Origin of the sequence: Cronobacter malonaticus LMG 23826 (assembly GCF_001277215.2) — a bacterium.
Classification (GTDB): domain Bacteria; phylum Pseudomonadota; class Gammaproteobacteria; order Enterobacterales; family Enterobacteriaceae; genus Cronobacter; species Cronobacter malonaticus.
On the sequence record NZ_CP013940.1, the window covers coordinates 2,447,992 to 2,503,197 of the forward strand.

Genomic DNA, 55,206 nt, shown 5'->3' on the forward strand with positions numbered 1-55,206 from the left:
AGAAGACGCAGGGCGTCACGAACGGTCATTTTTGGCGTGAATCGATAGGTGCCCGCTTTAAAGTGAGAAAGCTCCGGCTCCAGGCGCAACAACCACTGAAACACGCGCGGGCGCGTGATGAGCTTTTCGTCATAAAGCTGCTGACCAAGCGCCAGACGCCCGGTGCCGGGCTTCAGGGTGAAAATCGTTTCTTTGGCAATCGGCAGAGGGCTGTGCGCCAGCTGGCGCACTTTCCAGTAACCGACGCCTGCCGCGATGGCAAGCACAAGAACCAGCAGTAGCGCGACGCGCAACATTTTCTTCATGGGAACCCGGTTATTCACAGTGGGAAATGAGGTAGTTATACAGTTCGCGTGAGGCGTAAGCGTGACCGTCAATACTGCGCACCGGCACCAGCGGCATCAGTGCGTTGCAAATAAAGACTTCATCCGCCTCTTCAAGCGCGCTGGCGGGCGCGTTAATTTCAGACAATCGCCAGGCTGACTGATTCAGCAAACCAATAATATGGCGCCGCATAAGGCCATCAACGCCAGCCTGATCGAGTCGGGGGGTAAACACCGATTTTCCTTTCCGCCAGAACAAATTAGCCGCACAGCATTCCGTAACCCACCCTTCGCTGTCAAGCACCAGCGCCTCATCGGCGGGCGTCTGCTCAAGATGCGTGCGGATCAACACCTGTTCAAGCCGGTTCAGATGTTTAATACCCGCGAGATACGGATTGCGCCCAAGCCGCACGGGGCTTGTTGCGAGGCTAACGCCGCGCTCGCGCCATTCGCTATAAAAGTCAGGGTAAGCGCCGCGCGACACAATGCGCGTAGGCGCGTCGCATCCGGCAATACTGTAGCCGCGCTTGCCTGCGCCGCGGGAAATAATAACTTTCACAACTGCGCTCGCCTGCCCCTGCGCCGCCTGGCGCATTTCGTCACGCAGCGTGTTGATATCCGGCATCGGGATCATTAGCCGTTCACAACCTTCCCGCAGGCGCGCCAGATGCGCTTCCAGTAAATGAACGACGCCATCACGTACGCGGGCGGTCGTAAAGCAGCCATCACCGAACTGCACGGCGCGATCGGTCGCTGGCAGGCAATCCTGTTCGATACCATTAATTAACAGCATAGAGGCTCCTTAACGGGTAGCGCATTAGTCTCGCAGGATGACCGACAGGGAGCAAGAGGAAGGGGGAAATGTACAAAGGCCCGCGCGGGGCGGGCCTTTGTGACGGCTGTCAGACCTTTTTGAAGATCAGAGAGCCGTTGGTGCCACCGAAGCCGAAGGAGTTACACAGGGTGTACTCCATACCGCTTACCTGGCGCGCTTCATGCGGAACGAAGTCCAGATCACAGCCTTCGTCCGGATTGTCCAGGTTGATGGTCGGCGGAACAGCCTGATCGCGCAGCGCGAGAATGGAGTAGATAGACTCTACCGCGCCCGCCGCGCCAAGCAGATGGCCGGTCATCGATTTGGTGGAGCTCACCAGTACGCGTTTTGCCGCGTCGCCGAAGACCGATTTTACCGCCTGCGCTTCGGCAACGTCGCCTGCAGGCGTAGAAGTGCCGTGCGCGTTGACGTAACCGATCTGGCCTGCGTCGATACCGGCGTCACGCAGCGCGTTGACCATCGCCAGCGCCGCGCCTGCGCCGTTTTCCGGCGGAGAGGTCATGTGGTAGGCATCGCTGCTCATACCAAAACCGACCAGCTCGGCGTAAATCTTCGCACCGCGTTTTTTCGCGTGCTCATACTCTTCGAGTACGATGATGCCCGCGCCGTCGCCCAGCACAAAACCATCGCGGTCTTTATCCCACGGACGGCTTGCCGCCTGCGGATTATCGTTACGGGTCGAGAGCGCACGCGCCGCGCCGAAACCGCCAACGCCAAGCGGCGTACTGGCTTTCTCAGCACCGCCTGCGAGCATAACGTCAGCATCGCCATAGGCGATGATACGCGCCGCATGGCCGATGTTATGCACGCCTGAGGTGCAAGCGGTGGCGATGGAAATGCTGGGACCGCGCAGACCGTACATGATGGTCAGGTGACCGGCCACCATGTTGACAATCGTTGATGGCACGAAGAAAGGACTGATTTTCCGCGGGCCGCCGTTGACCAGCGAGCTGTGGTTTTCTTCGATAAGGCCAAGGCCGCCGATGCCGGAACCGATAGCCGCGCCGATACGGGGCGCGTTCTCTTCCGTCACTTCAAGGCCGGAATCCTGCATGGCCTGTACGCCGGCGACAATTCCATATTGAATGAAGGCGTCCATCTTGCGCTGTTCTTTGCGCGAGATGATCTCTTCACAGTTAAAATCCTTTACTAAGCCAGCAAATTTCGTTGCATAGGCGCTAGTATCGAAATGGTCGATCAGGCTGATGCCACTCTGACCGGCAAGGAGAGCTTTCCAGGTGGACTCTACGGTATTGCCGACAGGAGACAACATGCCAAGTCCGGTCACAACTACACGACGCTTAGACACGTTTGTCCTCCAGGGAGGGATAAAAAAAGAGATTCGTGGGATTAAAAAAGATAAAACTCAGGCGGTCGAGCGACCGCCTGGAGATGTTCACTTACGCCTGGTGACCGTTGATGTAATCAATGGCAGCCTGAACGGTGGTGATTTTCTCAGCTTCTTCGTCCGGAATCTCAGTATCAAACTCTTCTTCCAGAGCCATTACCAGCTCAACGGTGTCAAGAGAATCAGCGCCCAGGTCTTCAACGAAGGAAGCATTGTTGGTAACTTCTTCCTGCTTAACGCCCAGCTGTTCGCCGATAATTTTCTTAACGCGTTCTTCGATAGTGCTCATACTCTTAAATTTCCTATCAAAACTCGCTTTCGCGATGGTTTTCGTAGTGTATAAAATGTTGAAAAAGTTGCAACTAAATCCCGGCAGGTCTTACCACGATTTTACGCTATTTTGCGGGCAATTGCCCTGATAACGCAAATAATTTTATTCGTGGTTAAACCATGTACATTCCGCCGTTGACGTGCAGGGTCTCACCAGTGATGTACCCGGCCTCGTCAGAGGCTAAAAATGCAACCGCACTGGCGATTTCTTTTGCGTCGCCTAAACGACCCGCAGGAACTTCCGCCAGAATACCCGCACGCTGATCGTCAGACAGCGCACGCGTCATGTCCGTTTCAATAAAGCCCGGAGCAACAACGTTTACCGTAATACCGCGGGACGCCACTTCGCGCGCCAGCGATTTACTGAAACCGATAAGACCCGCTTTCGCCGCAGCGTAGTTGGCCTGACCGGCATTTCCCATGGTACCGACCACAGAACCGATAGTGATAATGCGACCGTGACGTTTCTTCATCATAGCTCGCATTACCGCTTTTGACAGACGGAAAACCGATGACAGGTTGGTTTCGATGATATCGTTCCACTCGTCATCTTTCATTCGCATCAGCAGGTTGTCGCGAGTGATTCCGGCATTATTGACCAGAATGTCCACTTCGCCAAATTCTGCGCGAATATTTTCCAGAACCGATTCGATGGATGCCGCATCGGTCACATTCAGCATCAGGCCTTTGCCATACGCGCCCAGATAGTCGCTAATCGCTTGCGCGCCGCTTTCGCTGGTCGCGGTGCCGATAACCTTAGCGCCACGTGCAGCCAGGGTTTCGGCGATAGCGCGGCCGATACCGCGGCTCGCACCGGTGACCAGCGCGATTTTTCCTTCAAAGCTCATGGTTTTCCTCGTTTTATTGCGCAAGTGCCGCTGACAGGCTTGCGGGCTCATTAATCGCCGCCGCCGTCAGGGTGTCAACAATACGTTTTGTCAGGCCGGTCAGCACTTTGCCCGGACCGACTTCATACAGCTGCGTGACGCCCTGCGCCGCGATAAATTCAACGCTCTTCGTCCACTGCACCGGGCTGTAAAGCTGGCGCACCAGCGCGTCGCGGATAGCTTCCGGCGACGTTTCGCATTTCACGTCAACGTTGTTTACTACCGGAATCTGGGGGGCGTTAAACGTAATTTTTTCAAGCTCAGCAGCCAGTTTCTCAGCGGCAGGCTTCATCAGCGCGCAGTGCGACGGCACGCTCACCGGCAGCGGCAGCGCACGTTTGGCGCCCGCAGCTTTACAGGCAGCGCCCGCACGCTCAACGGCTTCTTTGTGACCGGCGATAACCACCTGGCCTGGCGAGTTGAAGTTAACCGGTGAAACCACCTGCCCTTCAGCCGCTTCTTCACAGGCTTTAGCAATCGCGTCGTCGTCCAGACCGATAATCGCGGCCATCGCGCCCGTGCCTTCCGGCACCGCTTCCTGCATAAATTTACCGCGCAGTTCAACCAGACGAACCGCATCAGCGAAATCAATCACGCCCGCGCACACCAGCGCGGAATATTCACCAAGGCTATGACCGGCCATCAGCGCAGGCGCTTTACCGCCCTGCTCCTGCCATACACGCCACAGCGCGACGGAGGCGGTCAGCAGCGCAGGCTGCGTCTGCCAGGTTTTGTTCAGCTCTTCCGCCGGGCCTTGCTGCACCAGCGCCCAGAGATCATAGCCCAGCGCCGCGGAGGCCTCGCGGAACGTCGCTTCAATAACGGGAAAATTTGCCGCCATTTCAGACAGCATTCCCACGGCCTGAGAGCCCTGGCCCGGGAATACAAAAGCAAATTGCGTCATTTTTTTATCCTTCTCGATTAAAAACGAACCAGCGCGGAACCCCAGGTGAAGCCGCCGCCGAAGGCTTCCAGCAGTACCAGCTGGCCACGCTGAATGCGTCCATCGCGTACCGCTTCATCCAGCGCGCATGGCACGGAAGCCGCAGAAGTATTGCCATGTCTGTCGAGGGTAACGACGACATTGTCCATCGACATACCGAGTTTTTTCGCGGTGGCGCTGATAATGCGCAGGTTCGCCTGATGCGGCACCAGCCAGTCGAGATCGGCGCGATCCAGCTTATTCGCTTCCAGCGTCTCGTCGACAATATGCGCAAGTTCCGTTACCGCGACTTTAAAGACTTCGTTCCCGGCCATGGTCAGGAAGGTCGGGCTGTCCGGGTTCACGCGATCCTGGTTTGGCAGGGTCAGCAGTTCGCCGTAGCTGCCGTCGGCATGCAGATGCGTGGAGAGAATGCCCGGCTCTTCGCTGGCACCCAGCACAACGGCACCAGCGCCATCGCCGAACAGAATGATCGTACCGCGATCTTCAGGATCGAGCGTACGCGCCAGCACGTCGGAGCCGATCACCAGCGCACTCTTCACCGCGCCGGATTTCACGTATTGATCGGCGATGCTTAACGCATAGGTAAAACCGGCACAGGCAGCAGCGACGTCAAATGCCGGGCAGCCTTTGATGCCGAGCATGCCCTGCACCTGGCAGGCGGCGCTCGGGAAAGCGTGCGTGGCGGAGGTGGTGGCGACGATAATCAGGCCAATCTGTTCTTTGTCGATACCGGCCATATCAATGGCGCGCAGTGCCGCTTCGTAGCCCATAGTGGCGACGGTTTCGCCGGGCGCCGCAATGCGACGCTCGCGGATACCGGTGCGAGTGACAATCCACTCGTCAGAGGTTTCCACCATTTTTTCCAGATCGGCGTTCGTCCGCACGTGTTCAGGCAGATAGCTGCCCGTACCAATAATCTTCGTATACATGTACGCTCAGTCACTCTTGGGTAATACAGATTCCAGGCGAGCGGCAATCCGCTGAGGGACTTGTCGCTGCACCGCCTGCACTGCCTGTTCAATCGCGACCGCAAAAGCTCGCTGATTGGCTGCACCGTGGCTCTTAATCACTGTGCCGCGCAATCCTAACAGACAGGCGCCATTATACTGGTCGGGGTTGAGGTGACTGAATCGCCTTGAGAGGCTTTTTTGTAACCAACGCTTGAGTAAAAGCCACCACCACGACCGTTTTTTTCCTTCGCCCTGCGATTTGAGCAGCGAAAGGAACATCCTGACAACACCTTCCATCGTTTTTAGCGTGACGTTACCGACAAAACCGTCGCATACCAGCACATCGGTTTTGCCGGTCAGTAATTCGTTGGCTTCGAGATAGCCGATATAGTTCAACGATGGCACCGTTTTTAACAACGCGGCCGCGTCACGGATGCTATCCAGCCCTTTCGTTTCTTCTTCGCCGATATTGAGCAGCGCGACGCGCGGATTCTTGATGCCGAGCACCTCTTCCGCCATGACCGAGCCCATAATCGCAAACTGCGCGAGCATGGTACTGTCGCAATCCACGTTGGCGCCCAAATCCAGCACCACCGTTTTCCCTTTCTGCTGATGCGGCAGAACCGTCACCAGCGCGGGGCGCTCAATCCCGTCGACGGGTTTAAGCAGCAGTTTAGCAAGCCCCATCAGCGCACCGGTGTTACCGGCGCTGATACAGGCCTGCGCGCGCCCCTCTTTCACCAGCTCGAGCGCGATACGCATAGAGCTGCCGCGACTGTTGCGCACAGCCTGTGAAGGACGGACATCACTGGCAATAACCGACTCTGCCGCAATGATCTGCAGCCGCGAACGTTGTTCAAAATCAGCTCTGGCAAGTAATGGCGTGATGGCGTCGGGGTCGCCGACTAAAAGAAGATGCAAATGTGGATCAGAATTCAGTGCCTGCAATGCTGCAGGCACTGTCACGGCAGGACCAAAGTCCCCGCCCATGACATCTAACGCCAGGGTTAGAGGTGTCAAGATATCGCCAGGTTACGGTTATCCCCGCTTAAGCGGGGAAAGCGCACTAAGCTCAACCACGCTTGCGCGTGATTACTTAGTGATAACCTTGCGACCGCGGTAGTAACCGTCGGCGGTGATGTGGTGACGCAGATGGGTTTCACCAGAAGTTTTGTCTACAGACAGGCTGGTGACAGCGGTCAGCGCGTCATGAGAACGACGCATACCGCGCTTGGAACGAGTGGGTTTATTCTGTTGTACGGCCATGGACCTTACTCCTCAATTACGGCTGATTCCTGCTCGCGCGGGAAACGCCAATTACTTACGCTTTAAACTGGCTAACACGGCAAATGGATTTGGTTTCTGTGCCTCTTCAGGCAGTTCGCCAAAGACCATGTCCGCCTCGGACACTTCACAGTGTTCAGAATCATGCACCGGAACTACAGGCAGGGCGAGGATGAGTTCATCTTCAACCGTTGCCAGCAGGTCGATTTCACCGAATTCGTTAACTTCAATCGGCTCATACGCTTCCGGGAGTGCTTCCGCCTGATCGTCGTTAGAGATCGGGCTGAAACAATACGTTGTGTGGACTTGATGACTAAACGGCTGGCCGCAACGCTGACACGCGAGCGTTACCGTAACCGTCGCATCGCCTTTCATTACGGCGAGACGCTGGTTATCGATAGCGAACGACATGGAGCATTCGACATCGCTGTCCACACTGACCACAGATTCGGCGATACGCTCTACCTGTTCAGGAGTATAGATACCCTGGTAATCGAGGCGTTTTTGAGCCGTACGAACCGGATCAAGAGTCAGGGGTAATTTTACCTTTTGCATAGGGCGCGCATATTAACTTTGTAACGTCATAGAGTCAAAGAAAAAGGCGGGTTTGAAACACCTTTTACCATTTAGTCGCACACATTGCGGCCGACAGTTTAAAATAGCGCACATCGATTCGCTATCTTTCCCTGAAAAATATGACCTCAATTATACTTGCTTCCACGTCGCCGTTTCGCCGTAGCCTGTTAGAAAAGCTCGGTTTACCCTTTGAAACCGCAGCTCCCGAGACCGACGAAACCCCATACGCGGATGAAACCGCACAACAATTAGTATTAAGGCTGGCTTTGCAAAAAGCGCAAGCGCTGCGGGAGAAATATCCCCGGCATTTGATTATTGGCAGCGATCAGGTTTGCGTGCTGAATAATACCATTACGGGTAAACCACACACCTTTGAAAATGGCGTTAAGCAGTTGCAACAGGCCAGCGGTAACGTTGTGACGTTTTATACCGGCCTTGCGCTTTATAATAGCGAGACGGGCGCGTATCAGTGCGATTGCGAGGCGTTTAACGTCCATTTCCGCACGCTAAGCGACAGCGAAATTGAAAACTATCTGCATCGTGAAACGCCGTGGCAATGCGCGGGCAGCTTTAAAAGCGAAGGGCTTGGCATCACCCTGTTTGACCGTCTTGACGGGCGCGATCCGAACACACTGGTGGGCCTGCCGCTGATTCGGCTTTGCGAAATGCTAAGAAATGAAGGTGTCGATCCCCTCGCCCACCGCTGAACGTTCAACAGCAAAAGCCCTGCATTGCAGGGCTTTTTTTTACGAAGCGGCGAGGCTTACTGCATGCCAGCGAGCTGGCGCGCAACGGTCATCAGTTCCTGCTGCTTCTCACGCATCGCGTTCAGTTTTTCGTTAAACAGATCCAGCTGTTTCTGGTCGGTAAACTGCGCCATCGAGCCGGTGTACTGGACTTTATTGCCAAGGCTGTTCAGGTAGTTACCGATGTCCAGCGCCTGACCAAGAATAGCGTCGGTCAGTGACAGCGTCTGGGTCAGCAGCGCATTCGGGCGCACCACAGTTTTCTGATAGGCCTGGTCAAACACCGCTTTCAGGTCGTCCGGCTGTTTCAGTTTGGAATAACGCTCTTCCACGCTTTTCATCGTGTCGGCACGTTTCGACTCGATATTGCCCACTTCTTTGCGGGATTTCTCGATAGTGTCGCGCTTTTCCACCATATCTTTTGCACTGGTCACGCCGCGCATCTGGCGCATCGCCTGATCGTTGCCGGAAAACGCCGTGGTCATTTCGCTGGAGTAATCGCTAAGAATGGCATAATCGTCAGCGTACTTGCCAAAGCTCTCTTTTTCCTGCGCAGTCAGCGTCGGGACGGACAGTTTTTCAGACGGCAGAATGCGAGTCTGGAGGAACTGAATAAACGCTTTGCGCTGCTCCGGCTCTTTATCGTTATCGCATCCAGCGAGCTGCCACACCATGCCTGTCAGAAACAGGGTAAAGAAAACACGTTTCCATGTCCGGGATTGTAACCAGGCCATTTTCATCTCCATGCGGTTGTAATTGTATAAAAAAACACCCGGCCGAAGCCGGGTGTTCAGTATAGTGCATTTAAAACCGCAACGCGGGGAGGCAGACCTGAGAACTACTACATTCGGGAGGCTGTCAGCCGCCCGCGCGTAACACTTTCAGACAATGCTTAAGTTCGTCGTCCAGCGGTGCCTCGATACGCATCGTCTCGCCGGTGCCTGGATGCTCAAAGCGCAGCGCCGCCGCATGCAGGAAAAGCCGGTTAAGGCCGGTTGACGCCAGCTGCGCGTCAAACGCGCGGTCGCCATAACGATCGTCAAACGCAATCGGGTGTCCTGCATACTGCGTATGGACGCGGATCTGATGCGTACGCCCTGTCACCGGGCTACAGCGTACCAGCGTCGCAATCGCGAAGCGCTCTTCCACTTTAAAACGCGTCTCAGAAGGTTTGCCCTCCTGATTTACCCGCACGATACGCTCGCCACTTTGCAGAATATTTTTCAGAAGCGGCGCCTGCACGTTTTTCACATGCGACTGCCACTGCCCGCGCACCAGCGCCAGATAATCTTTCTGCATTCCCTTATCGCGCAGTTGTTCATGCAGCGAACGCAGCGCCGAGCGCTTTTTCGCCACCAGCAGCACGCCGGAAGTATCGCGATCGAGACGATGCACCAGCTCAAGGAAGCGCGCTTCAGGGCGCAACGCGCGCAGCCCTTCGATAACACCGAAGCTCAGCCCGCTGCCGCCATGCACGGCGGTACCGGACGGTTTATTCAGCACCAGAATATGGTCATCTTCATAAAGGATAACGTCGCTTAACGCCGCCACCTTCTGTAAATGCGGGGAAACCGCTTCTTCTTCGCGTTCGGCTACGCGAACCGGCGGAATGCGCACCTCATCGCCCGCCTCAAGCTTATATTCCGGCTTGATGCGTTTTTTGTTCACGCGCACTTCACCTTTGCGCAGGATGCGATAAATCATGCTTTTCGGCACGCCTTTTAGCTGCGTGCGCAAAAAATTATCGATACGTTGCCCGGCCTGATCGGCGGAAATGGCAACGATTTTTACGGATGGAGTCTCTGTTTTCATGGTGCGCGATTCTAAATACCGGATGCCCGTAGCGCCACACATTTTTATATGCTTATATTTAGTAACTCATCGATTCACACAGCTAATGAGTTCGTTTTGTCGCCGCTTCGGCGGAACAGAGGAACAAGAAGTTAAAAAACTGTGAGTAAGTCGGTGATAAAGGGCAAAAGTCAGCTTGCTATATCAAGCTTAGCAATGGAATAATGCGACTGTTTTCCGTGTTGAGACTTGTTTAGACAAGGAATTTTGCGGAATTACCAGTTTTGCCTGACAGTCCTTCCACGCGGCAATGGCGTAAGACGTGTTGAACTTTCAGGCAGTTAGCGGGCTGCGGGTTGCAGCCTGGCCGGTAAAGGGAAGCTTCCGGAGAAACAATCCCGGTCATTCCTCTGATAATTGCGCTGTATTTCCACCTGAAATACAGGCTACCGACACTCTGCGCCTCTTAAGCGTTCGACAACCGGGAGGTTGACGGCGCGAACAGTCACGAGGCCATCGGTTCACTCCCGGTCAGCGTCACCATGCCCGCAGCTTTGTCGTCAATGTAAGAATAACGAGTAAGTTACGATGAAAAGAATGCTAATTAACGCAACTCAGCAGGAAGAGTTGCGCGTCGCCCTCGTGGATGGGCAACGTCTGTACGACCTGGATATCGAAAGTCCTGGACACGAGCAGAAAAAAGCGAACATCTACAAAGGCAAAATCACCCGCATTGAACCCAGTCTCGAAGCCGCATTTGTAGATTATGGCGCCGAAAGACACGGTTTCCTCCCCTTAAAAGAAATCGCCCGCGAATATTTCCCCGCAAACTACGCCTCTCATGGTCGTCCGAATATTAAAGATGTCCTGCGCGAAGGCCAGGAAGTCATCGTTCAGATAGACAAAGAAGAGCGTGGCAACAAAGGCGCAGCGCTGACGACGTTTATCAGCCTCGCGGGCAGCTACCTCGTGCTGATGCCGAACAACCCGCGTGCGGGCGGTATCTCTCGCCGTATCGAAGGCGACGATCGCACCGAGCTTAAAGAAGCGCTTTCAAGCCTCGAACTGCCGGATGGCATGGGGCTTATCGTGCGCACCGCAGGCGTCGGTAAATCCGCCGAAGCGCTGCAGTGGGATTTAAGCTTCCGCCTCAAGCACTGGGAAGCCATTAAAAAAGCCGCTGAAAACCGCCCGGCACCGTTCCTTATCCATCAGGAAAGTAACGTCATCGTGCGCGCATTCCGCGACTATCTGCGCCAGGACATCGGCGAAATCCTGATCGATAACCCGAAAGTCCTTGAGCTGGCCCGCCAGCACATCGCGGCACTGGGTCGTCCGGATTTCAGCAGCAAAATTAAGCTCTACACCGGTGAAATTCCGCTGTTCAGCCACTATCAGATAGAATCCCAGATTGAGTCCGCCTTCCAGCGCGAAGTGCGTCTGCCGTCCGGCGGCTCGATTGTTATCGACACCACCGAAGCGCTGACCGCCATTGACATCAACTCCGCCCGCGCGACCCGCGGCGGCGATATCGAAGAGACGGCGTTTAACACCAACCTGGAAGCGGCGGATGAAATCGCCCGCCAGCTGCGCCTGCGTGACTTAGGCGGTCTTATCGTTATCGACTTCATCGATATGACGCCGGTACGCCACCAGCGCGCGGTGGAAAACCGTCTGCGCGAAGCGGTGCGTCAGGATCGCGCGCGCATCCAGATTAGCCATATTTCCCGCTTCGGCCTGCTGGAGATGTCCCGCCAGCGCCTCAGCCCGTCGCTTGGCGAATCCAGCCATCACGTCTGCCCACGCTGTAGCGGCACCGGCACTATCCGCGATAACGAATCTCTGTCGCTCTCCATTCTGCGTCTGATTGAAGAAGAAGCGCTGAAAGAGAACACCCAGGAAGTTCACGCTATCGTTCCGGTGCCTATCGCCTCCTATCTGCTTAACGAGAAGCGTGAAGCCATCACCGCTATCGAAACCCGTCAGGGCGGCGTGCGCTGCGTGATCGTGCCGAACGATCAGATGGAAACCCCGCACTACTCCGTACTGCGCGTGCGTAAAGGCGAAGAGACGCACACCCTGAGCTACATGCTGCCGAAGCTGCATGAAGAAGCGATGGCGCTGCCGTCTGAAGACGAATACGCCGAGCGTAAACGTCCGGAGCAGCCTGCTCTTGCCACATTCGTGATGCCGGACGTGCCGCCTGTGCCGCAGGAAACCGCGACGCCGAAAGCCGAAACCGTGGCACCGAAAGCAGTCGCCAAAACCGCAGAGCCTGCGAAAGAAGGCTTCCTGAGCCGCGCCATCAGCGCGCTGAAGAGCCTGTTCGCCAGCGAGCCGCAGGCACAGCCTGTCGCGAGCGAGCCGGAACAGCAGCCTGCGAAAAACCGTGACGAGAAGCAGCAGGAGCGCCGTAACGGCCGTCGTCAGAACAACCGTCGCGACCGTAACGAACGTGGCGACCGCAGCGAACGCGGTGAGCGTCCGTCCCGTGATAATCGCGACAATCGCGAGAATCGTGACAACAGCGAAGCGCGCGAAGAGAACCGCCGTAACCGCCGCGAGAAGCAGCAGCAGAACGCCGAAGCGCGTGAAGCCCGCACACCAGTCGCTGAAGAAGCCACTGAAAAACAGAAATCCCGTGACGATCAGCCGCAGTCTCCGCGCCGCGAACGTAACCGCCGTCGCTCTGATGAGAAACGTCAGGCGCAGCAGGAAGTCAGCGCGCTGAACCGTGATGAGGCTGTGGAAGAGACGGAACAGGAAGATCGCGTTGTTCAGGTGATGCCGCGTCGCAAACCGCGCCAGCTGAGCCAGAAAGTGCGTATCGAATCCGCAGCGGAAGCAGAAGCTGTCGGCACCACCGACGCGCCGGTTGCTGAACCGCGTGAAGAAGCCGCACCGCTGGCGCTGCCAGCCAACGTGGAAACACCTGCCGTCGCTGAAGAGACCAACCAGACGGGCAGCGAAAATGCCGGTATGCCGCGTCGCTCCCGCCGTTCTCCGCGTCACCTGCGCGTCAGCGGCCAGCGCCGCCGTCGTTACCGTGACGAGCGTTACCCGACCCAGTCGCCGATGCCGCTGACCGTCGCGTGCGCGTCTCCGGAAATGGCGTCCGGTAAAGTCTGGATCCGCTACCCGCTGCCGCGTGTGCAGGAGCAGGAAGAGCAGCAGCTGGAGCAGAACACCGCGCCGGTGGCTGAAACCCAGGCGACCGAAGCACCGGTTGCGCCGGTCGCTGAAGCCGTAGTGGTCGAACCGTCTGTGGTGGAAGCTGCGCCGCAGGAGCCGGTGGTTGAAACCACGCATCCTGAAGCGATTTCCGCGCCGGTTGACGCTGAGCCGCAGCTTATCGAGCCGCAGGATCAGGCCGTCGCTGAGCAGGTCGCACAGGAAGCCGTTCCGGCTGACGCCCCGGTCGCTGAAGAAGCGCCTCGTGAAGAGACCGCTGCTGTCATCGCAGAAAGCGCGCCTGAGCAGGCACCTCAGCCGGAAGCGATCGCGGATGAGCCGGTGAAAGCTGCGGAAGCCGCGCCGGTGGTAGCACCGCAAGCGCAGGAAGACGACGTGAAAGCGCCGGTCGTGGCTGTTGCGTCCGCAAGCGTCGCCTCAGCACCAATGACCCGCGCACCGGCACCGGAATATGTCCCGGAGCCGCCGCGTCACAGCGACTGGGTTCGCCCGGCGTTCGAGTTCAGCGGTAAAGGTTCGGCGGGCGGCCACAGCGCCACCCACCAGGCCTCGGCACCAGCCACACGTCCTCAGCCGGTGGAGTAACCCTCCCCGCACAAAAAAGCCGGTCATTGACCGGCTTTTTTATTGCCCGACTTCCACTACCTTTTGGTGGCAGTCACCTGCCGCATTCCTGCGAGATCGGGCATGACCGCTTTCATCAGTTCGAGAAAACGGCGCAGCCGCGCCGGGTAATAACGCGCCCACGGATAGAGCAGATATACCGGCAGCGCGGGTGCCTGCCACTGCGGTAACAGTTGCACCAGCCGTCCCTCGCGCAAGTCTTCCTCCACCGCCCACGCCGAAACCATGCCTGCGCCAAGCCCGTTAAGAATGGCGCGGCGGATAGCATACAGGCTGTCGGAACTAAGCCGCGGCATCACCGTAAACGCCTGCCGCTCGTCGCTCCCGGTATGATGCAGCGTGACTTCACGCCGGTAAAATGTACTGAGCGCCACCCACGGTAGCGCGGCGAGACTGTTAATCTCCTCCACGGGCGGGTGACGGGCCAGCAGATCGGGCGACGCCACCACGATGCGCGGCACCTCGGCGAGCTCGACGGCAATTACCGACGGGTCGATATCCGGGCCAACATGCAGCGCGCAGTCGATATTATCGCTGATGAAATCCGGCGACTTGTCATTCAGCATCCAATCGACGCACAGGCCCGGATAACGATTTAAAAACTCGGTCAGCGGCGCGATAAGCTGATCCTGACCAAACGCGTGCGGCGCTCGCACGCGCAGTACGCCGACCGGCTCCCCTTCGGCGTTTTTAATTTCATCTTCCAGCGCCTGCCAGCTTGCCAGTACGCTACGGGCATGCTGATAGCAGCGTTCGCCGTCATCGGTGAGTTTCATGGCGTGCGTGGTTCGCAGCAGCAGTCTCGCTCCCAGCAAGTCCTCCAGCGATTTCAGGCGACGGCTGACGGTCGCCTGGGTGGTATTCATCTGCTGCGCGGCGGCGGAGAGCGAGCCGCTCTCAATGATCCGCACAAAGGTATGCATCAGCTCCACGCGATCTATACGCTCAATACCCATAAGATTTCACCCTGTCATACGCCACACGTATAACCGTTTTATCATGTCGGCCTCTACCGCGCCAGCCGCCGCGGGCGGACAATCCTCCGCACTGACTACTCACGAGGGTTTTAACATGAATAACCATAACAACGCTGCACAACCCGCCCCTGGGCTATCACGGTGGTTGATACTAATTCTGGCCATGGCGACGGGCCTGAGCGTCGCCTCGATTTACTACGCGCAGCCTATCCTGCCGCTTATCGGCAGCGATCTGCATCTGAGCGTTGACGGCATGGGGCTTATCCCGACGCTGACCCAGGCGGGCTACGCGCTTGGCATCCTGTTTCTGCTGCCGCTGGGCGATCGCCACGACCGCCGCATGCTGATTCTGGTGAAGTGCCTGGCGCTCGCCGTCATGCTGGCGCTCTACAGCCTGAGCGGCGGATTGCACAGCCTGCTGGTATTAAGCCTGCTGGTGGGCATGATGGCGACCATGGCGCAGGATATCGTGCCCGCTGCCGCCATCCTCTCGCCTGCCGGTCAGCAGGGTAAAATCGTCGGCACCGTAATGACCGGGCTGTTGCTTGGCATCCTGCTCTCCCGCTCGGTGAGCGGCGTTATCAGCGCGGCCTTCGGCTGGCGGGTAATGTATCAGCTCGCCGCCGCCAGCATCGCGCTCATTGGGCTGGTGCTGTGGCGCGTACTACCGCGTTTTGAAACGCATGCGACGCTGAGTTACCCGGCTCTCCTGCACTCGATGGGCGGCCTGTGGAAACGCTACCCGACGCTGCGCGGCGCGGCGATGGCGCAAGGGTTTCTGTCGATTGGCTTTAGCGCGTTCTGGTCGATGCTCGCGGTAATGCTGGCCGATAAATTCCACATGGGAAGCGCCGTCGCGGGGGCTTTCGGCCTGGCGGGGGCTGCGGGCGCGCTGGCCGCTCCGCTCTCCGGCGCGCTGTCGGATCGCTTCGGCCCGGCGCGTGTCACGCAGCTTGGCAGCCTGCTGGTGATGATCTCATTTGCTGCGATGTTTGCGCTGCCGCTGCTTTCGCCTTCCATGCAGTTAGTGCTGATTGCCGTTGCGGCGGTTGGGTTTGATTTAGGGTTGCAGTCGTCGCTGGTGGCGCATCAGACGCTGGTTTACAGCCTGGAGCCAAAAGCGCGCGGTCGTCTTAACGCCCTGCTCTTTACCGGCGTGTTTGTCGGCATGGCGCTCGGTTCGCTGCTCGGCAGTAAAGCCTGGGCGCTGGGCGGCTGGCCTGCGGTCGTGGCGCTGGCAACGTTTGCAGGCGGCGTGGCGCTGGTGATTCGCCTCACGCAGAAAGCGCGTCCGGCAGAGATTGCAGCGCAACAGGCTGCACGATAAGCAAAAAAAAGCCCGCCTCAGAATAACGAGGCGGGCATATCAGGCATGCCCGGTTTCATGACATGCTTCAAATCGACAAACTTACTTATTCAACTGGAACAGCGACATGCCCTGCATATCGCTAAACGCTTTGTAGGAAGCCTGAAGCGCCGCCTGCTGCATCACGTAGGAAGAGATGGCCGAGTTCCAGTCCACATCCACCAGGTTACTCATCTGCGCCGTCTGGCCCAGCGTACGTTCAGCGCCCAGCTGATCGAGGTTTTCCAGCTCTTTCTGCTGGGTACCGACTTCCGCCAGCACGGTGCCGACGTTATCCAGGGCGTTGCTAAGCCCACGAGAAGTTTTGGAGACAGCGTCCAGCAGGCCCTGCTGGGTCGTCTCATCCGCGCCTTCCATCGGCGTTTTCAGCGCGGCGATAGCGGAGTCGAGCATTTTGAACAGGTTGGTTTCGCTCGGCGAGCCATCCGGCTCCGGCTTGGCGTTGCTGGTGATGCGGTCGAACACCAGATCGCCGGTATGGCCGATAACCATCGTGCGCGCGGAATCCACCTGCTGCGTGATGTTTTCGGTGCCACCGTTATAGGTGATATTGCCAGCCGTACCGGAAAACGGCGCGGCATCGGTTTTGTAGCCGGCGAAAATATAGCGGCCGTTACCGTCGGTGCTGTTTGCCAGGTTCAGCAGCTGATCGCGCATCCCCTGCAGGTCAGTTGCGACGGACGCGCGGTCGGTGTCGCTCAGCGTGCCGTTGTTGGCGTAAACGATTTTTTCCTGCGCGGAGGTGATAACGCTGGTCACCTGAGACAGAACGCTCGACTCCAGCGACACTTTCTGCGTCGCGAAGGTACGCGCCTGAGTGTATTGCTCGTTTTGCGCCTGCGCCTGGGACAGCACCACAGCCTGGGCTGCGGCGATCGGATCGTCAGACGGACGGTTAACGCGTTTGCCGGTGGACATCTGCTCACCGTATTTCAGCCAGGTACTCTGCGAGTCGGTAATGCCCCGCATGTTCTGCTGATACATCATTTGTGTACTAATACGCATCGTTCGGTTCCCTGTTAGCGAATCTGGAGAAGCGCGTCAAACAGCGCGGACGCGGTTTGCAGCACCTGCGCGTTCGCCATGTAGTACTGCTGATAGCGTTGCAGGTTGCCGTACTCTTCATCCAGGTTAACCCCGGAAATGGACTGCTGCTGGTTAGTCAGCTGCGTGACCACGTTAGTCTGGGTGGTGCTGGAGCTTTTCAGCGTGTTGGTTTTGTTACCCACTTCACTGATAAACGCCGCATACGCATCGTTAAACGTTTTGCTGCCGCCGACGACTTTGCTGTTTTGCAGATCCAGCAGCGCTTTGCCGTTACGGTTGTCGCTCTCACCAGAGGTCGCGTCTGACGCCATCGCGATTTCAGACTCGTCGTGGATATTCACATCCATGCTGATGATGACGTTGCTGACCGGCTTCACGGTAAAGGTGTCTTTGTTCGCCGCCGCACCGGAGATATCAATCTTCAGGCCATCAAACTCCAGCGCGGTCACGTTGCCGGCGCCGTCGGTGGTCGGCGTCGCGTTCACGCTGACGTTGTCAGACAGGCGGGTCACTTTCCAGTTCGAGCCGTCGAACGCCATCTGATAATCGCTGGCTTTCACCGCCGAGCTGTCGGTAATGGTCGCGGTCAGCGACGCAGAGCCGGTGTTGCGCGAATTGCTCATCGCCTCGGCAGAGCCGAGCTTAAAGAAAGCCTTACCGACGTCGCCGTTAGCGTCAAAGCCCGCTTCGTGTTGTTTGTTAAACGCGTCGCCGAAAGCGAGGGCTATCTGGCCGAGATTATTACGCGCCTGGTCGAGATCTTCGCGACGGAAGGCAAACAGGCCGCCCAGCGAACCGGTCGTTACCAGTTTTTCCGGGATCTCAATGTTACCGGCGGTCTTGTCGACAAACGCAATCGTCGTGCGGGCCGGATCGGCGCTGGACGGCACGGCAGCCACCTGGCTTGCTTTGCTGCCCTGCACCAGGTTATAGCCGTTCGCCATCGTGACGTTAAAGGTGTTGCCATCCTGAACAGACACATCCACGCCGACGATTTTATTCAGTTCGCTCACCAGTTGATCGCGCTGATCCAGCAGATCGTTTGGCGACGCGCCCGCGCCCATACCGGTCAGGCGGGTGATCTGCTCGTTCAGCGACGCAATCTGGGTGGCGTAGTTGTTGATCTGCTGGACGCTGGCGGCAACGGCCGTATTGACCTGTTTATCCTGGTCGCGCAGATACTGATCCACCACTTTAAACTGGTTTACCAGACCGTCTGCTTTACCGAGCAGGGTCTGACGCGCAGCAGGATCTTCGGCGTTGCTGGCCAGTGTCTGCAGGCTTTTGAAGAAATCCTGCATGGTGGTGGAGATGTTATTGGTGGTGCCAGAGACCATATCGTCGATTTTCGACATCTGCTCATAGCGGGTGGTTAAGCCGCTGCTCTGGTTTTGCGCGGCGTTCAGCTGATTGGTGATGAACGCATCATATTCACGCTGAATACCAGAAACATAAACGCCGTTGCCGACCCAGCCGCCCTGCGTCATGGTGCTGTTAGACTGCCCCAGAACGGTGGTCTGGCGGGTATAGCCTGCGACGTTATAGTTAGAAATATTATTGCTCACCGTGCTCAGTGCGGTTTGTGCCGCACTCAGGCCACTCATGGCGCTATTAATTAAGCTACTGGACATGGAGGTTCCTTTTGAACATTCATATGCGGGTCCTGACGATAATTATCGGCAGCGCTTAAGAGAACTTGAGTGGTTTCAGAACAGCGACGAGATATCCTGGCTGTACGCTTTGCTCACCTTTTCACCCAGCGATTTCATCTGCTGGATCATGCTGGTCAGCTTGCGGGCGTAGTTCGGATCGGTCGCGTAGCCAGCGTTCTGCAACGCTTTCGCCCCTTCTTCCGCCGACGCGGCCGTGGTCACCGCCGCATAGCGCGGGTTGCGCGTCAGCATGCCCACGTAATCGGAGAGCGCCTCAAGATAGGAGCCGTAAACGCGGAACTTCGCCTTCACTTTTTTCGCTTCGCCGTTTTCATATTCGGTGGTGGTTATCTCAGTCACCGGCCCTTTCCAGGATGAGGTCGCCTTCACGCCGAAAATGTTAAAGCTCGGCTCGCCGTTCTCTTTGCGGATCTGGCGCTGGCCCCAGCCCGATTCCAGCGCGGCCTGCGCCAGAATCAGGTGATGGGGAATACCGCTCTGCTGACTCGCAAGCTTCGCAGGCAGCGCAAGCTGCGCCAGGAAGTCTTTGCTGTCGCCGGAGAGCGGCTCTTCGTTTGACGGCGCTTTCGGCATCGCCTGGCGCACAATCTGGGTAATCGCCTGGTTGCGGTAGCTGTTCATAGTGTCGATATCAAACTTCATCGGCACCTGAGCCACGTTATCCGCGGCGGCGGGCTGCTCTGTAGAAGCCGCCTCGCCACCCATCTGTTTCACCATCATGTCAGCGAGGCCTAAGCCTTTGCCCGCCGTCATCTGCTGGGCGATTTGCTGATCGTACATGCTGGTATAAAGCCGGGTCTGATCGCTACTGAACAGCCCATCCTTGGGCAACGCTTCGCGCATGCTTTTCAGCATCATTTGCACGAACATCCCTTCCATCTGACGGGCAACCGATTTCAGGTTGCTGTTCGGATCCTTTGCGACCTTCGCTTTCAGGTCGTTAAGGGATTGCGCGTCAAAGGCGGCGCTGGACAGTAATTTGCTATCAGTCAGCATCAGATGATTTCCAGTTTGGCGCGCAGACAGCCCGCGCTTTGCATGGATTGCAGAATCGACATCAGATCCATCGGCGTGGCACCCAGCGCGTTAAGCGCGCGCACTACGCTGTTCAGGTTGGCGCTGGAGGTTACGCGCTGCAGCGCGCCGCCACTCTGGCGCATATCGATCTGGGTTTGCGGCGTCACGACCGTCTGGCCGCCGCCAAACGGCGTATTCGGCTGACTGACGTTGGCCTGCTGGTTGACCGTCACAGAGAGGTTGCCCTGCGCGACCGCACAGCTGTCGAGCGACACTTCGCGGTTCATCACCACCGAGCCGGTGCGTGAGTTAATAATGACTTTGGCGTCCTGCACCGCGACGTTCACTTCCAGGTTCTGAATGCCTGCCAGCAACTGCACCTGAGAGCTGCCGCCACTCGGCGCGCGCACCTGAACGGTACGGGCGTCCAGCGGCACCGCAGAGCCATAGCCGCGTGCGCGGTTGATGGTGTCGGCAATCTGCTGCGCCAGCGTAAAGTCATCATTATTGAGTTGCAGATTAATGGTGTTGCCGGAGCCAAACTGGGTCGGCAGTTCGCGCTCGATTACCGCGCCGTTGGTAATACGCCCGCCGTTAAGCTGGTTCACCTGCACGCTGCTGCCGCCTGCGGAAGCGCCCGCGCCGCCAATCAGAATGTTGCCCTGCGCCAGCGCGTAAACCTGGTTATCGACGCCTTTCAGCGGGGTCATCAGCAGCGTACCGCCGCGCAGGCTTTTGGCGTTACCCATGGAGGAGACCACCACGTCGATAGCCTGCCCCTGGCGCGCGAACGCCGGGTAAGAGGCGGTGACCATCACGGCCGCCACGTTTTTCAGCTGCATGTTGGTGCCCGCCGGAACGGTGATCCCGAGCTGCGAGAGCATGTTGTTCAGGCTCTGGGTGGTAAACGGCGTCTGGGTCGTCTGGTCACCAGTGCCGTCGAGGCCCACCACCAGGCCGTAGCCGATCAGGGAGTTTTCACGCACGCCCTGTACGGTGGTTAAGTCACGAATGCGGTCAGCCTGCGCGAACGTCGCGACGAGCAACAGCAGGAATCCTGTAAGCGATTTAAACATTTTTCACCTCTGTTACATCGGCGATAAATTAAGGAAGAAACGCTGTAGCCATCCCATGTTCTGCGCTTCATTGATGTAGCCGTTGCCGACATATTCGATTCGGGCATCCGCCACCTGGGTGGACGGTACCGTGTTGCTGCCGCTAATGGTGCGAGGGTTAACCACCCCCGAGAAGCGGATAAATTCTGTGCCCTGGTTGATGGCAATCTGTTTTTCACCGACCACGTGCAGGTTGCCGTTGGCGAGAACCTGATCCACGGTCACGGTCAGCGTGCCGCTGAAGGTGTTGCTGGCGTTAGCGCCGCCTTTGCCATTAAAGGTATTGCCGCCGGATGCGCTGACATCGGCGCGCGCATTGCCGAAGAGCCCCTGCAGATAGCGCGGAACGGTGTCGAGACCAAAGTTGGTCTTGCCGTCGCGGCTAGCGTTCGCCGACGAGCTTTTGCTCGCGCTGACGTTTTCTTGCAGCTCAATGGTGAGCGTATCGCCGACGTTACGTGGACGACGATCTTCGAACAGCGGTTGATAACCGTAGTTAATCTGCTGTACGGACTGGAAAATGGAACCGTTAACCACCGGCGCGGGGGCAGGTGCGGGCTGCGCGGTCGTCGCGCCCTGAACCAGCGGAGTAGATGGCACCCACGCACAGCCCGACAGGGTGAATGCGAGAGCTATCGCGATAGGGCAGAGTTGCGCACCGGTCTTTTGCATTGCTTTCATCTTCGTAGTGGCGTTCGGTGTGGCTTACGCCACACCGAAACAGGCGTTAGAGTTGCGTCAGTTTTTGCAGCATCTGGTCAGTGGTGGAAACCGCTTTACTGTTAATCTCGTAAGCGCGCTGCACCTGGATCATGTTGACCAGCTCTTCCGCCACGTTGACGTTAGAGGTTTCGACATAACCCTGATACAGCAGCCCTGCACCGTTCAGGCCCGGCGTGCTTTCGTTCGGCGTGCCGGAGGACTGGGTTTCGGTGTAGAGGTTTTCACCAATGCTTTCCAGACCGCTGTCGTTCATAAAGGTGGTCAGGTTGATCTGGCCGACCTGTACCGGCGCCGCCGTCCCCTGCTGGGTCACGCTCACCACGCCGTCGCGACCGACGGTGATGCTCAGCGCGTTCGCAGGAATGGTGATAGCCGGCTGAACCTGGAAGCCGCCCGCGGTCACGAGCTGGCCGTTCTGATCCACCTGGAAAGAACCGTCGCGGGTATACGCGGAGGTGCCGTCCGGCAGCAGAACCTGGAAGAAGCCCTGGCCTTTAATCGCGACATCTTTGCTGTTGTTGGTCTGAGACAGGTTGCCCTGCGTGTGCAGACGCTCGGTGGCGACAGGGCGCACACCGGTACCAATCTGCAGGCCGGAAGGCAGCGTCGTCTGTTCAGAAGACTGCGCGCCCGGCTGGCGGATGGTCTGATAAAGCAGATCTTCAAACACCGCGCGCTGACGTTTGAAACCGTTGGTGCTGACGTTCGCCAGGTTGTTGGCGATAACGTCCATATTGGTTTGCTGGGCGTCGAGGCCGGTTTTGGCAATCCATAAGGAACTGATCATAGTGTCGTCCTGTTGATTAACTTATCGACAATAACTGGTTAGCGCGCTGCTCGTTTTCATCGACGCTGGTGATGATTTTCATCTGCATCTCGAAGCGGCGGGCGTTGGCTATCATGTCGGTCATGGCTTCCACGGGTTTCACGTTACTGCCTTCCAGCACCCCGGACATCAGGGTGACGGTTGGGTCGGCCTGTAACGTCGCGCCGCGGGCGGTCTGCGCCTGCTGGTTTAAACGAAACAGCCCGTCGTCGCCGCGAACCACTTCCTTCGCGCTGGCTTTAACCATCTTCAAACGGCCCACCGGCGCGATAGTGTTCGGGGCATCGCCCGGGTTCAGTACGGAAATCGTACCGTCGGCGGCAATCGTGACTTCCGCGCCTTCCGGCACCACGACCGGACCGCCCTCGCCCATCACAGGATTTCCCTGAATGGTGAGCTGGCCGGTTGCTGTGCGCTGGATGTTACCGTTACGGGTATACGCTTCGGTGCCATCGGGTGCCTGCACCGCCAGCCAGCCGTCGCTGCCCTGAATGGCAACGTCCAGCGGACGGGAGGTGTAGTCGAGCGACCCCTGGCTCATATTCACGCCAGGGGTGGACGCCGTGACCAGCGTGCGGGTTGGCAATGACAGCCCTTCTACCGGCACGGCGCGCAGCGCGTTGAGCTGAGCGCGAAAGCCAGGCGTTGATGCGTTGGCCAGGTTGCTCGCCGTGACAGACTGCTGGTTCAGCGTCTGGCTGGCTGCGCCCATGGCGGTATAAATTGCGTGATCCATTAAGCCATCCCTTCAGACAATTAGCGCAGGTTAACCAAGGTATTGAGGATTTGGTCCTGGGTCTTGATGGTCTGCGCGTTCGACTGGTAGTTACGCTGCGCGACGATCATGTTGACCAGTTCTTTACTCAGGTCGACGTTGGAGGCTTCAAGCGCGCCGCTGGTCAGCTTGCCGAAGTTGCCGGTACCGGCAGAGCCCAGCAGCGCCACGCCAGAGGCGGTGCTCGCAGACCAGACGTTATCGCCCTGAGAAGAGAGACCTTCCGGGTTGGCGAAGTTCGCCAGCACGATCTGGCCCAACAGCTGGCTCTTCTCGTTGGAGTAGTTACCGACCAGGCTGCCGTCTTCGTTCACCTGATAACCCACCAGGTCGCCCGGCTTGTAGCCGTTCTGGTTGGAGGTCAGCAGGACGTTAGCGCCGGAGTTCTGCTGGGTGGTGCCGGTCAGGTTCATGCTGAAGGTGAATGCCGCGGAGCCGTTCAGGGACGCCACGGAAATCGGTACCTGCTGGGAGCCTGCCGGAGCCGCGTTAGTGATGCTGGTCAGAGCACCGCTGTCGCTGAAGGTCAGGCTGGTCAGTTTGGTCGGTGTAGAGCCGCTTACGCTGGTGTCGTTGTTATAGACATCCCACTGGTTATCCGCGGTTTTCACGTAGTACAGCTTCAGGTTGTGTTCGTTACCCAGGCTATCGTAAACGGTCAGCGGCACGCTTTTGTTAAAGGTGCTGGAGTTAGCCGGGTCAAACGGGGACTGCGCCGGAACGTCGTCAGAGGAGTTCAGGTTCATCACGAAGTTCGCGCTGGTGGTCTGGCTTGCCGGCATCTGCGCGGTCGGGATGGTCAGCGGAATCGGGTCTGCGCCCTGCTGAATGGTCGGCGGGGTGCCGGTTGCCGGGTAGCCGGTCACCTGCATACCCTGCATGTTCACCAGGTTGCTTTTTTCGTCCAGTTTGAACTGGCCGTTACGGCTGTAGAACACGCCGCCGTTGCTGTCGAGCAGACGGAAGAAACCGTTCTGGCTGATAGCCACGTCCAGCTTACGGCCGGTGTTGGTGGTCACGCCGTCGCCGAAGTCCTGGGTGATACCCGCAACTTTAACGCCGAGGCCCGCTTTCGAACCGGCAAACATGTCGGCGAAAGAGACGGAGCCAGACTTAAAACCATAAGTGGCGGAGTTGGCAATGTTGTTGCCGATAACGTCGAGGTTGGTGCTGGCAGCATTCAGACCGCTGACCGCTTGTGAAAAGGCCATTTCTTACTCCTGATAAGATTGAAGGCTTAAATAATTTGCCGTACCTGGTCGAGTGTGGTGGTCCCGTAGGTGCCAAGATCCAGCAGATTCGAACCGTTGCTTCGCGTAATGCCGTTCACCAGCGCGAAGTTAAGCGGCTGTGCGACCAGCTGGGTGCCTCCGTTGCTTGCGGCAATGGAGACGTTGTAGGAGCCATCCGGCGCCTTAGTGCCGTCGCTCATCGTGCCATCCCATGAGAAGGTATGAACGCCAGCGCTCAGTGCGCCGATTTCGATGGTACGAACGACTTTCCCGCTCTTATCAGTGACAGTGGCGGTAACTTTATCTGCGGCCTGTTGCAACTCGACGCCAAACGGTGTCGTGGTGTCCTTGCCGGTCAGAATGGTGCTGCCCGGGATCATTACGCCGTGGCCGATAAGCGCGCTCGCCGCAAGCGACTGGCTGTTATCGATCTGGCCGGAGATAGATCCGAGCGTGGTGTTCAGTTTCTCGATGCCGCTCACGGTGCTGATCTGCGCAAGCTGCGTGGTCAGTTCGTTGTTCTGCATCGGGTTGGTGGGGTCCTGGTTTTTCAGCTGCGCCACCAAAAGCGTCAGGAAGCTGCTTTGCAGATCCGAGGCATTGCTCCCGGTCAGGCTGCTGCCGGCGGTTGCACTGCTGGTACTGCTGGTGCTGTAACTTTCGTTAATGCTGGACGTAACCGACATTGTTTTCTCCTTTATTGACCGAGCGTGAGCGTTTTCAGCATCATGCTTTTCACGGTGTTCAGCACTTCAACGTTGGCCTGGTAGCTGCGTGAGGCGGACATGGAGTTCACCATCTCGCCCACCACGTCAACGTTCGGCATACGGACGTAACCTTTAGCGTCCGCCAGCGGGTTGCCTGGCTCGTAGACCAGTTTGTCCGGAGCCTGGCTTTCGACGACATCCGTCACTTTTACACCGCCGGTCGCAGCACCTGGCGCGGCATCAACCTGAAAAACCACCTGCTTTGCGCGATAAGGCTGACCATCCGGCCCGGTCGCACTGTCGGCGTTGGCAAGGTTACTTGCCGCCACGTTCATGCGTTTGGATTGCGCGGTCATCGCGGAACCGGCAATGTCGAAAATATTTAAAAGCGCCATCGCTTCTTAACCTTACTGTTGCTGCAGCACGGACATCATGCTTTTGATTTGGCCGCCAAGAACCTGCAGATCGGTCTGATACTTCAGGCTGTTGTCAGCAAACTGGGTACGCTCACGGTCCATATCGACGGTGTTGCCATCCATAGACGGCTGATCCGGCACGCGGTACAGCAAATCAAGAGAAGCGCCGGTCGACGCCTGAGCCGGAATATGGCGCGATGAGGTCAGGGCGAGCGTCATGGTGCTGCCTGACGCGCGGCCCTGATCCATCACTTTTTTCAGTTGGCTGGCGAAATCAATATCGCGCGCCTGATAACCTGGGGTATCGGCGTTGGCGATATTGGCCGCCAGAATCTCCTGACGCTGAGCGCGTAAATTGATTGCTTCCTGTTGGAAGCGCAGCGCGGCGTCCAGTTTATCGAGCATGATTCCTCCACTTAGTCTGGTGAGTGTGCACAGCTTACTGTTCCTCACGCGTGCGTTATCGTTGGAATAAACGCAAAATGCGTCGCTATTTGTTGCCTTGAACAAAAACAGAGCAGAGTAGAATCCTCCCTGTTCCGAAAGTGGAGAAGTGCAATGAAGAGCCTGAAATTCTGTCTCGCCGCGGGTTTGCTCCTGTTAAGCCCCGGCATTTTCGCCGATGCGCTCAACGCGCAGCTGACGCCATTCTTTCTGCAGCGTCTGGCGGGGATCAGTGATGCGGTAGTGGTGACGGTGAAAACGCCGGAGCCGCAGAGACTCACCTGCGACAATCCTGATTTCAGCCTGCCGGGCAACGCGCGTTTATGGGGAAACCTCAGCGTGCAGGTGCGTTGCGGCGAACAGAAACGGTATATGCAGGTTAACGTTCAGGCCTTCGGAAACTACGTAGTGGCCAGTCAGCCTGTCGCGCGCGGCGGCATGCTGGATGAGTCTAACGTCCGCCTGGAACGTGGCCGGCTGGATCTCCTGCCCCCAAACGCTATGCTCAATCTTGACCAGGCGCGCGAAGCTGTTACTCTGCGTGACCTCGCGGCAAACCAGCCGGTAATGCTGTCGATGGTGCGCCAGTCCTGGCGCGTAAAAGCGGGTCAGCAAGTCCAGATCCTCGCCAACGGCGAAGGCTTTAGCATCAATGGCGAAGGCCGCGCCCTCAATAATGCGGCGGTGGCGCAAAACGCCCGAGTCAGAATGGCCTCAGGCCAGGTGGTCAGCGGCATCGTGGGTTCTGATGGGATTATTCTGATTAACCTGTAATCTTTATAAAGAATTCATCGTGGCTGCCGATATAGTTAATCAACTAACGATGAATATCGGCTCTACGCCGCGAGCCCCTCTATGAGGAAAAAATCAATGAGCATTGAACGCACGTCACCCCTGAAACCAGTGAGTACGGTGCAACCGCGCGAAAACAGTGAACCGCAGGCACCGAAAGCCCGTCCGACGGAAACCGCGGCGGCTGGCAGTGCCAGCGTCACCTTAAGCGGCGCCCAGGCAAAACTGATGAAGCCAGGCGCTGATGATATCAACGTTGAGCGTGTGGAAGCGCTGAAGGCCGCCATTCGTAATGGCGAGCTGAAAATGGATACCGGCAAAATCGCCGATGCGCTTATCCAGGAAGCTCAGAGTTTCTTGCAGGATAAATAATCTATGAGCCGTCTGTCAGAAGTGTTAGACCAAATGACAACTGTCCTGAATTCGCTGAAATCTGTGATGGATGCGGAGCAGCAGCAGTTATCCGCGGGCAGTCTCAACAGCAGTGCGCTTCAGCGCATCACTGAAGAGAAAAGCTCGCTGCTGGCCACGCTGGACTATCTTGAACAGCAGCGCCGCAGCGAACAGAAAACGCACCGCGACGCGCCGCCGGATATGGCGCAACGCTGGCAGACGATCACTCAGAAAACCCTGCACCTGCGCGATTTAAATATGCATAACGGCTGGTTGCTCGAAGGGCAAATGGCGCGTAACCAGCAGGCGCTGGCGGTGTTAAAACCGATGCAAGAGCCAGCGCTTTACGGCGCAAACGGGCAGACTGCCGCGAATATGCATCGCGGCGGGAAGAAAATCGCCATCTGACCGTAAGGTCCTGGGTTAAGAAAACGCCATTCCGGCAGGGAAATCCTGCCGGAAGGTTTTTTCACATCTTAATAAAAGCATTCTGAACATCGGGCATAAAAAACGCGCCGGGGAAAACCCACCGGCGCGTTTTTGGTAGCCGCGTTTACCGCCGTTCGGTTTACGCCGTACGGCGCGCGAAATCCCGCACGCGGAAGCCAAGCACGGTGAGCGTCGCGAAATAGGCGATAACGCCTGCGACCACCACGCCCGCAAGACGCAGCAGACGCAGCGGCATGCTGCCCTGCGCCCAGTCCGGCATGAAATGCATCACGCCGATAAGCGCCGCAGACATTACCAGCACTGCGATAATCAGCCGCGTTAAAAACGCGCCCCACCCCGGCTGCGGCTGGAAAATTTTACGCTTACGCAGCTGCCAGTAGAGCAGGCTCGCGTTAAGACAGGCCGCAAGACCAATCGAGAGCGCCAGCCCCGCGTGTTTCAGCGGCCCGATAAACGCCAGGTTCATTACCTGGGTCATGATGAGCGTCACGATGGCGATTTTCACCGGCGTTTTGATGTCCTGGCGCGAATAGAACCCCGGCGCCAGCACTTTCACCACGATCAGCCCCATCAGCCCGACCGAGTACGCCACCAGCGCCTGCTGGGTCATCAGCGCGTCGTGGCCGGAGAATTTGCCGTACTGGAACAGCGAAACGGTGAGCGGTTTGGCGAGAATGCCGAGCGCCACCGCGCTTGGCAGCGCCAGTAAAAAGCACAGGCGCAGGCCCCAGTCCATCAGGCGCGAATATTCGTCATGGTTGCCGCTCGCGAAGCTTCTCGACAGCGACGGCAGCAGAATAGTCCCCAGCGCCACGCCCAGTACGCCGGACGGAAACTCCATCAGGCGGTCAGCGTAATACATCCAGGAGACCGAGCCGGAGACCAGGAACGAGGCGAAAATCGTGTTGATGATGAGCGAGATCTGGCTCACCGATACGCCGAGAATGGCAGGCCCCATCTGTTTCATGACGCGCATCGCGCCCGCATCTTTAAAATTAATGCGCGGCAGCACCAGCATGCCGATTTTCTTCAGGTGCGGCAGCTGATAAACGAGCTGCAACACGCCGCCGACCGTGACCGCCCACGCGAGCGCCAGCACCGGCGGGTTAAAGTACGGCGCGGCGAAAAGCGCAAAGCCAATCATGCTGATATTCAGAAACGTGGGCGCAAACGCTGGCACCGAAAAGCGGTTCCAGGTGTTAAGGATTGCGCCCGCGAGCGAGGCCAGCGAAATCAGCAGAATATAAGGAAAGGTAATACGCAGCAGCGACGAGGTGAGCGCGAATTTATCGGCCGTATCGGCAAAGCCCGGCGCGGTCACCAGGATCACCCACGGTGCGGCCAGCATACCGGCTATCGTCACCACAAAGAGCGCCAGCGTCAGCAGGCCAGAGACATACGCCACAAACACACGCGTGGCGTCTTCGCCCTGCTTGCTTTTATATTCGGCGAGGATCGGCACAAACGCCTGCGAGAACGCGCCTTCGGCAAAAATACGCCGCAGCAGGTTCGGCAGTTTAAACGCCACAAAGAAGGCGTCAGTCGCCATCCCGGCCCCGAACACCCGCGCCACGATGGCGTCGCGCGCAAACCCGAGCACGCGGGAAAACATCGTCATCGAGCTGACCGCAGCCAGCGACTTCAGTAAATTCATTGTTGTTCTTTCCCATAAACACCGACGCCTGCAGGGCAGGCGTCAGGGGCTTTTCAGCGAAGCGCCTAGTCTACTCGACTGAAAGGGAAATACTACTGGCAGATGCGCCCACCCTTACTCGCGCATCGCCTCGCGCCAGAGCCGCTCCACCACGCGCTGGGCGAGAAGCGCCTGCTCGCCGGCGGTTTCAGGAACCGTCTGATTCTGCACGCAGTCGATGAAATGCCGCGCACAGCCTGCAAAACCGCGCTGCTCCAGCGTACTCTGCCAGCCAGGCACCGGACGCTGCACCACGCCTGCGCCGCGCTCTTCGCGCCACTCGCGCATGTCGGTCACGTCAATCAGCGCGCCGTAGGTGACCGCCTGCACCCACTCGCGCTGGCTACCGGCGCGGCGGTGCATGCTGGTAGTGATTGACAGATCGCCGCGGCGGAAATGGTGTTCGGCGTACCACATCTCGCCCTGCGCGGTGGTTTGCAACGCGCCGCTCGCAAGCGTCGCTTCGCCGCCGCCGAGCCACAGCGCGGTATCCACCAGATGCAGATAATCATCCAGTAGCGTAAAGCGCAGATCATGGGGGCCAACGCTGTCGGCGCGGTGTTTATCCATACGCAGCGACGCCCCCGCCCCCAGCGCGTTTTTTAGATCGCGATAGAGCGGCGCGAAACGGCGGTTGAAGCCAACCATCAGCGTAAGATTACGCTGTTTCGCGAGCGCGACCAGACGCTCGGCGTCGGCGAGGTTTTCCGCCAGCGGTTTATCGACGCAGACATGGACACCCGCGTTCAGTAATTCGCTCACCACCTGATAATGACTGCTGGTGGCGCTGTGAACGAAGACCGCGTCGCACTGTGCGGCCAGCGTCTTAAGCGAATCGATATACGGCATCCGGTACGCCTCGCAGACCGGCAACGCTTTGGCGCGCGTCGGGGAAAATGCTCCCGTGAGCGTCCAGTCCGTCGCCTGTGACAGCACCGGCAACCAGGCTTTTTGCGCAATACCGCCAAGCCCGACCACCCCAACGCGTAATTTCGCCACGATTATTCTCCCAGGTGACCTAACAGTGATTCGAGGCGCTCGCGCAGTTCCGCCACCTCAAGCTCCAGCGCCTCAACGCGCGCGGTTAAGGCGTCGGTGTCCACGCCTGCGGTTTCGTTGCTCGCGGCAAGCGTTGCGGTATCCGGCTCGCCGCAAAACAGGTGCATATAGCGGCTTTCACGCTTGCCCGGCTCGCGCGCCAGCCGTGTGACAAACGGCCCGTCTTCACGGGTTGCGAGCGTCTCAAGCGCGCTTTCAAGCGCCGCCGTGTCGCTGAACTCATGCATGCGCGCCGCGCGACTGCGCAGCTCGCCCGGCGTCTGTGCGCCGCGCAACAGCAGTGTGGTGACCAGCGCCACTTCGGCGGGCGTAAATTTCAGATCGCCAAATTCAGAATTACAGAAGCGCTGCTCATATTTCGTCACGCGGTTGCCGAAACCGCTGACGGTACGCAGATAATGGCGTTTCACCAGCTGATCCAGCGTCTCCTGCACCTGCGCCTCGCTCAGGTTCATCACCGGCTCGCGGTTGGTTTTCTGGTTGCAGGCCGTAACCACGCCGTTGACCGAGAGCGGGTATTGCTCAGGCGTGGTGACCTGTTTTTCCAGCATACAGCCGATGACGCGCGCTTCCAGCGCGCTGAACTGATGTTTCATGGTTCCTCCTCAGCGCCCCGGCGTCCATTCGCGCGCGGTGAGCGCGGCCAGCACGTGATCGCGCCAGACGCCGTCTATCAGTAAGTAATCTTTGGCATAGCCTTCTTTCTCAAATCCGAGTCGCGCCAGCAGGTCGCCGCTGCGCTGGTTATGCGGCATATAGTTGGCCATGATGCGGTGCATATGCTGGCTGCGCTGCATATAGCGAATGGCGCTGGTGAGCGCTTCAAACATCAGCCCCTGCCCCTGCCACTTTTCGCCCAGCGAATAGCCGAGATAGCAGGCGTGGAACGAGCCGCGCACCACGTTGGAAAAGTTAGCGACGCCGCGAATTTCCGTTTCTTCCGGGTCGAGCAGCGCAAAGTAAAAGGCGCTGCCCTGTTTGTGGAGTTCGTTGATCATGCCAAGCCGCGCCTGCCAGCCAGAGGGGTAGCAGTGGCTTTCATCGCGGACAGGCTCCCAGGGCTTCAGAAACTGGCGGTTCTCGGCGTAATAGTCCGCAAGCCGCCATGCGTCGCGATCGTGCACCAGACGCACCACCAGACGATCGGTCGTTAATCTTACTTTCGGCACGTTACTTCGGTAGCCAAACATCGATACCCTGCTCCTTTCCCGGCATTATTCCTCGATCCTGCCCCGGACAGCGCGCTGTCGCGGGCATTACGTTTTACTATAACCGCGCCGAACAAAACAGTGAAAACAGCAACATGCCATTCTTTGACGCGCCACGCGGCCTGACGATGAATTTCATCAATCAATCATAGCGATCGATAAAAAAATATTGTCGCGCAAAACATCACCACCGCACGCGCCAGGCCGTAAGATAGTGCGGTCACTTCGCTTTTTCCCTGGAGGGGAAATGTCCCGCGTCTCGCAGGCAAGGAGCCTGGGTAAATATTTCCTGCTAGTTGATAACATGCTCGTGGTACTGGGCTTTTTCGTCGTCTTTCCGCTTATTTCCATCCGCTTTGTCGACAGCCTCGGCTGGGCCGCGCTCATGGTGGGCATCGCACTCGGCCTGCGTCAGCTCGTTCAGCAGGGGCTTGGCATTTTCGGCGGCGCCATCGCCGACCGTCTTGGCGCGCGGCCCATGATCGTCACCGGTATGCTGCTGCGCGCGGCGGGCTTTGCGACGATGGCAGTCGCCCACGAGCCGTGGGTGCTGTGGCTCTCCTGCGTGCTCTCCGGGCTTGGCGGCACGCTTTTTGACCCGCCGCGCTCGGCGCTGGTGGTGAAGCTGGTACGTCCTCAGGAACGCGGCCGCTTTTTCTCATTGCTGATGATGCAGGACAGTGCCGGTGCCGTAACGGGGGCGCTTATCGGCAGCTGGCTGCTGCAATACGATTTCCGGCTGGTGTGCGGCGTCGGTGCGCTGCTGTTTGTGCTTTGCGCGGGCTTTAACGCCTGGCTGCTGCCGGACTGGAAGCTCTCCACGGTACGCACGCCGCTGCGCGAAGGCATGGGCCGCGTCCTGCGCGACAAACGTTTTGTCACCTACGTACTGACGCTGACCGGCTATTACATGCTGGCGGTGCAGGTGATGCTGATGCTGCCGGTGATGGTCAACGATATCGCGGGCGAACCGGCGGCGGTGAAATGGATGTACGCCATTGAAGCCGTGCTGTCGCTGACGCTGCTCTATCCGCTGGCGCGCTGGAGCGAAAAACGGTTTCGCCTTGAACACCGCCTGATGGCCGGGCTGCTGGTGATGACGTTCAGCCTGGTGCCGATTGGCCTTGCGAGCAACCTGCAACAACTGTTTACCTTAATATGCCTCTTTTATATCGGCTCGATTATCGCCGAACCGGCGCGTGAAACCCTGAGCGCGTCGCTCGCGGACGCCCGCGCGCGTGGCAGCTATATGGGCTTTAGCCGTCTCGGCCTCGCCTTTGGCGGCGCGCTCGGCTACGCGGGCGGCGGCTGGCTGTTTGACGCGGGCCGCGCGCTTAATACGCCGGAGCTGCCGTGGGCGATGCTTGGCGTTATTGGTGTCGGGACATTCCTGATGCTCTGGTGGCAGTTCAGTCAGAAACGGCTCGCGGCGGGGCTGGTGGAGCAGGAAAGTTAATACCGGGGGGCGTTTGCTCCCCCGAGTTTTCTCTTCCATACTCAAAAATCAGTCACCTGAGCAGGAGGAGAAACGTGAAGTTATATATTTACGATCACTGTCCGTTTTGTCTGAAAGCGCGCATGATTTTCGGGCTGAAAAACCTTCCGGTGGAGCTTATCGTGATGTCTAACGATGACGAAGCCACGCCTACCCGCATGATTGGCCAGAAGATGGCCCCGATTCTGCAAAAAGACGACAGCCGCTACCTGCCGGAAAGCATGGATATCGTTCACTACGTCGATAATCTCGACGGCAAACCGCTGCTCACCGGCAAGCGCAACCCGGCGATTGAAGAGTGGCTGCGCCGCGTTAACGGCTACGTTAACCGCCTGCTGCTGCCGCGCTTCGCCAAAGCGCCGTTCGATGAGTTCGCCACCCCCGAAGCGCGCCGTTACTTTACCGAGAAAAAAGAGGCGGCGATTGGATCCTTCGAGGAGCATATGGCTCACTCCGCCGGGCTGATTAAAAACATCAGCGACGACCTGCGCGCGCTTGATAAACACATCGTTCAGCCGAACGCCGTGAACGGCGAGCTTTCAGAAGATGATATCCATCTCTTCCCGTTGCTGCGTAACCTGACGCTGGTTGCTGGCGTCAACTACCCTACCCGTGTCGCGGACTATCGCGACAACATGGCCAAGCAGACGCAAATTAATCTGCTGTCAAAAATGGCTATCTGACGACAGCGCCGGTGGCCTCCACCGGCGTTTTAAGCCGAATCCGCTTTTGCCGCTTCCACTGGCGGGGCATCCTGCTTTGTGTCAGGATCGCCCGACAGCACCAGAACGAGGGAAGCTTATGAAAAAAATGTTAGTCGCCGCAGCGCTTATCGTCAGCGGCTTGCTGGTGGGATGTAACCAGCTCACGCAATACACCGTCACCGAACAGGACATCAATCAGGCGCTACAAAAGCGCAATAACTACGCCAAAGATATCGGCGTGCCGGGTCTTGCCGACGCGCATATCGTCTTAACCAACCTGAACAGCGCCATTGGCCGCGAAGAACCGAATAAAATTACGCTCAACGGCGATGCGAGCCTCGATATGACCTCGCTGTTCGGCAACCAGAAAGCGCTGGTGAAGCTCAAACTGAAAGCGCTGCCGACGTTCGATAAAGAGAAAGGCGCTATTTATCTGCGCGAGATGGAAGTGGTCGACAGCAGCATCACGCCGGACAAAATGGCACCGGTACTGGAAACGTTAATGCCGTATCTGAATAAATCGCTGCGCAGTTACTTTGAACAGCGTCCGGCTTATGTACTGAGCGAAGACCGTACCAAAGGCGAAGCGCTGGCGAAAAAATTCGCCAAAGGGCTTGAAGTGAAACCAGGCGAAATCGTCATCCCGCTGACCGATTAACGCCACACCGGGGGCGCAATGCCCCCGAATTTTCAGGAAAAGGATGCAAAGGAAAACGTTTACGCTTATCCTTAGTGCCCGGCATAAAACCAGCCATTACTGACTGTTTCCCCAAGCCGGAGCCTTCCATGACTGCACAACCCCAGGTTTTAACTATCCGCCGCCCTGACGACTGGCATGTTCATCTGCGTGATGGCGACATGCTCAAAACCGTCGTGCCTTATACCAGCGAAACTTACGGGCGCGCTATCGTCATGCCAAACCTGGCGCCGCCGGTCACGACCGTGGAAGCCGCTATCGCCTATCGCCAGCGCATTCTCGACGCCGTACCGGAAAACAACACGTTCGAACCTCTGATGACCTGCTATCTCACCGACACGCTGGATGCAGACGAGCTGGAGCGCGGTTTTCAGCAGGGCGTATTTACCGCCGCCAAGCTCTACCCGGCAAACGCCACGACCAACTCCAGCCACGGCGTCACCAGCGTTGATAACATCATGACGGTGCTTGAGCGCATGGAAAAACTCGGCATGCCGCTGCTGGTGCATGGTGAAGTGACGCACAGCGAGGTTGATATTTTCGATCGCGAAGCGCGGTTTATTGAGACGGTGATGGAGCCGCTCAGAAAGCGCCTGCCGGGCCTGAAAGTGGTCTTTGAACATATCACCACCAAAGACGCCGCCGACTACGTACGCGACGGGAACTCGCTGCTCGGCGCGACCATCACGCCGCAGCACCTGATGTTTAACCGCAACCATATGCTCGCAGGCGGCATTCGCCCGCACCTTTACTGCCTGCCGATTCTCAAGCGTAACGTGCACCAGCAGGCATTGCGCGAGCTGGTGGCGAGCGGCTGTGAGCGCGTCTTTCTTGGCACCGACTCCGCCCCGCACGCGCGCCATCGCAAAGAGACGAGCTGCGGCTGCGCGGGCTGTTTTAACGCCCCTTCTGCGCTCGGCGCGTACGCCACCGTGTTTGAAGAGATGAACGCGCTGGCGCACTTTGAAGCGTTCGCCTCGCTGAACGGCCCGCGCTTTTACGGCCTGCCGGTGAATGAAGGCACCGTAACGCTGGTGCGTGAGGAAAGCGTTATGCCGGAAACTATCGCTATCGCCGACGACACGCTGGTGCCGTTCCTGGCGGGCGAAGCGGTACGCTGGACGGTAAAACGCTAAGCGTGCGCTAAAAAAACCCGGCCCCCTGTTGCATGCTGCACGGCAAAGCTGTATATATATACAGTATGATTAACAGGGGGTTGTTATGCGTATTGAAGTGACTATCGCCAAAACCACGCCGCTACCGCCGGGCGCTATCGACGCGCTGGCCTGCGAGCTATCCCGCCGTATTGAAAGCCATTTTCCGGAAATGCCGAATCATGTGAGCGTGCGTTATGCCGCCGCTAACCAACTGTCGGTTCTGGGTGGCGCGAAAGAAGATAAAGATCGCATCAGCGAAATTCTCCAGGAAACCTGGGAGAGCGCTGACGACTGGTTTACCACTGATTAACCCTCATTACTGTCTTCTCTATGGTGTCAGTTTTTCCGGGCTTCGCCGCCCGGCTTTTTTATTTGTAGCGCCTTTTTCTGCGATAGTCCGAATTTTTCCTTTTCAGCCTTAATCTCATTGATCCGCCTCCTTAACAAAAATTTGCGAATAATCTGCCGTTTTATTGTTCAGTTAATTCAAAATCTCGAAAAAAATGTGTGTCAGGGTATTTATTTCTGCCCCATTTTCCTTTAATGGTTGATATACTTTATTTGCTTCAGAGATAAGAAAAGCCGCATTGAACCTCATGAGTCGTTGTCTATAAACACGTATAAAGGGGGTTATGATGGAAAAAAATGAAGTAATACAGACGCATCCCCTTGTTGGATGGGACATCAGCACCGTCGACAGCTATGACGCACTGATGCTGCGGTTGCACTATCAATCCTCTCCGCAGGCGGATCGCGAAGCGACCGAAGTCGGCCAGACATTATGGCTAACGACCGATGTAGCAAGACAATTTATTTCTATCTTAGAAGCCGGCATTGCAAAAATTGAATCCGGTGAGTACCAGGAAAGCGATTATCGCAAGCACTGATAGCGTGCTTTTCTTATAACTCAAAGGCATCCTCCGGGGTGCCTTTATTTTTTCGCGCTTGAGAATTGTCCTGCTCTTAATTACTCTGCTAACCAATGGTTTTCACGGAGTAATTTCATGGAATACGATCTGATTATCATCGGTAGCGGATCAACAGGCGCAGCGGCCGGTTATTATGCGACCCGCGCCGGGCTTAACGTATTAATGATAGACAGCGCCCATCCGCCCCATCAGGAAGGCAGCCACCACGGCGACACGCGCCTTATCCGTCACGCCTATGGCGAAGGCGAGCGTTATGTGCCGCTGGTGCTGCGCGCGCAGGCGCTGTGGGATGAGCTCGGCGAGCTGGGCGGCGAGCGTATTTTCGAGCGTACCGGCGTGATTAATCTCGGCCCCGCAGACTCCGAATTTCTGGCCAATGTCGCTGACAGCGCCGCGCGCTGGCAGCTGCCGCTGGAAAAACTGACCGGTGAAGAAGTGATGACGCGCTGGCCGGAAATCCGGCTGCCGGAAAACTATCTCGGCCTGTTTGAACCCAACTCTGGCGTGCTACGCAGTGAAAAAGCTATTGCCACCTATATCCGTCTGGCTGAAGCAGCGGGCTGCGCACAGCTCTTTAACTGCGCCGTGAGTGGTTTTGCGGCTACGGCGGACGGTGTGAGCGTCACGACCGCCGATGGCGTCTATCGCGCCCGTAAGGCGCTTGTCAGCGCCGGTACGTGGGTATCGCGCCTGGTGCCTGGCCTGCCGGTGACCCCGGTGCGTAAAATCTTCGCCTGGTATCAGGCCGACGGGCGGTACAGCACTAATAACCGCTTTCCGGCCTTTACCGGCGAAATGCCGAACGGCGATCAGTTTTACGGCTTCCCGGCGGAAAATAACGAGCTGAAAATCGGCAAACACAATGGCGGCCAGGTCATTTCGCGCCCGGAAGAACGCGTGCCGTTTGGCGCGGTGGCGACTGACGGCGCGGAAGCGTTCCCGTTCCTGCGCCATTTCCTGCCGGGCATCGGCGGCTGTCTGTATGGCGCGTCATGTACCTATGACAACACGCCGGATGAAGATTTTATTATCGACACCCTGCCGGACGCGCCAAACGTGTTGCTGGTCACAGGGCTGAGCGGCCACGGCTTTAAGTTCGCCTCCGTACTGGGGGAAATCGCCACGCAGTTCGCAACCGATAAGCCTTATGAGTTCGATCTAACGCCGTTTTCGCTTTCACGTTTTACTCCTTCTGCATGATTTTGCAGCGGGCCGGGACGCTATCCCGGCCCGATTTCTCAGACACCGCACCGTCAAAATTATTGATTGCCCACTGACAAAACCTGATAAACAGCTAAACTATTTTGCTGCTAAACAATCCTGCCGCCTGCGGTGGTTGCTTTATAACGTAACCGGAAGCCCTTATTCGCCTGTGATATAGCGGTTTCACCTATTAATTACCGCTTTTTTTGCGATATAACGTTATATTCAAATTATTTGAACAATTTGTTTTGTTTTTTTGGTTTGCATTTGATGCCTTCAGACGCCACTGTTTGAGTCATTCTTACTGACGGATGCATAACCATGCAGTGGCGTAACTCACCAACTCGATATGGACATTTCTCGGTACTGCTTCACTGGCTGATGGCGCTGACGGTTTATGGCATGTTTGCGCTCGGGCTGTGGATGGTATCGCTCGGTTATTACGATGTCTGGTATCACCAGGCTCCCGAAATTCATAAAAGCATCGGCATCATTCTGTTTATTTTCCTGCTGGTGCGCGTGGTCTGGCGCTTTATCTCTCCACCGCCACCGCCGCTTGCCAGTTACTCGCGACTCACGCATTACAGCGCCGTCGCGGTGCATGTGATGCTCTATCTGATCCTGTTTACGATCCTCATCAGCGGCTATCTGATTTCCACCGCCGAGGGCAAACCAATTTCCGTCTTCGGGCTGTTTGAAGTACCGGCTCTGGTGAGCGGCGCGGGCGAACAGGCGGATCTCGCCGGCGATATCCACCTGTGGCTCGCCTGGATTGTCGTGCTGCTCTCGGTCGCGCACGCCGCCGCCGCGCTGAAACACCATTTTGTCGACAAAGACGTCACCCTGAAGCGGATGCTCGGGAAAGCGTCACACTAACCATGGAGCGAAATATGAAGAAAAGCCTGCTGGGGGTCACTCTGGGTGCCCTGCTGTTCACCACCGGCTCAGCCGTTGCTGCCGACTATAAAATCGATAAAGAAGGCCAGCACGCCTTCGTTAACTTCCGTATCCAGCACCTGGGTTATAGCTGGCTGTACGGTACGTTCCGCGATTTCGACGGTACTTTCACCTTCGATGAGAAAAACCCGGCGGCGGATAAAGTTAGCGTCACCATCAACACCAACAGCGTCGACACCAACCACGCCGAGCGCGATAAACACCTGCGCAGCGCGGAATTCCTGAACGTGGCGAAATTCCCGAAAGCGACCTTCACCTCCACCAGCGTGAAGAAAGACGGCGATGAGCTGGATATCACCGGCGATCTGACCCTGAACGGCGTAACCAAACCGGTAACGCTTGAAGCCAAACTGCTGGGCCAGGGTAAAGATCCGTGGGGCGGCGAGCGCGCGGGCTTTGAAGCGGAAGGCAAAATCAAACTCAAAGACTTCAACATCACGACCGATCTCGGCCCGGCGTCTCAGGACGTGGATCTGATTATCTCGGTAGAAGGCGTGAAGCAGAAGTAATTTGCGTCTGGCGAAAAAAAACCGGTCAGCTGACCGGTTTTTTTATGCTAGCGGGTTATTCCGGGTCGGGAATGCCAAGCGTGGTGTTAAGGCGCCCGCGGGATTTATTAAAGATTTTATTGCCGTTCTCACGCCCTGCGCGGCGGCGGCGCTGCTCCTCTTCCGGCAGCGACATCTCTTCTTTACAGAGCTCGCTACAACAGCCGGAGAATTTTTCGGCACACGCCGGACACTGGATGAACAGCAGGTGGCAGCCGTCGTTTTTACAGTTGGTGTGGCTGTCGCACGGCGCGCCGCACTGGTGGCAGTGCGCGATCACGTCGTCAGAAATACGCTCGCCCATACGTTCGTCAAACACGAAGTTTTTACCGACGAAACGCACCGGCAGCCCCTGTTCGCGCGCTTTGCGGGCGTATTCGATGATGCCGCCTTCAATATGCCAGACTTTCTGGAAACCGTTGTGACGCATGAACGCGCTCGCTTTTTCACAGCGGATGCCGCCGGTACAGTACATGACAATTTTCTTGTCTTTGTAGTCCTGCATCATCTCGACGGCTTTCGGCAGCTGTTCACGAAACGTATCCGCCGGGATCTCCAGCGCGTTTTCGAAATGGCCCACTTCATATTCGTAGTGGTTACGCATATCGATGAACACGGCGTCCGGATCGTCAAGCATGGCGTTCACTTCCGCCGCCTTGAGATATTCACCCACGTCGCTCGCGTCAAACGTCGGATCGTCGATGCCGTCCGCCACGATGCGGTCACGCACTTTCATACGCAGCACCCAGAAAGATTTCCCGTCGTCATCCAGCGCAATGTTCAGACGCACGCCATTAAGCGCTGGATGGAAGCCGTACAGCGCGGCGCGAAACGCCTCGACATTGCTTTCAGGAACGCTTATCTGCGCGTTGATGCCTTCGTGGGCAAGATAGATACGGCCAAAGACATTCAGCGCGGTGAACGCCTGCCAGAGCGCGTCGCGCGTGGCTTTCGGATCGTCGATGGTGAAATACTTATAGAATGAGATGGTGGTGCGCGGCTCGGTTTCAGCGAGCATGCGCGCCCTCAGTTCCTCATTCGATATGCGGTTGTGTAACACTGGCATGGTGTACGTTCCTGCTATCGGTGGGGGAATAAATAACGGCCGGCATCATATAGCAATTACCGTTAATTTACATCCCTACATTTTGCGCTACATTTTCCACACCTTATCGATGATCTCTCTTCAGACAGGCGTCGCGGCGCGAAAGGCACAGAATTTTGGTCGTTCGCAAAAAAATGTCACAATACGGGCCGTGAAAGGGCTTCGCCTGCAATTAATGGAATTTTCATGACGCATTTACCGCAATTTTCTCGCGCACTGCTGCACCCCCGTTACTGGCTGACCTGGCTTGGCATTGGCCTGCTGTATCTTGTCGTGCTGCTGCCCTATCCGGTTATCTGGCGGCTCGGCCGCGGCCTGGGCCGTCTCGCGAAGCGGCTAATGAAGCGCCGCGCGCGCATTGCCCACCGCAACCTTGAGCTATGCTTCCCCCAAATGAGCGAAGCCGAGCGCGAGGCGCTGGTGGTGAAGAACTTTGAATCGGTCGGTATGGGGCTGATGGAAACCGGCATGGCCTGGTTCTGGCCCGACTGGCGCATCGAGCGCTGGACAGAAGTTTCTGGCGTTGAACCCGTAAAAGCGCTTCTGGCGCAAAAACAGGGCATTTTGCTTATCGGCGTGCATTTCCTGACGCTGGAGCTTGGCGCGCGCATCTTCGGGATGCATACGCCGGGCATCGGGGTTTATCGCCCGAACGACAACCCGCTGCTCGACTGGCTGCAAACCTGGGGCCGCCTGCGATCCAATAAAACGATGCTCGACCGTAAGGATCTCAAAGGGATGATCAAGGCGCTGAAAGGCGGCGAGATCATCTGGTATGCGCCAGACCACGACTACGGCCCGCGCAACAGCGTGTTTGTGCCGTTTTTCGCGGTCGATCAGGCCGCCACCACGTCCGGCACCTGGATGCTCGCGAAGATGTCGAAAGCCTGCATCGTGCCGTTTGTGCCGCGCCGCAAAGCGGACGGCAGCGGCTATGAACTGATTGCGCTGGAGCCGGAGTGCGCACCGCCGCTCGGCAGCGCCGAAGAGACCGCCGCCTGGATGAATAACATCGTCGAGAAGTGCATTCTGATGGCACCGGATCAATATATGTGGCTGCACCGCCGCTTTAAAACGCGCCCGGAAGGCGTGCCGTCCCGCTATTGATCCTCTTTGCCCGCCGCGCCTTACGCGCGTGCGGGCAGCGCTTTTTCCAAATTTTTTCCATTCATTCTTGCAAACCGCAATCTTCGACTATTCTTTCCTGAAACAACCATGTCCGTTCAGGGAGTAAGCTATGACTATGTACGCCACGCTTGAAGAAGCCATTGACGCAGCACGCGAAGAGTTCCTCGCCGCGAATCCGGGAGTTGAGGAAGAGGACGCGGTTGTCGAACTGTTCAATATGCAAAAGTATGTGCTGCAGGATGGGGAAATTATGTGGCAGGTAGAGTTCTTCGCCGATGAAACCGACGAAGGCGACTGCCTGACCGTGTTAACCGGCGATGCCGCCCAGAGCGTGTTTGACGGCGATTTCGATGAGATTGAGCTGCGCCAGGAGTGGCAGGAAGAAAACACTCTGCACGAATGGGATGAGGGCGAATTTCAGCTGGAGCCGCCGCTGGACACCGAAGAGGGGCGCACCGCGGCGGACGAGTGGGACACTACCCGCTAAGCGTTACTCATACGGGCCGTGATGCATATCGACTGGCAGCAGCAACGTGTCGAAGATAAGTGAAAAAGGCAGGTCGAGCATCAGGATAAAACGCCACGGCCTGTCGCGAACATCCCACTGCACGCCGGGGTAATACTGGTTGCCATGCCCCTGCCCCGGCACGGCGCGACTGATGATGCTGCCACATCCGCAGAGCATCCAGACGGCAAGCAGAACGGCGATAATTCTCAAAGGCGACCTCGCGTTTTAACGTTATGTATGCAGTATAACAGCCCGTCTGACGGGCAAAAAAATGCCGGCCTGATGGCCGGCATTTTCATTTCACTACGCTTAATGCTTACGGCGTGCTTAACGCCTGCGGGTTAAGCTTCAGCGTCTCGTAATGGTTTACCCAGGACGAATAACGCTCCGGGTGCGCCCAGACGCGATAGTGCATACGCGCCATCGTGACCGGATCGCTCAACAACACCAGACGGCGGTCGCGGTTCAGTTTCTCCGGCGTATCGTTCAGCGCCTGCTCGACGTGACGATCGCGGGCGATTTCCAGCACGTGGCTTGCGCGGTGACGCGCGGTCGCCATGGCGGTTGCCAGCGCGTTAAACGACGGATGGAACACCGCGTGCATAAAGCCATCTTCTAGCGAACGGCTGCGGTTCAGCTCCAGATAACGGTCGGTATCCACCAGCACCTGCGGCGGCGAATACTCTTCCGGGATCAGGAACAGTTTCCAGCGTTTGGTGCGCAGGCCCACGGTCGCGCGGCTCGAAATCACCGACACGAACGGCGACAGGATCAGCGAGAACACGATAGGCGCCAGCCAGAACAGGAAGCGCAGATCAAGCCACGCCATGCCGACCGCCCACACCAGACCCAGCAGCAGCTGAGAGCCGTGGCGCAGGAACGCTTCGCTCCACGGGGTGGAGTCGTCGTCGCGCTGCGGCGAGTTCCAGACCACTTCCCAGCCAAGGAACGCGCTTACCACAAACACCGTGTGGAACAGCATACGCACCGGCGCCAGCAGTACCGAGAACAGCACTTCCAGCAGCAGAGAGAGCGTCACGCGCAGGAAGCCGCCGTACTCTTTCGGGCCTTTACACCAGATGAGAATGACGCTCAAAAGCTTCGGCAGGAACAGCAGCACCATCGTGGAAGCGAATAGCGCAATCGCGAGCTCAGGACGCCACTGTGGCCACACCGGGAACAGCTGACGCGGCTGGAGGAAGTATTGCGGCTCAGTGAGCGCATGTACCACCTGCAACGCCGTCGAGAGCGCCAGGAACAGGAACCAGAGCGGCGCAGAAAGATAAGACATCACGCCTGTCAGGAACACCGCACGGTGAACCGGGTGCATCCCTTTCACCAGGAACAGGCGGAAGTTCATCAGGTTGCCGTGGCACCAGCGACGGTCGCGCTTAAGCTCATCCAGCAGGTTCGGCGGCAGCTCTTCATACGAGCCTGGCAGATCGTAGGCAATCCACACGCCCCACCCCGCACGACGCATCAGCGCCGCTTCCACAAAGTCGTGAGAGAGGATAGAACCGGCGAAAGAGCCTTCGCCTGGCAGCGGTGCCAGCGCACAGTGCTCAATAAACGGCTTCACGCGGATAATGGCGTTATGGCCCCAGTAGTGCGATTCGCCCAGCTGCCAGAAGTGCAGGCCCGCGGTAAACAGCGGCCCATAGACGCGTGTCGCGAATTGCTGGCAGCGCGCATAGAGCGTGTCCATACCGGAGGCTTTCGGCGACGACTGGATGATACCGGCGTTCGGGTTCGCTTCCATCAGACGCACCAGCCCGGTCAGACAGTCGCCCGTCATTACGGAGTCGGCGTCCAGCACCACCATATAGCTGTACTGGTTGCCCCAGCGGCGGCAGAAATCGTCGATGTTGCCGCTTTTACGCTTCACGCGACGACGACGGCGGCGATAGAAAATCTGCCCTTCGCCCTGCACTTCTGCGATCAGCTCCATCCAGGCTTTCTGCTCGGCGACGCAGATATCCGGATTGTAACTGTCGCTCAGGATATAAACGTCGAAGTGCGCCTGCTGGCCGGTGGCTTTCACCGACTCCCAGGTCGCGCGCAGGCCCGCGAAGACGCGATCCACGTCTTCGTTACAGATAGGCATGATAAGCGCGGTGCGATGCTCAGGGTTTATCGGCTCGTCGCCCACTGTCGAGGCGGAGATGCTGTATTTATCTTTACCGATAAGCAGCTGCAAAAAGCCCATCAGCGCCGTCCAGAACCCGGCGCTCACCCAGCAGAACAGGATGGCGAACAGGATCAGAATGCCGCTTTGCAGTACATACGGCAGTAGCTGCATCAGCGACACCAGCCAGTCCTGGCCCATCATATCCGCCGGGTTGATCAGCGCCCAGCCCTGATATGGCAGAATGGTTTTCATATACCAGGTGGCGACGACGGTCTGCGAGAGCGTCAGCAGCAGCAGAATGTAACGGCGGATGGTGCCGACCGTACGCCATTTCTGCTCCGCGGCGCGCTCTTCTTTCGTCAGCCCCGCCATATAGCGCGGCAGCACTTCGCGACCGCGCAGACGGTCCCAGAAGCGCCCAATTGGGTTGGTGCGCCACGGGTCCGGGAACATGGAGGAACGCGTGGCCTTCGGCATGGCCTGGATCTGGGTGCGACCTTCATCGTCTTTGATCAGCTGATCGCCCTTAAGAAGCGAGTCTGACCAGCGCTGTTCAAGACGCGTTTTCACCGAACCCAGCGGGGAGTCATCCTCGCGGGCCCAGACGCGCCCTTCAGCGTCCAGCGCCTGATGAAGGGCCTGCATGTCAGATGTCGGCAGCGTCGCTTTCTCAGCGTCAGAAAGCGGCAGCAGGTCGATATACTCAGTAGACTTATTCATTGGCAGGTAGCTGATAGCTCCAGGTTTCACTCAGCGGCTGATCGCCATTCACAAGGGCAGCGCGCATTTCAGTGGTTTTCTTGGCGTCTTTGATTTTCACGCGCAGCGTCATACGCCAGCCTTTGGTGACCGGGTTGTAGCGCACGCTGTTTTCTACGATTTCGCCGTTATCGCCAATGCTCGCCTGAGCGGTCACCGGCGTGTTATCCGGCAGCTTTTGCATGTCGGTGCCGGTGAAATCCACCACAAACGCGATGGTGCCATCCGGCTGACGGATAAGGTTGGACTGTTTCACATCGCCCGTGGAGCGGCGCGTCTGCAGTACCCATGCGTTTTCCGGCGCGTGCAGTTTGTCTTCGTCGCGGCTAAAGGTGATGGTGTATTTGAAATTCATCTCCTTGCCCGGCTCCGGCAGCTGATCCGGCGTCCAGTAAGCGACGATGTTATCGTTGGTTTCGTCGTTGGTCGGAATTTCCACCAGCTCGACTTTCCCTTTACCCCACTGCCCTTGCGGAGTGACCCACGCGCTCGGACGCAGATCGTAGCGGTCGTCGATATCCTCAAAACGGGAGAACTGACGACCGCGCTGCAACAGGCCAAAGCCCTGCGGGTTTTCGGTGGTAAACGTGCTGACCGCCAGGTGTTTCGGGTTATTCAGCGGACGCCAGATCCACTCGCCGTTACCGGCGTGCAGGGAGAGACCGTTGGAGTCATGCAGTTCCGGGCGGTAATTAGTGGCGGGCGACGGCTGGTTCGGCCCGAAGAGGAACATACTGGTCAGCGGTGCAACGCCCAGTTTGCCCACTTTATCGCGCAGATAGACTTTCGACTGCACGTCCACGACCGTATCGCGACCGGGGGTGATGATGAAGCGATAGGCACCTGTGGCACGCGGAGAATCCAGCAGCGCGTAAATTGTCAGGCGTTTGTCGGTCGGTTTAGGACGCTCAATCCAGAACTCGCGAAAGCGCGGGAACTCTTCGCCCGACGGCAGCGCGGTGTCGATAGCCAGACCGCGTGCGGAAAGCCCGTACACCTGGCCCTGGCCGATGACGCGGAAATAGCTCGCGCCCAGCATGCTGACGATTTCGTCGTTTTTATCTTTGCTGTTGATCGGATAGAGCACTTTGAAACCGGCGAAGCCCAGGTCTTTGACGGTGTCTTTGTCGTGCTGCACGTTGCCGAAATTAAAATAATCCGGGCTGTACTTAATTTTGCGAACCGTATTGGCCGTCACCTCGTTAAGGGCAACCGGCGTGTCGAAGTACATACCCTGATGGTAGAATTCAAGCTTGAACGGGGTTTTGATTTTGCTCCAGTAGGCATTGTCATGATTGAACTGGATCTGTTGGTAGTCCGCGTATTTCATATCGCGGAAAACGGAGGGCAGGTTGCTTTTCGGCGCTTCATAGCTTTTTCCCGCTAAGGATTTCGCCTGTTTTGCGACGTCGTCGATAGTGAAGGCCCAACCCGAAGTGGTATAAAGTGACAACATCACTGCTGCACCCAGCCAACCCATTTTCATCATCTGTGTTTTATGTTTCATATAACTAAGCACTTCCCCCTTTGTGTGCTTAAATCAATCCGATCCATTTTAATGGAAACTTGCGGTTTCCGACAACACAATCCCCGCTTTGTTCAGCACGTCGGCTCAGCGATTAAGCAAATGAATGCGCGCCATTTTCGCTTTGCGAATTTGTCCTGGAGACTGTGTCTCGGCCTTCCTGTAGGGTGGGGGCCGAATCTAAAACAGAATCAGCCTGAGGGATAAGGCGAATAGTCCGAGATTTTATGGAGTGATATGACGACACCAACACAGAGAGAATTTTTTCTCGATTCCATACGCGCATGGTTGATGCTCCTGGGCATCCCGTTTCATATTTCGCTGATCTATTCCACGCATCAGTGGCACGTCAACAGCCTGACTCCTTCTGTGAGTCTGACCGTCTTTAACGACTTCATCCACGCCTTCCGCATGCAGGTATTCTTTGTTATTTCAGGATATTTTTCCTACATGCTGTTCCTGCGCTACCCGCGAAAACGCTGGTGGAAAGTACGTGTGGAGCGTGTCGGCATTCCGATGCTGACCGCGATCCCCTTGCTCACACTGCCGCAATTTTTGATGCTGCAATATGTCAAAGGCCGCGCCGATAGCTGGCATACGCTTTCCGGCTACGACAAATACAATACGCTGGTGTGGGAGCTCACATCGCATTTATGGTTTTTATTGGTGCTGGTGGTTTTCACCACGCTCGGTCTGCTGATATTTCAGTGGATAAAAAACGTCCCGGAAGAAAAAAGCGCAGCGCTGGCTGAACGCCTGACATTAGGAAAACTCTCAACGCTGTTTTTACTTTTCGGCGTCGCGTTTGCTGCTTTGCGCCGGCTTATTTTTATTATCTACGCCCCGATATTAAGCGATGGGTTGTTTAATTTCGTGGTGATGCAGACCCTGTTTTATTCGCCGTTTTTTATTCTCGGCGCGCTGGCGTTTAAACACGCCTCGCTGAAAAACCGCTTTACCACCTTCTCGCCTGGCTGCGCGCTGGGTTCGGCGGTGGCCTTTGCCGCCTATCTGCTGAACCAGCGTTACGGCAGCGGCGACGCCTGGATGTATGAAACCGACAACGTTATCAGCATGCTGATGGGGCTGTGGATGGTGAATGTGGTGTTCTCGCTCGGCCACCGCCTGCTGAATTTTAAATCGGCGCGCGTCACCTATTTCGTTAACGCCTCACTGTTTATCTATCTGGTACACCATCCGCTGACGCTGTTCTTCGGCGCGTATATCACGCCGCACATTCACTCTAACGCGCTGGGCTTTATCGCAGGCCTGGTGTTTGTGATTGGCATTGCGGTGGCGTTATATGAGGTCCATCTGCGCATTCCGCTGCTGCGCTTTCTGTTCTCAGGCAAGCCGCAAAATAAAACCCCGTCGCCGGGTACCGCGACGGGGTGATCCTGATACGCGTCCTGGCGGCGCGTATGTTCAGAGCAGCCACTCAACGGGGAGACGGTACACCAGGCGCACCAGCAGGCGCTGCCAGAAGCGTGTTTTCGGCTCCTTTTTCCAGACAATCTCCTGACCGTCTTTCTCTTCAATCCAGTTGATGCGTCCCCAGCGGTCGAGCCGCAGCGCCCAGGCGGCCTCGCGGCGCGTGCGGGTAAAACGCTTGTGAATCGCGCCCGCCAGCGTTTCGCTTTCAATCACAAACCCCATTTCGGTATTGAGCATCGCCGAGCGCGGATCGAAATTAAACGAGCCGATAAAGACCTGGTTGTTATCCACGCTGAAGGTTTTGGCGTGCAGGCTGGAGCCGGAATTCCCGGTCAGCCCGCGGTCATGCGGCACGCGCCCGGCGTCGCGTGTCGGTTTAAGCTCATACAGCTCAACACCGTGACGCAGCAGTTTCTTACGCCAGCGCGCGTATCCGGCATGAACGACCGCAACATCGTTCGCTGCCAGTGAGTTCGTCAGAATCGCGATTTTCACCCCTTTGCGACGCAGCGCCAGCAGCATCGCCACGCCGCCACGGGTCGGGACAAAATAGGAGGAGATGATATCGAACTGCGATTTCGGCTCGCCGATAAGGCTCATCATACGCTGCGGCAGCAGCGTATGCCGGCGCGCTTTCCCCTGCCCTTTGCGCGGATCGTCGCTTAACAGCCGGGTTTTTGCCCACACCAGCGGCAGCGTGCGAGTTTCGATATAGCTTGCAAAGCGCGTACTCTCCAGACGCTCCAGATAGCGCTGCGCCACCGGATCGTCCTTCCAGTGCGGCGGCAGCTGCACGCGGGCATCAATGTCCTCAGTCCCGACATCCAGAACATTTTCCAGCGTCGAGACCGACCGGCTATGCCAGTAGCGTTCGAAATCCTGTGTGACCTCCGCCACCACCGGGCCAATCGCCAGCACGTCGAGATCGGAGAACAGCGGCTGTTCGCCTGCCCCAAAATAGGCATCGCCGACGTTACGCCCGCCGATAATCGTCACTTCACCATCGACCGTGAAGCTTTTGTTGTGCATCCGGCGGTTGAGCCTGGCGAAATCGGTGAGATAACCGAGCGCGCGCAGCGTGCGAAAAGAGAAAGGATTAAACAGGCGGATTTCAATATTCGGATGCGCGTTCAGTAGCCGCAGCGTGCTGTCCATCCCCACCGTATTGTTATCATCCAGCAGGATACGCACCCGCACGCCGCGTCGCGCCGCCGCCAGCAGCGCGCCGAACAGCAATCGCCCGGACATATCGTCTTCCCAGATATAGTACTGGACGTCGATGGTCTGCTCGGCCATCTCCGCCAGCAGATAGCGGGCGGCAAAGGCGTCGAGGCTGTCGTCGAGCGGGTGTAACCCGCTGTGATTGGGGTGTTGCGCCGTCGTCGGTGCGATAGCGCGTCCGAGCCGGGTGTTATGCGCCCGGCTGTTCGTCGTATTGTCCCAGTAACCGCTGGTAAAGCAGGAAGTTTTCTTCGTCATAGCAAACAAAGTATACCTGCTTCGGTTGAGGGTGCCTGGTGAGATAGTCTGAAACGGTCTCGAAGGCGATTTGCGCCGCGGCCGCTTTTGGGTAGCCATAAATCCCGGTGCTGATAGCCGGGAACGCCACGCTGCTGTAGCCATTGGCAGCCACCAGCTGAAGGCTGTTGCGATAAGCGTCCGCTAAAAGTTGCGGCTCGTTATCCTGCCCGCCGCGCCAGACAGGCCCCACGGTATGCACCACGGCTTTCGCCGCGAGGTTACCCGCTTCGGTGATCACGGCGTGGCCCGGCTGACACTCGCCCTGCTGCTGGCGCACCACTTTGCAGGCAGCGAGCAGCGCCGGCCCGGCGGCGCGATGAATAGCGCCATCCACACCGCCGCCACCCATCAGCGACGGATTGGCGGCGTTGACGATAACATCGACATCAATGCGGGTGATGTCGCCCTGCACCACGTTAATACGTCCGGACATACTTCTCTCCTGACTCTCTACTGTTCCTTAAAGTGTAGAACAGCACGCCATGAGACTGCCGCCAAAACCTGCTCAGCGGTAGGTTAGCGTCAGAATACCGAGCGTATGCGCGGGATTGAGGTAATCGAGGCGACTGCTCACCCAGCTGGAATGCCTTTCGCGCACGCCTGACGAGCGCAGGGAGAGCGTCTGCCGATGCACCTGGTTACCACGCAGGCATGACACTTCAATACGCGCCGCCTGACGCGCAACCGAACAGCCCTCTTCGACAATCGCACCATGAAAGGTAATCGTTCCACCCGCCTGTGCAAGGCCAGGACCAGAGAAACCGACGAGTGCTGCGGTAATGAGCGTAACGAAAAGCGGCTTGTGCATAGCGATGACTCCTGCAGAGGCGTTATTATTTTAACTTGCAATTAACATATAAATTACAAATTGACATAATTAAAGCCGATACCGAAGAAATCCATCGCCCGGTCAGCGCATAAAAAGGGTCTTAAATCAGAAGACGGTGTTCAGGTGCGCGCGGAGGGCGACCACTGCCCGGTAAAACTCGCCGTGCCGCTGTCGCTGACGGTGATCCGCAGCGTGACGGTGTCGTCAGCCGCGACGCTTAAGAAGTACGTAGACAGCGCAAGCGGAGCGTCAGGCGAGAGGGTTAACACTTTTCGCTGCTGAGTGACGACGCTACCGGATCTGCCCTGCCGGCGCAGCTCCATCTCAATACGACACAGACAAGCGTGGGCCACGGTCACGACAGGCGTCACTTGCCACCCCGCATCCTGAGGCTGCGCCTTGAACGCCACCTCTCCGCTTAACGCGGCGATCATGAGTAAATCAAGCATAGTGGATGCCCTCCTGATAAAGCAGGGCCGCGGCCCTGCGCAGGATAATCAATACTGAGAGGCGCTGGCGTGGTTGCCGTAGCCGGTCTGGGTCACATAGACCTGTGAACCGGACGCGGTCTGGTTGACCAGCGCGCCGTTCTGTACGCCGTTCTGGTTTACCGTCACGCCGGAGTCGTGACCGTTCCATTGATCGATGGTGGAGTTGTTGGCGAAACCGTTCTGATTAAGCAGAATTTTGCTGTCGTCAGAACCCTGCCCGACATCCGCGCCATTCGCGGTGCCAAGCTGGTTAATTTCAGTGGTTGAGTTTTTAGCATCCGACTGCAGCGCGGTCGTATTGTTATTAACGCCTTGCTGATAGATTTTCAGCGTGGAGTTTTCAGCGGACTGATGGAAAGGAAATGCCATTGCGCTACCGGAAACAACCAGTGCGGCGATAACAGCGATTTTAATCAATTTCATGAGACAACCCCCATTGGAAAGATGTTAAAAACACGAAATGGCGTTAACGCTGAATGATGCGAACGGCCATCATTGACTGCCTTTGCACAACAACTGCGGTTTTTTGCGTCCCTGCCTGAATAATACTCGCGCGGTTCCCCACCCCCTGTTGCGTCACCGAGGCGAGATTCCCGTAGCCTTCCTGACTAATCGTTGCCTGATTCGCGGCGCCTGTTTGCATGACAGTAGCCACGTTGGCATACCCTTGCTGATCGATAGCGGCCTGATTGGCGATACCGTTCTGGACAATCGTGGCCTGTAACTTTGCTCCTTCCTGGCGTACCAGCGCATTATTTCGCGTCCCTTCCTGGCCTATGATTGCCGCCTGATTCAGCGACGAGCGGCTTAATTCATTTACGGCAAAGTTATATTCAGCGCCAGCCATATCGGCGTTAACTGCAAACGCCGCTGATGACGCGAATAAAGAACCAAAACAACAGCTCAGCAATAATCTATTCATATTACTCCTGGCCCTTAAGGCTTAACTGATTAAACCTCACGCCATAAGCGCAGATGAATATCAGACATTGGCTATTCATCACGCCACGACAAGCAGTATGTCTCGCGCCATTTATAAAATACCTCACCTGTTTTTCGTATTTTAAAAACTGGACTGCGATGCAGGCATGATTCATTTATGCAAAATTTGGCTAAGGTGCTATGGCATTATTAATAGTATTGTCATGCTATTTTTTTATTTTCTTCATTATTACCACTCCCTCACAGCTTTCTTATTACTGAGATCTACGCCTGGTTTCTTATTCAGACCGTGAGAGAGCGATCTCGCTGTCCGGACACCGTTAGCTCTGCGCGGGATGACAAAAAAATTTCAAACAAAATCATTATAAATCAGTTAAATAATCAATTTATCACCTTGCTAAACCCGCATAAAATCATTTGTGGTGCTACATCGATAGTTAACTACCTCTAAAGCATAAGTAATATTTAACAATTTTTAGTTACATTTAGTTACTTTTTTAACACTTGCTTTAAACAGCGCAGTAGTTAGATTGGACTAATAAGAATTTTCTTGCTTTATTTCCCTCGCCATCCCTGGCGGTGCGTAACATTTATTTTTTGGACTACCACATAACAATGCTTACCGATACGGAAGGCTGATGTCTTTGTTTCCTCAGCCGTGTGTAAATAAAACGGGGTTTCATCATGATTAATGAATTCCATTTGTTACATGGTCAGTCATTATTGTTGATCACCAAACCGTCTCTACAGGCCAGTGCTTTATTGCAAAATTTCAAAAGCGCGCTCAGTCTGGAGGGGAAAATCCATAATATCCAGCGCTCTCTGGAAGAGATAACAACAGGAACGCTTATTCTTTTAGATATGGCCGAAGCCGATAAAAAAAGCATGGCCTACTGGAAAGATAATCTCGGACGACGTCCACAGACAGCAAAAGTCATTCTGCTTAATGTGCAGGATGAATACCCTTTTCAGGAAATAGAAAAATGGCCGCATATTAGCGGCGTATTTTACGCGACAGATGACGAAAAGCGCGTCATTGAAGGGATGCGGTGCATCCTGCGGGGCGAATGCTTTTTCAACCAGCGTCTGGCGAGCTACCTGATTACCCGCTCCGGATTTTATCATTTTCTGAACTGCGACGCCGTGCTACTGACGCATCGCGAAAAAGAGATCCTCAATAAATTGCGCTTCGGCGCCTCCAATATGGAAATCGCACGCTCGCTGTTTATCAGTGAGAACACTGTCAAAACCCATCTTTATAACCTGTTTAAAAAACTGGCGGTAAAGAACCGTACGCAGGCAGTGACCTGGGCAAACCATCACATGAGGGGCTGACCCATGAAGCGCTGGCTCCTCTGTGGACTGGCTGTCACGCTCTGGAGCGCGGCATTGTGCGGGCGTGCTGTCGAACCGGAGATCCCGGGCCTGGTGACTGATCATACGGTCTCTTCGGTCGGCCACGATTTTTATCGCGGTTTCGCCGAAAAATGGGATACCCCCTTTGACGGCACGCTCTCGGTGAATGAAAAGCCGAGCGCACGCTGGGGGAGCTGGATAACCCTCACGCTCGATCAGGACGTTATTTACCAGACCTTTTTATTCCCCTCCCGCAAAGGGGCGGATAACGCGGTTGAGCTTGCGATAGCCCAGGCCAACGAGGCGCTGAAACAGCGCCAGATAGATAAGGCACTACTCAGTACCGGTGATTTAACCGGCGATGAATTTTAATTCACTGAACGACGGAGGCTGCTATGCGGCGGACATTTGCTGTCATGACGTTACTGTTGCTGTCACACCCTGGTCTGGCCGGAAATATGACCTTCCAGTTTCGTAATCCCAGTTTCGGCGGAAACCCGAATAATGGCCCTTTTCTGCTGAACAGCGCGCAGGCGCAAAACTCATATAAGGACCCGTCTTATGACGATTATAAAATCGACACGCCTTCCGCGCTTGATAATTTTACGCAGGCGATCCAGTCACAGCTGCTGGGAGGCCTGTTAACCAACATTAATAAAGGTAAGCCGGGTCGTATGGTCACCAACGATTTTATCGTTGATATCTCCAATCGCGACGGTCAGCTTTATCTCAACGTGACCGATCGTAAAACCGGCAAAACCTCCACGATCCAGGTCTCCGGCCTGCAGTCAGGCTCGACCAATTTTTAATCGCTGTGATAACAGAAGGATAATGACAATGCAGCGCCTGATCGTTCTTATCGCCACAATACTATTAAGCGGGTGCCTGACCGCGCCACCGAAAGAGGCCGCAAGCCCTACCCTGATGCCACGCGGACAGAGCTATCAGGATCTCATTCACCTGCCGGAGCCGAAAGGGAAGCTTTACGTCTCGGTATATAATATTCAGGATGAAACCGGGCAGTTTAAACCCTACCCGGCCAGTAACTTCTCCACCGCAGTTCCTCAAAGCGCCACCGCCATGCTGGTGACGGCATTAAAAGATTCCCGCTGGTTCATTCCGCTGGAGCGTCAGGGTCTTCAGAATCTACTCAATGAGCGAAAGATTATTCGCGCCTCGCAGGAAAATGGCACCGTGGGCGATAATAACCGGATGCCGCTGCAGTCGTTAATGTCTGCCAATGTCATGATCGAAGGCTCGATTATCGGTTATGAAAGTAATGTGAAGTCAGGCGGCGCAGGCGCGAAATATTTCGGTATCGGTGCGGATACGCAATATCAGCTCGATCAGGTCGCCGTTAATTTGCGCGTCGTGAATGTCAGCACCGGTGAGGTTCTCTCCTCGGTAAATACCAGTAAAACTATTCTCTCTTATGAGGTGCAGGCGGGCGTCTTTCGCTTTATCGAATATCAGCGGCTGCTTGAGGGCGAGGTCGGGTATACTGCTAACGAACCCGTTATGCAGTGCCTCATGTCGGCCATTGAAACGGGCGTTATCTATTTAATTAACGATGGGATCACGCGCGGATTATGGGAGCTTAACGATCCAGGCGCGGTGAATAATCCTGTTCTGAAAAAATATCGCGATCTCTCCGCCCCCGCCGCCTGACTGGCAGTAAAAAACCACCTGCATAGCAGGTGGCATTGATAACGCCCCACAGCGGCGTACTAAAAACCCTAACAAAAAATCTCTGCCTGTTCTGAAAGATTTAAATCCAAAGACAATAAGGCAAAGCCAAAACCTGTTGCTGACCACCTCCATAGGAGGTGGTGTTCATGCAGGGATAAAAAAACCCGCTCACGCGGGTTTTCTTTTATTGCTCCGTCGCAGTGGTTTTCTTTGGCTCGCTGCGCCCGGCAAGCCACTGCCCGCTGCATTTCATCGCCACACCAAACAGCAACCCCAGCAGCAGCGCCGGGAGGACGTTTTTCCAGTCACCCTGCCCGGCAAATGTAGCGCAGGCGCCGATAAACGTGCCCGGTACA

At 56.8% G+C, this 55,206-nt stretch carries 61 protein-coding genes (2 of these 61 cut by a window edge); 22 read left to right on the forward strand and 39 right to left on the reverse strand.

Annotated elements, in window-relative coordinates:
- The 10 genes from yceG to yceD all read right to left on the reverse strand — a co-directional run.
- Positions 1-305, reverse strand: the 5' portion of a protein-coding gene (yceG, locus tag AFK66_RS11550; RefSeq protein ID WP_023898951.1) for a cell division protein YceG. The gene continues 718 nt to the left of window position 1, outside the view; the window shows 305 of its 1,023 coding nt (coding positions 1-305); it begins with the start codon at positions 303-305; its stop codon lies beyond the left edge, outside the window.
- Between the two features lie 10 nt (positions 306-315).
- A complete protein-coding gene (pabC, locus tag AFK66_RS11555) occupies positions 316-1,116 on the reverse strand; it encodes an aminodeoxychorismate lyase (protein ID WP_007783354.1) in 801 nt (266 codons plus the stop codon).
- Positions 1,117-1,225: 109 nt separating this feature from the next.
- Positions 1,226-2,467, reverse strand: a complete 1,242-nt coding sequence (gene fabF, locus AFK66_RS11560) for a beta-ketoacyl-ACP synthase II (RefSeq protein ID WP_032970089.1) — start codon at positions 2,465-2,467, stop codon at positions 1,226-1,228.
- Between the two features lie 91 nt (positions 2,468-2,558).
- Complete coding sequence (acpP, locus tag AFK66_RS11565; protein ID WP_000103754.1) at positions 2,559-2,795, reverse strand: acyl carrier protein; 237 nt, start codon at positions 2,793-2,795, stop codon at positions 2,559-2,561.
- Between the two features lie 154 nt (positions 2,796-2,949).
- Positions 2,950-3,684, reverse strand: a complete 735-nt coding sequence (gene fabG / locus AFK66_RS11570; protein WP_007783349.1) for a 3-oxoacyl-ACP reductase FabG — start codon at positions 3,682-3,684, stop codon at positions 2,950-2,952.
- Between the two features lie 13 nt (positions 3,685-3,697).
- The gene (gene fabD / locus AFK66_RS11575) at positions 3,698-4,627 is read right to left on the reverse strand and encodes an ACP S-malonyltransferase (protein ID WP_007782931.1); all 930 of its coding nucleotides are present in this window, start codon (positions 4,625-4,627) and stop codon (positions 3,698-3,700) included.
- Positions 4,628-4,644: 17 nt separating this feature from the next.
- Positions 4,645-5,598: a beta-ketoacyl-ACP synthase III gene (locus AFK66_RS11580; RefSeq protein WP_007782927.1), complete on the reverse strand. Its 954-nt coding sequence runs from the start codon at positions 5,596-5,598 to the stop codon at positions 4,645-4,647.
- A gap of 6 nt (positions 5,599-5,604) precedes the next feature.
- The gene (gene plsX / locus AFK66_RS11585; protein WP_071602526.1) at positions 5,605-6,639 is read right to left on the reverse strand and encodes a phosphate acyltransferase PlsX; all 1,035 of its coding nucleotides are present in this window, start codon (positions 6,637-6,639) and stop codon (positions 5,605-5,607) included.
- Positions 6,640-6,711: 72 nt separating this feature from the next.
- Positions 6,712-6,885 carry a 50S ribosomal protein L32 gene (rpmF, locus tag AFK66_RS11590; protein ID WP_004385196.1) on the reverse strand — a complete coding sequence of 58 codons (174 nt, stop codon included), beginning with the start codon at positions 6,883-6,885 and terminating at the stop codon, positions 6,712-6,714.
- A gap of 51 nt (positions 6,886-6,936) precedes the next feature.
- Complete coding sequence (gene yceD, locus AFK66_RS11595) at positions 6,937-7,458, reverse strand: 23S rRNA accumulation protein YceD (protein ID WP_007782922.1); 522 nt, start codon at positions 7,456-7,458, stop codon at positions 6,937-6,939.
- A gap of 140 nt (positions 7,459-7,598) precedes the next feature.
- Between yceD and AFK66_RS11600 the strand changes: the two genes are divergently transcribed.
- Entirely contained in the window at positions 7,599-8,186 is a 588-nt protein-coding gene (locus tag AFK66_RS11600; RefSeq protein ID WP_007782920.1) for a Maf family protein, read from the forward strand.
- 56 nt (positions 8,187-8,242) lie between these two features.
- Here AFK66_RS11600 and AFK66_RS11605 read toward each other — a convergent pair whose 3' ends face one another.
- Both AFK66_RS11605 and rluC read right to left on the reverse strand, forming a co-directional pair.
- Entirely contained in the window at positions 8,243-8,959 is a 717-nt protein-coding gene (locus AFK66_RS11605) for a DUF3053 family protein (protein ID WP_007782917.1), read from the reverse strand.
- A 124-nt stretch (positions 8,960-9,083) separates the two neighbouring features.
- Entirely contained in the window at positions 9,084-10,037 is a 954-nt protein-coding gene (rluC, locus tag AFK66_RS11610) for a 23S rRNA pseudouridine(955/2504/2580) synthase RluC (RefSeq protein WP_007782914.1), read from the reverse strand.
- A gap of 567 nt (positions 10,038-10,604) precedes the next feature.
- Between rluC and rne the strand changes: the two genes are divergently transcribed.
- Positions 10,605-13,793, forward strand: coding sequence for a ribonuclease E (rne, locus tag AFK66_RS11615; protein ID WP_007782912.1), 3,189 nt, complete (start codon positions 10,605-10,607; stop codon positions 13,791-13,793).
- A gap of 56 nt (positions 13,794-13,849) precedes the next feature.
- Here rne and AFK66_RS11620 read toward each other — a convergent pair whose 3' ends face one another.
- A complete protein-coding gene (locus AFK66_RS11620; RefSeq protein ID WP_023898958.1) occupies positions 13,850-14,788 on the reverse strand; it encodes a LysR family transcriptional regulator in 939 nt (312 codons plus the stop codon).
- Between the two features lie 115 nt (positions 14,789-14,903).
- Here AFK66_RS11620 and AFK66_RS11625 point away from each other — a divergent pair, with 115 nt between their 5' ends.
- Complete coding sequence (locus tag AFK66_RS11625; protein ID WP_032968117.1) at positions 14,904-16,136, forward strand: MFS transporter; 1,233 nt, start codon at positions 14,904-14,906, stop codon at positions 16,134-16,136.
- Positions 16,137-16,217: 81 nt separating this feature from the next.
- Here the strand turns inward: AFK66_RS11625 and flgL are convergent, their stop codons facing one another.
- The 11 genes from flgL to flgB all read right to left on the reverse strand — a co-directional run bounded on the left by flgL (position 16,218) and on the right by flgB (position 26,111).
- Positions 16,218-17,180 carry a flagellar hook-associated protein FlgL gene (gene flgL, locus AFK66_RS11630; RefSeq protein ID WP_007782898.1) on the reverse strand — a complete coding sequence of 321 codons (963 nt, stop codon included), beginning with the start codon at positions 17,178-17,180 and terminating at the stop codon, positions 16,218-16,220.
- 14 nt (positions 17,181-17,194) lie between these two features.
- Positions 17,195-18,853, reverse strand: a complete 1,659-nt coding sequence (gene flgK, locus AFK66_RS11635; RefSeq protein WP_007782895.1) for a flagellar hook-associated protein FlgK — start codon at positions 18,851-18,853, stop codon at positions 17,195-17,197.
- Between the two features lie 75 nt (positions 18,854-18,928).
- Positions 18,929-19,891, reverse strand: coding sequence for a flagellar assembly peptidoglycan hydrolase FlgJ (gene flgJ, locus AFK66_RS11640; RefSeq protein WP_007782892.1), 963 nt, complete (start codon positions 19,889-19,891; stop codon positions 18,929-18,931).
- Positions 19,891-20,988 (reverse strand): flagellar basal body P-ring protein FlgI, encoded by a 1,098-nt coding sequence (locus AFK66_RS11645; protein ID WP_023898960.1) that lies wholly within the window; start codon positions 20,986-20,988, stop codon positions 19,891-19,893. The genes flgJ and AFK66_RS11645 overlap by 1 nt, the downstream gene beginning before the upstream one ends.
- A 12-nt stretch (positions 20,989-21,000) precedes the next feature.
- A complete protein-coding gene (gene flgH / locus AFK66_RS11650) occupies positions 21,001-21,699 on the reverse strand; it encodes a flagellar basal body L-ring protein FlgH (RefSeq protein WP_032968102.1) in 699 nt (232 codons plus the stop codon).
- Positions 21,700-21,754: 55 nt separating this feature from the next.
- A complete protein-coding gene (flgG, locus tag AFK66_RS11655) occupies positions 21,755-22,537 on the reverse strand; it encodes a flagellar basal-body rod protein FlgG (protein ID WP_004385210.1) in 783 nt (260 codons plus the stop codon).
- 16 nt (positions 22,538-22,553) lie between these two features.
- Positions 22,554-23,312, reverse strand: a complete 759-nt coding sequence (locus tag AFK66_RS11660) for a flagellar basal body rod protein FlgF (protein ID WP_004385211.1) — start codon at positions 23,310-23,312, stop codon at positions 22,554-22,556.
- 20 nt (positions 23,313-23,332) lie between these two features.
- The gene (gene flgE / locus AFK66_RS11665; protein WP_007888947.1) at positions 23,333-24,562 is read right to left on the reverse strand and encodes a flagellar hook protein FlgE; all 1,230 of its coding nucleotides are present in this window, start codon (positions 24,560-24,562) and stop codon (positions 23,333-23,335) included.
- Positions 24,563-24,588: 26 nt separating this feature from the next.
- On the reverse strand, positions 24,589-25,269 hold the full coding sequence (gene flgD, locus AFK66_RS11670) for a flagellar hook assembly protein FlgD (protein ID WP_007782878.1): 681 nt from the start codon (positions 25,267-25,269) through the stop codon (positions 24,589-24,591).
- An 11-nt stretch (positions 25,270-25,280) separates the two neighbouring features.
- Positions 25,281-25,685: a flagellar basal body rod protein FlgC gene (gene flgC / locus AFK66_RS11675; protein ID WP_004385214.1), complete on the reverse strand. Its 405-nt coding sequence runs from the start codon at positions 25,683-25,685 to the stop codon at positions 25,281-25,283.
- 12 nt (positions 25,686-25,697) lie between these two features.
- Positions 25,698-26,111, reverse strand: coding sequence for a flagellar basal body rod protein FlgB (flgB, locus tag AFK66_RS11680; RefSeq protein ID WP_007782876.1), 414 nt, complete (start codon positions 26,109-26,111; stop codon positions 25,698-25,700).
- A 153-nt stretch (positions 26,112-26,264) separates the two neighbouring features.
- Between flgB and flgA the strand changes: the two genes are divergently transcribed.
- The 3 genes from flgA (at position 26,265) to flgN (ending at position 27,743) form a co-directional block, all read left to right on the forward strand.
- Complete coding sequence (gene flgA / locus AFK66_RS11685) at positions 26,265-26,924, forward strand: flagellar basal body P-ring formation chaperone FlgA (protein ID WP_007782875.1); 660 nt, start codon at positions 26,265-26,267, stop codon at positions 26,922-26,924.
- A gap of 96 nt (positions 26,925-27,020) precedes the next feature.
- Complete coding sequence (flgM, locus tag AFK66_RS11690; RefSeq protein ID WP_004385218.1) at positions 27,021-27,314, forward strand: flagellar biosynthesis anti-sigma factor FlgM; 294 nt, start codon at positions 27,021-27,023, stop codon at positions 27,312-27,314.
- Between the two features lie 3 nt (positions 27,315-27,317).
- Positions 27,318-27,743: a flagella biosynthesis chaperone FlgN gene (flgN, locus tag AFK66_RS11695; RefSeq protein ID WP_004385219.1), complete on the forward strand. Its 426-nt coding sequence runs from the start codon at positions 27,318-27,320 to the stop codon at positions 27,741-27,743.
- A 160-nt stretch (positions 27,744-27,903) separates the two neighbouring features.
- On the opposite strand, the gene murJ is transcribed toward flgN, so the two are convergent.
- From murJ to rimJ, 4 genes are all read right to left on the reverse strand, one after another.
- Positions 27,904-29,439, reverse strand: coding sequence for a murein biosynthesis integral membrane protein MurJ (gene murJ / locus AFK66_RS11700; RefSeq protein WP_023898965.1), 1,536 nt, complete (start codon positions 29,437-29,439; stop codon positions 27,904-27,906).
- Positions 29,440-29,553: 114 nt separating this feature from the next.
- Positions 29,554-30,477 carry a Gfo/Idh/MocA family protein gene (locus AFK66_RS11705; RefSeq protein ID WP_007782866.1) on the reverse strand — a complete coding sequence of 308 codons (924 nt, stop codon included), beginning with the start codon at positions 30,475-30,477 and terminating at the stop codon, positions 29,554-29,556.
- 2 nt (positions 30,478-30,479) lie between these two features.
- Complete coding sequence (locus tag AFK66_RS11710; protein WP_023898966.1) at positions 30,480-31,133, reverse strand: YceH family protein; 654 nt, start codon at positions 31,131-31,133, stop codon at positions 30,480-30,482.
- Positions 31,134-31,142: 9 nt separating this feature from the next.
- Positions 31,143-31,727, reverse strand: coding sequence for a ribosomal protein S5-alanine N-acetyltransferase (gene rimJ / locus AFK66_RS11715; RefSeq protein ID WP_007782863.1), 585 nt, complete (start codon positions 31,725-31,727; stop codon positions 31,143-31,145).
- A 265-nt stretch (positions 31,728-31,992) separates the two neighbouring features.
- On the opposite strand from rimJ, the gene mdtH reads away from it, so the two are divergent.
- The 9 genes from mdtH to AFK66_RS11760 all read left to right on the forward strand — a co-directional run bounded on the left by mdtH (position 31,993) and on the right by AFK66_RS11760 (position 39,396).
- Positions 31,993-33,201 (forward strand): multidrug efflux MFS transporter MdtH, encoded by a 1,209-nt coding sequence (mdtH, locus tag AFK66_RS11720; protein WP_007782862.1) that lies wholly within the window; start codon positions 31,993-31,995, stop codon positions 33,199-33,201.
- A 74-nt stretch (positions 33,202-33,275) separates the two neighbouring features.
- A complete protein-coding gene (gene grxB, locus AFK66_RS11725) occupies positions 33,276-33,923 on the forward strand; it encodes a glutaredoxin 2 (protein WP_007782859.1) in 648 nt (215 codons plus the stop codon).
- 118 nt (positions 33,924-34,041) lie between these two features.
- The gene (locus tag AFK66_RS11730; protein WP_004385231.1) at positions 34,042-34,602 is read left to right on the forward strand and encodes a lipoprotein; all 561 of its coding nucleotides are present in this window, start codon (positions 34,042-34,044) and stop codon (positions 34,600-34,602) included.
- Positions 34,603-34,730: 128 nt separating this feature from the next.
- A complete protein-coding gene (gene pyrC / locus AFK66_RS11735) occupies positions 34,731-35,777 on the forward strand; it encodes a dihydroorotase (protein WP_007782854.1) in 1,047 nt (348 codons plus the stop codon).
- An 85-nt stretch (positions 35,778-35,862) separates the two neighbouring features.
- A complete protein-coding gene (gene dinI, locus AFK66_RS11740; protein ID WP_004385233.1) occupies positions 35,863-36,108 on the forward strand; it encodes a DNA damage-inducible protein I in 246 nt (81 codons plus the stop codon).
- Positions 36,109-36,430: 322 nt separating this feature from the next.
- Positions 36,431-36,685, forward strand: a complete 255-nt coding sequence (gene bssS / locus AFK66_RS11745) for a biofilm formation regulator BssS (RefSeq protein WP_023898967.1) — start codon at positions 36,431-36,433, stop codon at positions 36,683-36,685.
- A gap of 117 nt (positions 36,686-36,802) precedes the next feature.
- A complete protein-coding gene (solA, locus tag AFK66_RS11750; protein WP_007792466.1) occupies positions 36,803-37,927 on the forward strand; it encodes an N-methyl-L-tryptophan oxidase in 1,125 nt (374 codons plus the stop codon).
- Between the two features lie 324 nt (positions 37,928-38,251).
- Positions 38,252-38,806: a cytochrome b gene (locus AFK66_RS11755; protein WP_007792465.1), complete on the forward strand. Its 555-nt coding sequence runs from the start codon at positions 38,252-38,254 to the stop codon at positions 38,804-38,806.
- A gap of 14 nt (positions 38,807-38,820) precedes the next feature.
- Positions 38,821-39,396 carry a YceI family protein gene (locus AFK66_RS11760; RefSeq protein ID WP_004385237.1) on the forward strand — a complete coding sequence of 192 codons (576 nt, stop codon included), beginning with the start codon at positions 38,821-38,823 and terminating at the stop codon, positions 39,394-39,396.
- Positions 39,397-39,451: 55 nt separating this feature from the next.
- On the opposite strand, the gene trhO is transcribed toward AFK66_RS11760, so the two are convergent.
- A complete protein-coding gene (trhO, locus tag AFK66_RS11765; protein WP_032968096.1) occupies positions 39,452-40,501 on the reverse strand; it encodes an oxygen-dependent tRNA uridine(34) hydroxylase TrhO in 1,050 nt (349 codons plus the stop codon).
- Between the two features lie 225 nt (positions 40,502-40,726).
- Between trhO and AFK66_RS11770 the strand changes: the two genes are divergently transcribed.
- Both AFK66_RS11770 and AFK66_RS11775 read left to right on the forward strand, forming a co-directional pair.
- Positions 40,727-41,647 (forward strand): Kdo(2)-lipid IV(A) acyltransferase, encoded by a 921-nt coding sequence (locus AFK66_RS11770; RefSeq protein ID WP_007782834.1) that lies wholly within the window; start codon positions 40,727-40,729, stop codon positions 41,645-41,647.
- Between the two features lie 130 nt (positions 41,648-41,777).
- Positions 41,778-42,155 carry a MysB family protein gene (locus AFK66_RS11775; protein WP_007782831.1) on the forward strand — a complete coding sequence of 126 codons (378 nt, stop codon included), beginning with the start codon at positions 41,778-41,780 and terminating at the stop codon, positions 42,153-42,155.
- A gap of 3 nt (positions 42,156-42,158) precedes the next feature.
- On the opposite strand, the gene AFK66_RS11780 is transcribed toward AFK66_RS11775, so the two are convergent.
- From AFK66_RS11780 to mdoG, 3 genes are all read right to left on the reverse strand, one after another.
- Positions 42,159-42,353, reverse strand: a complete 195-nt coding sequence (locus tag AFK66_RS11780) for a YceK/YidQ family lipoprotein (RefSeq protein WP_369832612.1) — start codon at positions 42,351-42,353, stop codon at positions 42,159-42,161.
- 139 nt (positions 42,354-42,492) lie between these two features.
- The gene (gene mdoH / locus AFK66_RS11785; RefSeq protein ID WP_023898998.1) at positions 42,493-45,024 is read right to left on the reverse strand and encodes a glucans biosynthesis glucosyltransferase MdoH; all 2,532 of its coding nucleotides are present in this window, start codon (positions 45,022-45,024) and stop codon (positions 42,493-42,495) included.
- Positions 45,017-46,552, reverse strand: coding sequence for a glucans biosynthesis protein MdoG (gene mdoG, locus AFK66_RS11790; RefSeq protein ID WP_085959995.1), 1,536 nt, complete (start codon positions 46,550-46,552; stop codon positions 45,017-45,019). The genes mdoH and mdoG overlap by 8 nt, the downstream gene beginning before the upstream one ends.
- Positions 46,553-46,825: 273 nt before the next feature.
- Between mdoG and mdoC the strand changes: the two genes are divergently transcribed.
- The gene (mdoC, locus tag AFK66_RS11795) at positions 46,826-47,983 is read left to right on the forward strand and encodes a glucans biosynthesis protein MdoC (protein WP_032983605.1); all 1,158 of its coding nucleotides are present in this window, start codon (positions 46,826-46,828) and stop codon (positions 47,981-47,983) included.
- 30 nt (positions 47,984-48,013) lie between these two features.
- Here mdoC and AFK66_RS11800 read toward each other — a convergent pair whose 3' ends face one another.
- The 6 genes from AFK66_RS11800 to csgB form a co-directional block, all read right to left on the reverse strand.
- Entirely contained in the window at positions 48,014-49,501 is a 1,488-nt protein-coding gene (locus AFK66_RS11800) for a phospholipase D family protein (protein WP_032970587.1), read from the reverse strand.
- Positions 49,434-49,976 carry an O-acetyl-ADP-ribose deacetylase gene (ymdB, locus tag AFK66_RS11805; RefSeq protein ID WP_007782813.1) on the reverse strand — a complete coding sequence of 181 codons (543 nt, stop codon included), beginning with the start codon at positions 49,974-49,976 and terminating at the stop codon, positions 49,434-49,436. Before ymdB ends, AFK66_RS11800 begins: the two co-directional genes overlap by 68 nt.
- Before the next feature lie 72 nt (positions 49,977-50,048).
- The gene (locus AFK66_RS11810; RefSeq protein ID WP_007782810.1) at positions 50,049-50,351 is read right to left on the reverse strand and encodes a type 1 fimbrial protein; all 303 of its coding nucleotides are present in this window, start codon (positions 50,349-50,351) and stop codon (positions 50,049-50,051) included.
- Positions 50,352-50,491: 140 nt separating this feature from the next.
- Positions 50,492-50,821 (reverse strand): curli assembly chaperone CsgC, encoded by a 330-nt coding sequence (gene csgC, locus AFK66_RS11815; RefSeq protein ID WP_007782807.1) that lies wholly within the window; start codon positions 50,819-50,821, stop codon positions 50,492-50,494.
- A 48-nt stretch (positions 50,822-50,869) separates the two neighbouring features.
- Positions 50,870-51,286 (reverse strand): curli major subunit CsgA, encoded by a 417-nt coding sequence (csgA, locus tag AFK66_RS11820; RefSeq protein ID WP_007782804.1) that lies wholly within the window; start codon positions 51,284-51,286, stop codon positions 50,870-50,872.
- 43 nt (positions 51,287-51,329) lie between these two features.
- Complete coding sequence (gene csgB, locus AFK66_RS11825; protein ID WP_007782802.1) at positions 51,330-51,785, reverse strand: curli minor subunit CsgB; 456 nt, start codon at positions 51,783-51,785, stop codon at positions 51,330-51,332.
- A 704-nt stretch (positions 51,786-52,489) separates the two neighbouring features.
- Here csgB and csgD point away from each other — a divergent pair.
- Genes csgD through csgG form a run of 4 tightly spaced genes read left to right on the forward strand, consistent with a single transcriptional unit; the run spans position 52,490 to position 54,829 of the window.
- Positions 52,490-53,140 (forward strand): biofilm master transcriptional regulator CsgD, encoded by a 651-nt coding sequence (gene csgD, locus AFK66_RS11830; RefSeq protein WP_007782799.1) that lies wholly within the window; start codon positions 52,490-52,492, stop codon positions 53,138-53,140.
- Positions 53,141-53,143: 3 nt separating this feature from the next.
- Positions 53,144-53,533, forward strand: a complete 390-nt coding sequence (csgE, locus tag AFK66_RS11835) for a curli production assembly/transport protein CsgE (RefSeq protein WP_007707762.1) — start codon at positions 53,144-53,146, stop codon at positions 53,531-53,533.
- Positions 53,534-53,556: 23 nt separating this feature from the next.
- The gene (gene csgF / locus AFK66_RS11840; protein WP_007782796.1) at positions 53,557-53,970 is read left to right on the forward strand and encodes a curli production assembly/transport protein CsgF; all 414 of its coding nucleotides are present in this window, start codon (positions 53,557-53,559) and stop codon (positions 53,968-53,970) included.
- A 28-nt stretch (positions 53,971-53,998) separates the two neighbouring features.
- Positions 53,999-54,829, forward strand: a complete 831-nt coding sequence (gene csgG / locus AFK66_RS11845) for a curli production assembly/transport protein CsgG (RefSeq protein WP_007707757.1) — start codon at positions 53,999-54,001, stop codon at positions 54,827-54,829.
- A gap of 205 nt (positions 54,830-55,034) precedes the next feature.
- Here the strand turns inward: csgG and AFK66_RS11850 are convergent, their stop codons facing one another.
- Positions 55,035-55,206, reverse strand: partial view of a DUF1097 domain-containing protein gene (locus AFK66_RS11850; protein ID WP_007782794.1) — the end only. The gene runs 308 nt beyond the window's last position; only the last 172 of its 480 coding nucleotides appear in the window; the start codon falls outside the window, past its right edge — the gene reads right to left on this strand; its stop codon occupies positions 55,035-55,037.

Excerpts from the sequence above, each read along its gene's own strand:
- pabC (WP_007783354.1), bottom strand. The coding sequence starts at position 1,116 with ATGCTGTTAATTAATGGTATCGAACAGGATTGCCTGCCAGCGACCGAT.
- acpP (WP_000103754.1), bottom strand. The coding sequence starts at position 2,795 with ATGAGCACTATCGAAGAACGCGTTAAGAAAATTATCGGCGAACAGCTG.
- fabG (WP_007783349.1), bottom strand. The coding sequence starts at position 3,684 with ATGAGCTTTGAAGGAAAAATCGCGCTGGTCACCGGTGCGAGCCGCGGT.
- fabD (WP_007782931.1), bottom strand. The coding sequence starts at position 4,627 with ATGACGCAATTTGCTTTTGTATTCCCGGGCCAGGGCTCTCAGGCCGTG.
- AFK66_RS11580 (WP_007782927.1), bottom strand. The coding sequence starts at position 5,598 with ATGTATACGAAGATTATTGGTACGGGCAGCTATCTGCCTGAACACGTG.
- rpmF (WP_004385196.1), bottom strand. The coding sequence starts at position 6,885 with ATGGCCGTACAACAGAATAAACCCACTCGTTCCAAGCGCGGTATGCGT.
- yceD (WP_007782922.1), bottom strand. The coding sequence starts at position 7,458 with ATGCAAAAGGTAAAATTACCCCTGACTCTTGATCCGGTTCGTACGGCT.
- AFK66_RS11600 (WP_007782920.1), top strand. The coding sequence starts at position 7,599 with ATGACCTCAATTATACTTGCTTCCACGTCGCCGTTTCGCCGTAGCCTG.
- AFK66_RS11605 (WP_007782917.1), bottom strand. The coding sequence starts at position 8,959 with ATGGCCTGGTTACAATCCCGGACATGGAAACGTGTTTTCTTTACCCTG.
- rluC (WP_007782914.1), bottom strand. The coding sequence starts at position 10,037 with ATGAAAACAGAGACTCCATCCGTAAAAATCGTTGCCATTTCCGCCGAT.
- rne (WP_007782912.1), top strand. The coding sequence starts at position 10,605 with ATGAAAAGAATGCTAATTAACGCAACTCAGCAGGAAGAGTTGCGCGTC.
- AFK66_RS11620 (WP_023898958.1), bottom strand. The coding sequence starts at position 14,788 with ATGGGTATTGAGCGTATAGATCGCGTGGAGCTGATGCATACCTTTGTG.
- AFK66_RS11625 (WP_032968117.1), top strand. The coding sequence starts at position 14,904 with ATGAATAACCATAACAACGCTGCACAACCCGCCCCTGGGCTATCACGG.
- flgL (WP_007782898.1), bottom strand. The coding sequence starts at position 17,180 with ATGCGTATTAGTACACAAATGATGTATCAGCAGAACATGCGGGGCATT.
- flgK (WP_007782895.1), bottom strand. The coding sequence starts at position 18,853 with ATGTCCAGTAGCTTAATTAATAGCGCCATGAGTGGCCTGAGTGCGGCA.
- flgJ (WP_007782892.1), bottom strand. The coding sequence starts at position 19,891 with ATGCTGACTGATAGCAAATTACTGTCCAGCGCCGCCTTTGACGCGCAA.
- AFK66_RS11645 (WP_023898960.1), bottom strand. The coding sequence starts at position 20,988 with ATGTTTAAATCGCTTACAGGATTCCTGCTGTTGCTCGTCGCGACGTTC.
- flgH (WP_032968102.1), bottom strand. The coding sequence starts at position 21,699 with ATGCAAAAGACCGGTGCGCAACTCTGCCCTATCGCGATAGCTCTCGCA.
- flgG (WP_004385210.1), bottom strand. The coding sequence starts at position 22,537 with ATGATCAGTTCCTTATGGATTGCCAAAACCGGCCTCGACGCCCAGCAA.
- AFK66_RS11660 (WP_004385211.1), bottom strand. The coding sequence starts at position 23,312 with ATGGATCACGCAATTTATACCGCCATGGGCGCAGCCAGCCAGACGCTG.
- flgE (WP_007888947.1), bottom strand. The coding sequence starts at position 24,562 with ATGGCCTTTTCACAAGCGGTCAGCGGTCTGAATGCTGCCAGCACCAAC.
- flgD (WP_007782878.1), bottom strand. The coding sequence starts at position 25,269 with ATGTCGGTTACGTCCAGCATTAACGAAAGTTACAGCACCAGCAGTACC.
- flgC (WP_004385214.1), bottom strand. The coding sequence starts at position 25,685 with ATGGCGCTTTTAAATATTTTCGACATTGCCGGTTCCGCGATGACCGCG.
- flgB (WP_007782876.1), bottom strand. The coding sequence starts at position 26,111 with ATGCTCGATAAACTGGACGCCGCGCTGCGCTTCCAACAGGAAGCAATC.
- flgA (WP_007782875.1), top strand. The coding sequence starts at position 26,265 with ATGAAGAGCCTGAAATTCTGTCTCGCCGCGGGTTTGCTCCTGTTAAGC.
- flgM (WP_004385218.1), top strand. The coding sequence starts at position 27,021 with ATGAGCATTGAACGCACGTCACCCCTGAAACCAGTGAGTACGGTGCAA.
- flgN (WP_004385219.1), top strand. The coding sequence starts at position 27,318 with ATGAGCCGTCTGTCAGAAGTGTTAGACCAAATGACAACTGTCCTGAAT.
- murJ (WP_023898965.1), bottom strand. The coding sequence starts at position 29,439 with ATGAATTTACTGAAGTCGCTGGCTGCGGTCAGCTCGATGACGATGTTT.
- AFK66_RS11710 (WP_023898966.1), bottom strand. The coding sequence starts at position 31,133 with ATGAAACATCAGTTCAGCGCGCTGGAAGCGCGCGTCATCGGCTGTATG.
- rimJ (WP_007782863.1), bottom strand. The coding sequence starts at position 31,727 with ATGTTTGGCTACCGAAGTAACGTGCCGAAAGTAAGATTAACGACCGAT.
- mdtH (WP_007782862.1), top strand. The coding sequence starts at position 31,993 with ATGTCCCGCGTCTCGCAGGCAAGGAGCCTGGGTAAATATTTCCTGCTA.
- AFK66_RS11730 (WP_004385231.1), top strand. The coding sequence starts at position 34,042 with ATGAAAAAAATGTTAGTCGCCGCAGCGCTTATCGTCAGCGGCTTGCTG.
- pyrC (WP_007782854.1), top strand. The coding sequence starts at position 34,731 with ATGACTGCACAACCCCAGGTTTTAACTATCCGCCGCCCTGACGACTGG.
- dinI (WP_004385233.1), top strand. The coding sequence starts at position 35,863 with ATGCGTATTGAAGTGACTATCGCCAAAACCACGCCGCTACCGCCGGGC.
- bssS (WP_023898967.1), top strand. The coding sequence starts at position 36,431 with ATGATGGAAAAAAATGAAGTAATACAGACGCATCCCCTTGTTGGATGG.
- solA (WP_007792466.1), top strand. The coding sequence starts at position 36,803 with ATGGAATACGATCTGATTATCATCGGTAGCGGATCAACAGGCGCAGCG.
- AFK66_RS11755 (WP_007792465.1), top strand. The coding sequence starts at position 38,252 with ATGCAGTGGCGTAACTCACCAACTCGATATGGACATTTCTCGGTACTG.
- AFK66_RS11760 (WP_004385237.1), top strand. The coding sequence starts at position 38,821 with ATGAAGAAAAGCCTGCTGGGGGTCACTCTGGGTGCCCTGCTGTTCACC.
- trhO (WP_032968096.1), bottom strand. The coding sequence starts at position 40,501 with ATGCCAGTGTTACACAACCGCATATCGAATGAGGAACTGAGGGCGCGC.
- AFK66_RS11770 (WP_007782834.1), top strand. The coding sequence starts at position 40,727 with ATGACGCATTTACCGCAATTTTCTCGCGCACTGCTGCACCCCCGTTAC.
- AFK66_RS11775 (WP_007782831.1), top strand. The coding sequence starts at position 41,778 with ATGACTATGTACGCCACGCTTGAAGAAGCCATTGACGCAGCACGCGAA.
- AFK66_RS11780 (WP_369832612.1), bottom strand. The coding sequence starts at position 42,353 with ATGCTCTGCGGATGTGGCAGCATCATCAGTCGCGCCGTGCCGGGGCAG.
- mdoH (WP_023898998.1), bottom strand. The coding sequence starts at position 45,024 with ATGAATAAGTCTACTGAGTATATCGACCTGCTGCCGCTTTCTGACGCT.
- mdoG (WP_085959995.1), bottom strand. The coding sequence starts at position 46,552 with ATGATGAAAATGGGTTGGCTGGGTGCAGCAGTGATGTTGTCACTTTAT.
- mdoC (WP_032983605.1), top strand. The coding sequence starts at position 46,826 with ATGACGACACCAACACAGAGAGAATTTTTTCTCGATTCCATACGCGCA.
- AFK66_RS11800 (WP_032970587.1), bottom strand. The coding sequence starts at position 49,501 with ATGACGAAGAAAACTTCCTGCTTTACCAGCGGTTACTGGGACAATACG.
- ymdB (WP_007782813.1), bottom strand. The coding sequence starts at position 49,976 with ATGTCCGGACGTATTAACGTGGTGCAGGGCGACATCACCCGCATTGAT.
- AFK66_RS11810 (WP_007782810.1), bottom strand. The coding sequence starts at position 50,351 with ATGCACAAGCCGCTTTTCGTTACGCTCATTACCGCAGCACTCGTCGGT.
- csgC (WP_007782807.1), bottom strand. The coding sequence starts at position 50,821 with ATGCTTGATTTACTCATGATCGCCGCGTTAAGCGGAGAGGTGGCGTTC.
- csgA (WP_007782804.1), bottom strand. The coding sequence starts at position 51,286 with ATGAAATTGATTAAAATCGCTGTTATCGCCGCACTGGTTGTTTCCGGT.
- csgB (WP_007782802.1), bottom strand. The coding sequence starts at position 51,785 with ATGAATAGATTATTGCTGAGCTGTTGTTTTGGTTCTTTATTCGCGTCA.
- csgD (WP_007782799.1), top strand. The coding sequence starts at position 52,490 with ATGATTAATGAATTCCATTTGTTACATGGTCAGTCATTATTGTTGATC.
- csgE (WP_007707762.1), top strand. The coding sequence starts at position 53,144 with ATGAAGCGCTGGCTCCTCTGTGGACTGGCTGTCACGCTCTGGAGCGCG.
- csgF (WP_007782796.1), top strand. The coding sequence starts at position 53,557 with ATGCGGCGGACATTTGCTGTCATGACGTTACTGTTGCTGTCACACCCT.
- csgG (WP_007707757.1), top strand. The coding sequence starts at position 53,999 with ATGCAGCGCCTGATCGTTCTTATCGCCACAATACTATTAAGCGGGTGC.